Raw genomic sequence first — 57,671 nt, forward strand, 5'->3', positions numbered from 1 at the left:
CGCATAGAAGCCATATGAACAATCCGCCTGTCGCTCGGCTGGTTTTCTAAATAGCCAACCAGTAATAACTTGAAAAATACAATCGGGTCGATGCTCTTTTGCCCATCCTTACCATAATACTTAGCTGTAGCTGTGTATAAAAACTGAAGGTCTAATACCTCTTTTAACTTTCTGTAAATATTGTCCGATGGGACACGGTCAGACAACTGGAAATTGGTAAAGAGCTTTTCTTGATATTGTTTCTTGCCTTGCATGTTATTAAGATACTAAAAATCAATATCTTAACATAATATTGTCAAAAAATATTCGCTTCGTTGTGCAACAGCCACGGTACGCCTGGACGGGCGGGAAACGTCCTTGTTTCATCAATTCAGCCGTTTCGTTGATCGCTTCTCTGATCCGGGTAAAGTCTGCTTTGTCTTTTCTGATCAATGAAAATCCGAATTCCTCTTCGATATCGCTTAGCCGTGCGTCCACGTCTTCGTCAAATTTTTCAGCTTCGTTAGTAGCCATAAGGTTCTGTATTAGGTATTAAAACATGAGGTATTGGCTTACACGTCAATGGTCATGTAGCAGGTTTTAAGTAAAATTAATATAAAACCAATAAAGTGGAAAACTTAATTCGTCAAGCCGGATAAAATACTATTATCTTTAGTATTATGAATTTGAACACCATCGAAGAAGCGTATTTGACCGACCTTGCGATCCGGACAATAAACGGCCTGGCCAGAAAAGGGTACAATTGGTTAACAGGCGATCTGAAACCTTATCAGGCTGAATTGAATAAAGTCATTAATACCTCGATAGATCTGTATAAGCAACAGTATAGCGTAAGCGAAACGGATAAAATTTTGTTTGTGGACGCGCAAATTTTTATAGGGGAACTGGTCAACTATCAGGTTGGCTTGTCCCTCGATGAAGCGAAATTGAGAAACGCGATTGCCGGGGATTCCCGGATACAACTCCCGTCAGATATTGACATTACAAATTTTTTAAACATTTTCAATGACCAGCTTGCTGCTTCTGGAAAATTAAAGCGCTTGTATATTGAAGATAACTATAAAGAGATAACTTTTCAGGTAGCAAGCGGCATGGAATCGCTTCATCAAAAACTTGATGAATTGATCTCCCAAACACAGCAAAATGTTAGCGGCCTTGAAATAGAACATGCGCTTGCAGCAGAGTGGGCTCAGGAATTAGACGCCATTAAAAAGCTTTTGTATCAATTCAAACCATTTACAGCCGCTGAACTTATCAGCAGGCTCCAAAACCGGATAGCCGCACGCAATATCAAAAACGACCTGCTGGAAAGTCAGTTGACTTTCCTATTGGCCAGTGCCGCCAGCGACAAAGAAAACTTCGCGGTGACGCGCAATGCGGCGCCTTTGTTCATCAAGGCTTACCGGCTTTCGCCCAATAATATCGAATATAAACGACTTGCTGCTTTAGGCTACATGGCCATGCAGGAACCGGATCGGGCTTTAGCGCTGGCTGAAGAAATTTTAGCAGTTGATGAGTTTGACATTGCCGGCTGGTCAGTGAGATTGCATTATGCCGAAGACCCTTTCACATTTCTGGATAAGGTCCCGATTTCTTTGCTGGCTAAGAAGGAATTTAAGCTGAACGCGTTTTTCACGTTGGCCAAAGACGTCGAAAACATGCGCTGTGTATTTTTGCCAGGCTCGCCTGTCAGGATTGATATCATGGACGGTGAATTGCCTCAACTTACCTATTCTAACTTCAAATTCTGGCTGCGGTATAGTGATTACCTTTTCGCGCGCATCTATTTTGAATTTCCAATGGTAACGAATTATGCAGCGTCGGAGGAGTTGAAAGGGGCGCGGATCTACCACCATTACTTCAAGTTAATGGGTATGCTTACTGCGATTCTTGACAACAGCGAACTGGGCAATGAACAGGCATATGTACGCTTCAGATACCACTACGCCCGGCTGATCCTAACCGGCGATCAAAGCGAAATACACCAGCTCGCTAGGATATACGATCAAATCGATGAGAAAGACCACATACAGGTTATCCAGTTGGTTCAGGCCTATCAACTCATTGAGACGGACGAATACCGCGACAGGGCGCTGGAAATCATCGACAGCTTTGGCGCTGACAAACATGAAATGACCGCTTTGTTTAAGACGGTGATCTTATTTAATTCGGGCAGACGGGAAGAAGCAGTTGAGCATTATGAACATTATATACTGGGCCTTAGCGCGATTTCAACTATCCTGTTGAACAACCTGCTCCAGTTCTTTAGCATGGGGTACCGTAATAATGCCAAAGGCGCATTAAGCTTTTTGCAAACGATCCTGGAAACCGGTATTTTTCCGAATAATGAAATGAAGGCCTTACTGGAGCTCTATGTCTCTTCGATTTATGCGGCTGATCAGGGCGACCGCCCGGCGGCAGAGGTTAAACTCGATCTTATTGAAGCCGGTCTTGATCCGCGATACCCTGAGATCAAAGAGTTTTACCTGAGGACCCTGCGTTCATTGAAGGCCTATGGCCGCATTATTCAGTTTCTTCGGCCCGAACCCGGCAAAAGTGTCGATTCAAACGATTTATTTACCTATTGCGAAGCATTGTATTTTAGTGAAGGCAATAAGCTCGAATTGCTGCAGGTATTGAAAAAGGCGCGGTTGACCCTGCCGCCAAATCCAATGCTGCTGCGCCTGGAGATCGAATTGCGGCAAAAACAGCATGACTGGAAAAAAGTCCTTGAACTCGCAGAATATGCGATTAAGCAACTGAAACCCCACGAAGACTTTATTACCGCATTTTTTCATGCCTGCCTGAACGAACTGGCAGTGGAGAAGATTCTGGCGTATAAACACATCATAGATGGAATCAGGTTTAATGAACGGGGCAACCTGGTTATCTTCTCAGCATTTTCACAGGCCGGCCTGCACACCGAAGCAATTGAGATATTATTTACATCCGCCCAGGGAAAATCGAATATTGCCAGCCGGCAGGCTTTTATCGGGTCCACGCTTCGGTTGAGCGATAAGGTCTTCCGTGTTTATGAAGAGGTATTGCTCGGCAGTTTTGTTACTTTTAAGATTTCCGGGGAAATTTACAAAGTGTTTATTGATCCGGCAAAACTGGACGATCCGCTTATAAAACCTTTTCTCGGAAAAAAGACAGGCGAACATTTTCAGATTTACGGTGATTTTATGCAGGAAACGACGTTTATACATGTTGTCAGGATCACTGATAAATACCTTGACCTCTATGATGAAATTTTAAAGCAGGCATCAAACCCCGTTTCCGGATTAAAGCTCAAACAATTTCAGTTCGAGGGAACTACTGCTGAAGAAATGAAGGCTACGCTGCAAAAACAAATGGGTGCGGTGGGTACAATAGATAAACAGTTTAGGGATCAAAACCTGGAACGGTATAATGAGGGGCAAATCACTTTCACTGAAGTGATTAAAAGCAATTTTGAAACAAATTCGCCGGACGCTTACTATTTCTTAACCGGCGAACATCAAACTTTTTTCCAGACCGTTCCCCAAACCATCCCCCATGAGCCGATAACTCAAAGTACTGCGTTTGTTATCGATTTTACGGGAGTTACACTGTTCTATTAATTAACCAAAGAACATGGGCTTAAGTATCCCGCTAAGTTTGTCGTCTCCAATTATGTCCTGCACAAGTTGAGGCATTTATTAAATGAGGCACTCACTGAGCCCGAGGAAAGAATGTCGATGAGTATTACGCTGGAGGCGGTTGTCCCGCATTTTTTTCCGCCTGATTATAAAGAAAAGCGTTCAGCGCACCTCCGCGGGATGATCAGTTGGGTTGAGGAAAACTGTATTGCCGACAATGTCGACGAAAAACTCGACCTGGTCGTTAACAACAAGGAGTTAAAAAACGACGACGATGATTATTTGCATTATCTGGTTGACAACCGCTTGCTTTCTACGCGCCAGGATCATTTGCTGGTCACCAGCGATCTATTCTATTTGAAAGTTTTCGGCGGTCAAAAACGGGTAATAGGGCCGGAGCCGTATTTGTTAAAATTTTTCCCTGGTTTTGATGCCACCACCTACCTGATATCTAAAAACTACGTTGGACTAAAGATAACAAAAGAACATTTGATCACCGAATTTTCGGCTTTCATTGCCGGTCGCCCCAATAAATATATCTGTGCGGTTGAAAATCTCAAAGTAAACCGCAGCGGCGCCGACCTGCGTAATCTATCGGAAGGGATCATGTTCTTGAAGTGGCTTTATCTTCAGCCGTTAATCATTACTGACAGCAGGTACCGAAGTGCGCACTATCTCTTAAATAACTTGCTCCAGGGCCTGAGCGGCCGCGGTTTTGGCTTGGTTATCAACATCATTAGCAAGCAATTTGCTTTACTCCCCGCCGCAGAAGCGGAGATATTAACGATCATCAACGAAATTGCCAGCGCTGAGTAGGTGGAATCACGAACACCGCTGTGAGAATCTTCCTGATCGGGTTGACATCCCTGGTCGGGCCTTCGCTCCGTTTTGTTTTTACACCCGGTCTGTCAATGCACCGCCAGTATAAGGAAACAAAGGTTTCCCCGTTTTCAAAACCTTCATCTGTATGGCGCTGCTTGCCGGCATTACCATAACTCTCCTCCGGCTCGCTTACGTACATCGCCTTTTGCTGCTCCAACCCTAAAGCAATTTGTTGCCGGTAGGTCGGCGTCCACGCCAGCGAAAAAACCTCAAACCGCGTCCGTGGGAATACCTTCAGAATCGCGCTGATGATACTGCCCGCCGTTGTTCCCGTCGTTACCACATCATCGATCAGCAGCACCTTCCTTTCATTCAGGTCCACGATATTCCGGTCCACCCATAAACCTCCCGTAATTCCGCCTTCTGCTCTGCAATCCCAAAACTCTTAACAGGTTCCGTTTCCCTCGTTTTATAAATCATACTTGGAAAATGGTCACAGTCGAACACTGAGCTTAAACTCGTTCCTAAACGGTCCAGCCCCGGGGCAAACCGGTACTCCGCTGGATATTCCAGGACGTTTGACCAGGCGATTCCGTGCGCTTTAGAGCACCCAGTTGTGTAGGGATTAACGAAAGTCGCAATTAACAATCAATAAATTAACGTGGTCAAAGTGTTGCGGAATTACCTTAATTACAGTTCCGGAAGGAGGTGGTCAAAGACTTCGGAATTTCCACCCTTGGTTAAGCCGGTAGCATCCGTTAAGTCGGATAAACTGGTACCTGCATAGCCCTTTTTGTTAAATAGGGGAGCTACTTTTTGTAATATAAAATCCCTGGTATTTAAATTATCTGCGGCCACCTGGTTTTAAATTTCATACGAATATAATTAAAATACCGATCGGTATGTTGTTTTTATAAAAAAATCAAAACAAGATAAAGGCAGCCCTGCGGTAACGATAAATGCTATTGTATATCCTTAAAATCATCATTGAAGATTGGCGGTATTGTCCTCAGTATGAAACAGAAAAAGGTCAAATTGACGCCGAATTTGGCCCGGTTTGTCCCAACTTGTCCCGGCTGTTGATGTAGCTATTTGATTTATAATAGGGGTATGTTTCATGCGGCCCGTGCTGTTTTCTTTGTGTCATCTATCCGCGGGACAGCATGGGCCGAAGCCGGTGATAAATGCAATGGATGTTGCCGGTTACCTGGTGATTAGTATAGGCAGCAACGATAAAACTGCCGTTTCTCAAAAATTTGGAAAAAGCATTTTGGTTGACCATTCTAATTAATTTAAATACATCGCTTTAAAATATAAACTCCAGCCACATGTGTAGCTATTTTATTGCCTTTAACAATATTTTTTCGCCTAATAAACATATCTTTAGCTGCCGTGTTAGTATTAAAGAAAAGCTAAAAAAGGTCGGCAATTTTTTATTTTATATTGTCTGCAGGGAATTACAATGAGTAAAGTATTTACGATTGCAAAAGGTTTGGAGAACATGGGCGCATTACGCACCGGCGGGCAGGGCTCAGTTTATAAGGGACGCCGGATGGGGCCTATCATCAGCGCCGTTAAATTGCTTCCTACGCCGATACATACCGAAGATGATGATGATAAAAATTTCCGAAATTTTCAAAATGAAGTAAACAAGCTTAAAAAGGTTAACGAGAGGCCAAATCCAAACGTTGTAAAGATCCTTGCTTCCGGGTTAACCGAAAGCGGGTCCTTCCCTTATATAGAAATGGAGTTTATTGAGGGGCCTGACCTGGAGGAATTACTGAAACCACCTCACGATCCGGTTTTCACTATAAAAGAAGTATTAAAACTTGCAGATCATTTGGCCAATGCGCTTTCACATTGCCATATGGTGGGCGTAAAACATGGCGATATTAAAAGCAATAATATAAAATACAATATCCACTCGGGCAACTATGTGCTGCTGGATTTTGGTCTCGCCATCATGTCCGACGAACAACGCCGCACGAGTATACGCCATGCCGGGGCCATTGAATTTATGGCGCCTGAACAAAATACGGGTGCCATGTACATGGCTACAGATATTTACAGCTACGGCATTATTTTATATGAACTCCTGGCCGGCCAGGTACCCTTCCCGCTGCACGATAGCGGCGAAACGGCACGCAACGCAGTAATGATTGCCCATATGGAGTCTCCTGTGCCTGATGTACTGGCGCTACGCAAAAAAAACTTGCCGGCCGGCTGGACCGAACAAAAACGGGATATAGAAATGCGTGTTCCCAAATGGCTTTTAACACTGATAAGCACCTGCCTTGAAAAAGACCCTGAAAAACGTTATCTCAGCGGGATGTCGCTGCAGGAGGCGCTGTTTGACGGCAGCCTTTCAACTGGGCAGCCAGCCGTTTCTTTAGATCAACTGCCCGATAAGGCTGCATTTAGAAATACTAAGCCAGCGTTAGGTGCTACAGGAGTCACTTACCACCAAGGCGATAAAATGCATATATCGAAACCGCTGTTTTTTGCTTTGATGGGTATGTTTGCTATATCGCTGATTACCTGCGGTTACCTGTTGATCAACCAAAACCTTCCGCCGGTGCCAATAAAAACCACCGCTGCCGACACAACAAAAAAAGATACCGATACGCCAAAGCAGGCAACCGTCCATGATTATCATTCGAAAGAAAGAGCAAATGATTCGGCTGCGCAACAGGCTATCAAAGATGTGATAGACGGCGAACGGCAAAAAGCTGAAAGCCAAAAGAAAGCGGACAGCACTGGTACTCCGCAGGACACCAGTACGGTAAAACAACCGGACAATAATCCGTAAAATATATTAATTTTATCAAACATCTTGTTTTGATATACTGTTCAATTGTAAATTTTCAACCTGCTCAATATTAAATGGATCAAAAAACTTCGTTTTGGCAGCGCATCGGTATCCAAGGCTGGTTTTTAACCGATGAACAATCATCGGCCAAAAAAAAACAGCAAAGTCTCACGCCTGATGACGTTTATAATTATATGATATCCAAGTTCAACGATTCAATCCGCGAACTGTCCTTTGCTGACAGGGTAGTTTTTTACCACGAATATATCATCAGTTTTAACACTGCAGACTACACATCGTTTTTAAATAACCGGCAGGGCATCTTTGGGCTTATCATTAATGAAACCGTTAAAAAGTTTTATGAAATCCTGAAGCAACACCGGGTGGCTGGAAAAACTGTAAAACCATCAAGCTCCAAATGGGTTTTCCGCCTCGTTTCGCACCCGGATTATGAGCCCGGTGATATTGGTTTTATTGGGAAGCTAATGCCCGGTAATAACCAAAAAGAAGAAAACCTTAAAGTAACATTTATTCCCCGCCAAACCGGCATTGCGCAAACATTTGACATCAGCCAGGATATTTTAAAAGGCTTTAATTATTACAGCGAAGGCTACTACGAGGTGCCATATGAAGAAAGCCTGGAAACGGAAGAAGAAAAGAGCGCCAGCCCCAATCAAAAATATTATGCACGTTTTGAGACCATCTTGCCTGAAAAACAATTTGCCGGCAAAAAAGTGGAATTTTTGATGCTTGACAACGAGATCATAGTATCGGGCAATGATGAAACCCGCGAAGAACGGAACATCTTTCGGATACCGACAGATTGGGTGAATACACCCCACTTGCAAATAAGGCATAACCGGTCGGACGGGAAGTTTTACCTGGCTTCATTTGGCGAAAAAACCATTTTGAATGAAAATGACGTGTACAAAAGCGATGTAAACGCGCCGCAATGGGTTGAGCTGCCAGTTAACTCGAAGATATTGCTGAACGGTATCGTAGGTGTGAACATTTTTAAATCGTAAACGGATGTATCAGTTGTTATCATTTGGGTTATTAGGTTTGGCGGTATTGCTGCTGGTAACTCATTTTGTTGAAATAAAGACCCCACGTAAACCAGATGAGTGATAATATTTTTGGCATAACCGATACTGGCAGGCAACGGAAGAACAACGAGGATGCCTTTATAGCGGAGCAAAGTCCGGACGGGCGTTATATTATTGCCTGTGTTATTGATGGCGTAGGCGGATATACAGGCGGTGAAATTGCTGCTTCAATTGCGCGGGAAATGATTTTACAGCGACTGGTTAATCTTTCGGGCGAGGTAATCCCAGTGCTTACCGGTGCTTTCGCCGAAGCAAACGAAAAGATATGGGAGGAACGGCATGTCGTTAAAGAACATAGCAAAATGGCCTGTGTGGTTACGCTTGCTGTAGTCGACCTATCCTCGAACCAATGCTACTATGCCCATCTAGGCGATACCAGACTTTACCTTTTCAGAGACGGTTCGCTGGTTAAAATATCCCATGATCAATCTTTCGTAGGTTTTTTGGAAGATTCGGGCCGGTTGTCAGAAAGCGAGGCCATGAACCACCCCAAACGCAATGAAATAGACAAGGCGCTGGGTTTCCAGGTGAATATCATCAATGGTGATGAGATTGAAACCGGGCAGTCGCCGTTTTTACCGGGCGATATGCTGTTGTTATGCAGCGATGGGCTTACGGATGTGGTAAACAAAGCGACAATAACTGCCACCATGACCGGCGGCAGTTCGTTAAAAACTATAGGTAACAAGTTGATAGACGCGGCGAACAATGAGGGAGGTAAGGATAATATTACCGTGGTTCTGGTTAAAAACGATAAAGAAAAACAACAGCATGCTGCTACCAAACCGTTGGAAAATGCCCAGCCTGAAAAGCCCAAAATCATTACTGGACAACGCCGCCATACCCCAACCACAAGCGCCATTGCTGAAAGGGCGCCGCGCAAAAGTTATAAGGGATGGGCCATCCTGCTTTTAGTGCTGGTTATTGGCCTTGCAGCGGTGTGTTTATGGCAGTATGTTAATTACGGCAATAAACAGGAGAACGATGTTTCGCCCAAAAAAGATTCAGTTGCAAATGTGCCAAGGCAACGTAATCCGCAGGAGATCAAACTTCAAAAAGTTATCGATCAAAATAAGGGAAAAATATTGGTGCTGAGCGATACGGCATTTAAAAGCCCGGTGATTATCAGCCAGTCCATACTGATAGGCCGCGACAGCCTGTACATCAAAGCCAAAGGAAACATCACCTTTCAAAGTGATACTGGTTTTAAACACCCGGCATTTGTCCTTGCTTCGCATACGAAGATCGTACAATTTGATAGCGTGTCGTTTCAAAGTTTTAATGTCGCTATTTCGGGTCACGACCAAGCCCTGCAGTTGAAAAATGTCCGCTTCAGGGACTGTAAGATCCCTGTGTTAAACACTTATGCCTTTCCCGGAAAAAAATATATCAGCGGCGGCTTCAATACCCCTGCATTCCGGGCCGATTCTATTCCAAAGACCAAATAAGCTATGGGAAAAAAACAGCAAATATCCACGTCGCGAAAAAAGGAACGTCTGTTTCTTTTATTGATTGCCGCTGTGTTGCTGGTTCTTTTTGTGCGCCTGTTCCTGGTGCTGGAAGGTGGTTTTACGGATGTAGACAAACGGCTGAAAGACGGCACAATGGTTAACCTGAATGCGAAAGATCCCGCCGGGCGCCTGGCGCGGATGCTGCAAAAGGGCTATTATTTCGATGATCAGCGCGATATTAACCTTATAGAGAAAACGATAGTGTCCGGCATCAGCACCGAAACAAAATTTGACAATATCGGCGAACTGAATAAAAAACGTTTTAACGTTAATGCTGACGATGCTTTTGCCGAAGGCGGACAATCGTTTAAGCAACGTGTAGCCGTTTCAAGGGCGACGCTCGGCTACACCGGTAATGATTCAACGCGATTTGAGCAGGAACGGACATCGCCACCGCAATTTTCGGCTATAGCCGACATCGGTATGGAGGGGCCGACTATCAGCGGGACTGTTGTTGACAAACAGGAGCCGGTGAGCGGCGTATTGGTCCGGCTACAGCTAATACTGCCGCAGGATAGCCTGTTCAGCGATGAAGAGGTTGATCTGACCAAAAATAGCGTTCAGAAAAGTAGATCGTTCACCAAAATTTTTACGCCTGATTCCGCCAAAAAGATGCACCTTCAATCGCTGGTAGCGTTTGCGAGGACGGATGAACACGGGCAATATTCTTTTAAAAATCTGCCTGAAGGACATGCGTTTGAGCTGCTGCCCCTGCAGCCCGGATACCAGTTTGGGAAAACACAGGGCACCGAAAACCTGGATAACGATGCGACTTTTGATTTTCATCGTGCACCGCATACCATCCGGCTGTTATCAACCAAAGATTTTAACATTATCCGTAAGGAAAAATCCATTATTATCCGTACACCCCACGAATTTGAATATTGGTTTTGGGTAGTTATTGCCGGATTTTTTGTGGGCTTCTTCATCATCCATCTTGTGTTAAGTTTTCGTTTTTCAGAGGCCGATCAACTCATCCTGCCCATGGTAATGCTGCTTACCGGTATTTCTTTTTTGACCCTACTCAGCTTACAAGACCCGTTACGTGACCGCTTTTTTGCCAAAGACTCGCTCGTTTACCTGACGATAGGTTTTGTTGGTATGATCGCAGTCCTGTTTTTCAACCTGCGCCGCTTTAACGCCGATTCAGGCTTTTATAGGCTATTCGTCTTTAAAAATAATGATAAAGCGGCAAATGGCTGGCCCTGGATCGCCGCTGCATTGGTGCTACTGTTTTTAACCATCAGGTTTGGCACAGGACCTGAAGGGAGCGGCGTTAAAGTAAACCTTTTCATCTTTCAGCCCAGCGAAATTGTGAAGTACCTGGTGATCCTCTTCCTGGCAGGCTTTTTTGCTATGAATGAGCGGTTCATCAGCGAATATACAAGCTGGCGCAAACGCTGGTCATTTTTTTATTTCGCCATATTTGCCATTGGTGCAACGCTGTTGCTCTTTTTAATTTTGGGCGATTTGGGCCCAGCGATGATCATCTGTTTTACCTTTATCATCCTGTTTTCTTTTTCGCGCGGCGACTTTATGCCGATGTTCATGGCGGTGGTGTTTTATGTGCTGGTAACCTGGATATTTAAAAATGTATGGCTTTCGGCGGCTTTGTCGATAGCTTTTTTGTTCATCCTATGGGCTTCCTCCCGGAAGCGCCTGAGCGAATCGGCCATTATGGCGGTGATCGTTATTGCAGCGTTTATGACGCTGGATAAGGTACCCCATCTGGCAAAGCTATTCCCGGGGCCAGTAGAAAGATTGATCGAGCGAAAAGCTATCTGGCAGGACCCATGGAATAACGAAGTTTATGGCGGCGACCAGGTAGCGAACGGCTTGTGGGCGATGTCTGGCGGAGGCGTTGCCGGGCAAGGGGTGGGAGAGTCCTTTGCCAAAACCATACCTGAAGCACATACTGATATGATATTACCCTCCATCGGCGAAAATTTTGGATGGGCAGGCATTGTTTGTGTCTTTTTGATGTTCCTGTTGTATTTGCACCGGTCCATCATCATTGGCAGGCAAACGGGGGCACCTTTTTTATTTTATCTATGCGCGGGCATCGGGATATGTACGTTTGTGCAATTCCTGCTTATTGCCGGTGGGTCCACCGGGGCCTTACCCTTATCGGGTGTAGCGTTGCCTTTTGAGAGTTACGGGGGATCATCATTAGTTGCGAATTTTATTGCTGCCGGTTTCCTGATATCTGTATCAAGGGTTAAAGGAACGCATGTGCAGATGGCCTATATTACCAAACAGCAGGATAAAAACCTGGTACCTGCCTTGCTGGCCGCATCCATCGGTTTGATATTGCTGACTGTTAATGTATCCAGCTATCTTTTTGATAATGAAAAATGGGTGGTTAAGCCTGCCCTGGTAGCCGACAAAAGTGGCGCCCGCATGTTTAGCTACAACCCCCGCATCGCTATCCTGATGAACAAGCTTGAAGCCGGGACTATTTATGACAGGAAAGGACTGGCTTTAGCCACCAGTGATCCGCAACTGATCGATAAACAAAAAGATAAACTAAATGCGGCTGGCACGACGAATTACGACCTTGATTCAGCTGTACATAAACGTTTAACGCGGTATTATCCATTCCAGGACCAACTGTTCTTTTGGTTGGGCGATGTCAATACCATGGTGTTCGACGGTGGTACCAATGGGTATTTCGCCGAATATGAACACGCTGCGGAGCTTCGGGGTTTCAAAATGCCCATATCAAATTACACGGTAAAAGCATCGCACTTCCAGGAAGATCATTTTTTGCCGCGGGGCGTAAAGGAAATGACTGTGGGTAAAAAAGATTACAGCGCTATTGCGCCATTACTGCTGGCGGGGATAAACAGCAGCGCCGTAACCGCCTTTAAAAATAAAAACCGCGATGTGCAGCTAACGGTGGATGCAAGCCTCCAAACCAGTATTGAAAAGGCCATAGCTGCAGACACGGCGGTGAATTATAAACGGGTTTCGGTAGTGATTATGGATTCCTCAACAGGCGATGTCCTGGCATCCACCCAATACCCGCTGCCACCAGTACATAACTGGGACCTGCTGACGATGAGCGTGCCCGATCAAAATAAGCTGTCGCAATGGGTAACAACCAGCGATCTTGGATTTACTTACGCTACCCAGCCTGGTTCGACCGCCAAAGTACTCACAGCTATGGCGGCCTTCAATAAGTTAGGTGCAGATGCCAATAAAGTGACCTATCATGTGAGCACCGAAGAACGGATAAGGACCAAAGGTATTGAGCCGGATGAAACCGGGACGATCACATTGGAACGTGCCATTGTGCATTCAAACAACGTATATTTTATCAAGCTAGCTAACCAGCAGCACCTGCAGGAAGATATGGCTACCTTATACCTAAAGGTTGGTATGTTTTTACATGGGGTGGGTGGGTATTTTTATGAAAAGAAACCTAATAATACCGATGCCGCTCAGCAGGAAAAATGGCGCGAACTTTGGCGCAAAACAGAATTCAATACCAAACCGCCATACGATCCGAACAATATTCACCGTACGCGGGCAAAAGGTATTTCGGGCATGGCCTGGGGGCAGGGTGAGTTGATCGCTACGCCGGCTGCTGTGGCCCGGCTGGCATCGGGTGTAGCCAATAACGGCACATTAATGCAGAGCCGGTTTGCCCTGAAGATAAACGATACGGTTATCAGCACAAAAACATCTGAAAAACTAACTGATCCGGCGTATGCCGCCTTGCTTAAGCAGTTTATGATAGAGCAAAGCGCGCCAAAGGCTACTATTTTGAATCTGGCGGTGGCAGGAAAAACCGGTACACCGGAACGCATCTGGAAAGGACAAAGCATAAACGATGGCTGGTATGTATTTTTTGCACCCAACCTGCAAAATACAGGATACACGGTAACATGTATCCGCATTGAAAAAACCAAAGGTTCATCGGACGCTGTGCACATGGCCGGTAGAGATGTTATACCTTATTTACTGAAGATGGGTTATATTAAAAGTATAACACCTGTAACTAATGAGGGAACTGGCGGCACTGATCAAACCGACGACCAGAAGCCGACTGAGCAACCTGATACAACACAAAACTAGTTGATAAAAACATGTTCAACATATTTAAAAACGACAAAAAGAACCAACCTGCTGATGTAAAAGCTGCGCGTGCTGCCATTTTAAAGGGCATTAAACTGGAGCTACAAAAAGCAGAAGGCGGCGAAGGGAAAAATATAAAGGGCATAGACTTGTTTATAGCTACACCTGATAGCGAAAAGCATGTTTATGAAGCTGCCGTTTATGCCGATGAACCCGGGCGGCTGAAAAATGAGGTACAAAAAATTGCCGATGATTATGCCCTTGATCTGCCGGCCAACTGGACTCTGGATATCAGCCACCTGGCTGAATTGCCGACTGAAGCGATTAGTGTGACGGGTGCCGATGCGGGATTGTTTATCCGGACAAAGGACAATATGATCAAGAAGTCTGCAACGGCTTTTATCCGGATTTTAAGCGGCGAAGCGGAAAAGAAAATTTACCGGTTGGAGTCTACCGATGGGAAGACCAACATTGGGCGCGATAAAAGTGTGCAAACTACTGATGGCTTTTTCAGGTTTAACCAAATTGCTTTCCCGGGTGAGGTTGATAACGAGATCAATAAATATATCAGTCGCCAGCACGCACATATAGAGTGGAACAATGAGGCCGGCAGCTTCATGTTATATGCCGATATGGGTGGCGTACCTCCCGGTAATAAAGTGAAGGTTAGGGCAGGGGCCACGGAGGCGTTGAACAAGCTGATTTCAACCCAGATAGGTCATAGATTAGAAGAAGGCGACCAGGTGATTTTGGGCGATGGTGCCGTAATTGATTTTACTTACAAAGAACCAAAATATAAAATTGAGTAAAGTTTTTTCGATAACGAAAGATTTGGAGAATATGGGCGTGCTACGTACCGGTGGGCAGGGCCATCCTAACAATTGCTATTTTTAGTAGTAATAAATCTTCATTTTAGTGACGGAGTAACTTAATATCCTGGCGTATTCTTTATTCTTTCCCTGGCTTTTCCTGGTTTGCAGCTGCCAGTTACCCGAATTATCCATATTTTCATAAGTGAAAAGGTTTTCAATTTGCAGTTCCCCCCGCGGACTGTACCTGTCTTCTTTCACGCGAAGGCCTGCATTATTATAATCAAATGTCCACTTCACCCTAATAGTATCTTCTTTTGCATGCCAGTAATCCATTTCAATTTTATTGCCCTTACTGTCATATTTATAGGTGTTTTTGTATTTCAAACTGTCGCCATTTGAATATACATCCTCTTCAATATTATTATCTCTGTCATCATACTTGTACAATGTTTTATTTGAATTTGTTTTATCAGGACTGAACTCATGATCTGATTCTACCAGTTTTCCACTTGCATCATATCTAAAAAAAGTAGTTGCTTCCTGCATCCCTGTTTCAGCAAAATAGTCTTCCTCTATTTTTTCGCTTTTTTCATTATATTTCTTAATCCATTTAGATACCTTCTTGTCATCCTTGTCAGTATAGCTTTCCTCCACATCATTGCCATTTTCATCATATAGTTCAATGATCTTACTTGTGGGGGCCAGTGTGTCTATTGTACCTTTAGTAGCGTCTCCATTATATAACACTGATTCAATCCTTTTTACCTTGCCTTTTAAATGCTGTAAATAAAGACTGTTTTTTACTGTTTGGGCAAGGCACAATTGTGCGAATAATAGGCCCACTATAAAAAGATGAAAATTTTTCATGCTAATGAATTTATTAAAGGTAATCAATTATAAAATGTGAAGATGATAAACCGATATCTATTTGATAAGGCAGATAAGGTAATTGTACTTCCCTCATTTGCCAGCAAGGGGTCATTAAGCCCAAAGAAGCTACTTGAATCTGTGGACGTTGTGCTGCTTGTGGTTTTGTTAGATAAGGTGTATATAAGAGGATTGCCTTTATACTGAGCTACAGTTGCATACCTATTTGTTTTTGGCGGCAAAATAGTAGGACGGTTTTCATTGATATAAAGTTTGCGACTGCCTAAGCTAAAAGCTGAGTTTTCATCAGCCTAAACTCTGAAAGCTTTTGAACAATCAAGCGATACTTTCAATTTGGTGAGATAATAAAAATACAGTGTTTTTAATATGCGATATTTCACGTTTTTTTCAAAAAAAGCACAGGAATTTTAAAATAATGTTAACAAATAGGTCTAAATATGTAAAATATATGATTTTAGCAGTTGTAGTATTTTCTTGTAAAGAATGGAATATATTATTAAAGTAATAATAAAAATACAATTTATATAAAAATATACTAATTATTGGGGCTTATTGAAAACAAAAAATATTATAATACTAAAAATTCAACCAATATTGTAACACATGTGTTACATGCCTATATTGAGAACGAAACAACTATTAACTTTTCAATTAATCAAAGTATGAAGAAACACTTACTTAACAGTATTTTTTTCCTTTTGCTGGTGCTTATAGGTAATTACGCCTATTCACAAACAAGTACCGTTACCGGTACAGTTACCGCAAAAGAAGACGGAGAGCCAATTCCCGGAGCAACCGTAAAAATTAAAGGTACCACCACTGGCACCCAAACAAACATCAAAGGAAAGTATACGCTGACCGTTCCTGCCAATGCAATTTTGGTGGTCAGCTTTATTGGTTATGACAATCAACAGGTTACCGTAAACAAACCTGTAGTTGATGTTGTACTTGTCCTTTCTAGCAAGCAGCTTAATGAAGTGGTTGTTACGGGTTCTGGTGTTGCTACAAGTAAAGCAAAGCTGGGTATCTCAGTAGAATCAGTTTCAGGAAAGAGCTTAACCTCTTCCCCACAGGCCTCTATCGACCAGGGTTTGATAGGTCAAATTCCTGGAGCTGAAATTTCCTCAGTTGACGGCACACCTGGCGCAAAGGCTAACATTATTTTGCGTGGTATCAACACTGTACAGGGTGGTACTACACCAATGTACCTGGTGGATGGTATTCAATCAGCTATTACAGACATCAGCCAGCTTGACCCTGCATCTGTAGATCACATCGAAGTTGTACAGGGAGCTGCCGCCTCCACCATTTATGGTGCACAGGGTGCAAATGGTGTTATCCAGATCTTTACCAAAAAAGGCGCGGTTGGTAAAACACGCATTGATGTATCATCCAGTGTATCCGGTGCTGATATGATTAACAACGGGAATGTACACCAGGCAACATTGAGTAGCTTTGCTGTTAATGCCGCCGGCCAGTTCATTAATGCCAGCGGACAACCAATAACATTGAATGCATATGGCCAATATCCGGGCATCCAATGGGCTTACGGTTCCAATTCGGCAGCCGGCTTCCCTACTGCTATGTCAAATCCTTTAAATATTTACCACCAGCAATATGGTACAAATCTAAAGTACTATGACCACCTGGCGCAATTGTTTACAACAGCTTATACTAACAATACCAACTTAACCCTTTCAGGTGGATCTGAAAAGTCAGACTATTTATTTTCCCTTTCTAATAATTACCAGGAAAGTGATATCAGAAACAATGGTTTCAACAACAGAACCAATATGACCGTTAACTTAGGAACAGAGCTTTTTAAGGGCTTTACGTTCCGGTCAATCACTCAATTGATCTATACCAAAAATACCTTGAACCCAGCATTCGGTATCGGTAATAGCGGCGGTATTTTTGACGCGTTGAACGCGTCTCCTTTTTATGATTTTAATCAGAAAAACGCTGACGGATCTTATCCTTTATCTTTAAGTTCAGGTACAGTGAGTGTGAACGGTTCAAACCCAAATTACTTTCATCAATGGGGATCTCAAACCACCAACCGCGAAGACCTTCTTCAAAACTTTATTGCCGATTACAAAATCAACCGTTTTGTTGATTTGAATGCCAAATACGGTATCAACTATTCGCACAATGAAGAGAATGCAACTTATTTGAATCAGACAGGTACCATTCAAAATCAAGATACAGGCAATTATTTCGGCGGCGTTGCTGCTCCTGACGGCAGTGGCGAGCTTGATAATTATACCAATAATAATTTTTTCCAAAACTTTATTGGGTCTGCTATCATCAAAACAGATTTCAAAAAAGATTTCCATTTAAATGTACCTATTACAACCAATACCTTATTGCAGTATGATTACCGTAGCGGCAATAGTCATGACTTAGATTCCTATGGTTTAGGTTTGCCAACATACGCCATATATAAATACAACCAAACAAACAGCCAGGCGATTTGGAACGATTACACGGCTAAATTTGTTACTTTCGGTTATGTAGTTAACCAAAAAATAGACTTTGGTGATATTGCTGGTGTTGCCGGTGGTTTCAGAAGTGATTATTCATCTAATTTTGGAGCTGGTTCAAAACCATTTACTTTCCCTGACGTGAATGGTTATGTAAGACTATCATCACTGGATTTTTGGAAAAATTCAGCCCTTGGATCAGCAATTCCTGAATTCAAAATCCGCAGTGGTTACGGTGAAGCAGGTATTCAGCCAAATATTTATCAAAGATACGCAACCATAAATCCACAAAATATTGGTTCTGAATTAACATTTAACCTGCCAAGTAGCGGCTTAGCGAACCCCAATTTAAACGTAGAAGTTTCTAAGGAATTTGAAATTGGTACAGACTTTGAAATCAGAGGCTTTCAAGGTAGCTGGGGAAGCGATTTTACCGTGAGTGGTACTTACTGGAACAGAAAAACAACAGATGCCATCTATAGTGTATCAACAGCTTTATCAACCGGTGGTTCTTCTATTTCAACAAATGCAATTGGTTTAGCTTCACATGGTATTCAGGCATCATTGAATATCGCGGTTTACAAATCCAAGGATTTTAACTGGAACATGACCACGAACTTCAGCAATCAAACATCTACCATCACCAGCATTGTAGGCCCGCCAATCATTCTGACTTCTGCTGCAGGTAGCACCAGTTTAGCGTTGGTTGCCGGTCAAAAAATCGGTGAGATCTATGGTGATAAGGCCCTTACAAGTTTGAGCGAAAAAAATCAGGAGGGCGTACCCTATATTTTACCTGCAGATTATAGCCAATATACTATTGTTAATGGCCGTGTAGTAAATATAGCATCAAAAAGTATCATGTTTACAAATGAAGCAAGTTCCTTTGGTGATCCGAATCCAAAATTCAACATGTCATTCATCGAAAACTTTAGCTATAAATCTCTAACCTTCGGTTTTCAACTTGATTGGGTTTACGGTAGCCACTTATATAACCAAACCAAAGAGTGGATGTATAGGGACGGTATCAGCAGCGATTATGACAACGCAGTTGACATAGCTGGTACTACAGCGGCATACACAGCTTATTACCGTAGCGCTTATGCCAATGCATTTGGCCAGGTTAACGGTGACCGTGACGGAACGAAAGATTATTTCTATGAAAGCTCTTCTTTTGCCAGATTAAGAAATGCTTACATCGGTTATGACTTTGGAAAGCTATTGGGCTCGAAGGTATTCAGAAAAGCGGTGTTGACTGTTAGCGGACGTAACTTGTTTACCATCACTAAATACACTGGCTTTGATCCGGAAGTTAGTTCCGGTACATCAAACTCGGCTTATGACAGAGGTGTAGATAATAGTTCTAATCCGAACACGAAATCAATTACTGTGGGCTTAAACCTTGGATTTTAATTGACAATTCAATCTTAAAAAAACATGAAAAAATATAAATTTCAAATAATTATAGTGATGTTGGCAGGGATTGTTTTGTCTTCATCATGCAAAAAGGAGCTGAACATACAGAATCCGAACTCCCCTACGCTTGCACAGGCGTCAACAGAAACGGGTTTAGTTTCACTTGCTGCCGGCAGTATCTACGTTAACGGTTTTATGAATGGTAACTACTGGCTGGGGAATTCATTCTTTTCTCTGGAATACGGTTTTGACGAATTGTTGGCAGACGACGTGGCTTCCCCGGATGCCAACCAAAACGTTAACGTTGTAAACTTACCGGCATCAGTTATCTTTACCGATGGAACACCTACCGTAAACGTAAACCCTACAAGCCAGTCGGCTAACCTGCGTGTAAACAATACCCGGGCCACCCAATCACAAAATATGTTCTATTATGAATGGAACAGCATGTATCAATTAAATAACGCCGCTAACCAGATCCTGGCTCTTGCCGGCACTGTTCCCTTGTCGGGAGACGCCGCCAATAAACAGGCTACATTAAGAGCCTGGGCTTACTGGTGGAAGGGTTATGCTTATGCACGTATAGGCTCTATATACTATTCAGGTATTATAAACAATGAAATAAGTGCAACTAATTCTAATTATGTTTTAAGCTCTGCTATAATTGCCGAATCAAACAAAAACCTGGCTGCCGCAAGCGCTCAGTTGAGTTCAATAAGCAATACGACTACTTATACAACGTTGATGGCGCAGTTGTTGCCTTCATTTGTTCAAACCGGTCATGGTGGCGTGCCAACCCCGGCAGCGTTTATAGACAATATTAATACTCTTGAGGCTCGTAACCTGCTGGCCAATACGCGTACAAGCGCTATGACAGCTGCTGACTGGCAGACCATAATAACGCTGACCACAGCAGGTATCCAGTCATCAGATAATGTATTTACCTTACGTACAACTAGCCTCAACGGTTTGGCTAGTGCAACCAGCGGTTGTGTTGCGCTTAATACATCAGGGCCGCCTCAAAATTCTATATTCCAGATTCAGGAACGTTTGATACAGGATTTTAAATCGGGCGATCAAAGATTTGCTAAAAACTTTACGGCCGATACAACGATCAACCAAGTAGGTGGTTACACCTTCAGCAGCCGTTGGGAATTGTTGAATGCAGCGCTTACTCCCCGTCCGGCAATCAACTCCATCCAGTATGCAGACAATACTCCGGGTAACCAGGAAATTTATATCGCTGGCAGCTATGAGGAAAATGCGCTAATGTTAGCGGAAGCATATATAAACACAGGTCAGGTTGAACAGGGATTAGCATTAGTTGACGCGGTTAGAGTTTATCAGCAAGCTGGATTAGCCTCAGTAGCTGGTACCGGCTTAACAACTGCCCAGGCTTTGGAGGAACTGCGAAAAGAAAGAAGAATTGCTTTATTGTTCAGAGGAACTGCCTTCTATGATGCAAGAAGATGGGGCGTTATTTATGATGTTTCTAAAGGTGGTGGCCGCACCGGTTGTGTAGTGCTTACTCCGGACGGCGTGTTACATACAAACGTTACTATCAATTATAACTTTATGGATTACTGGGATGTTCCCGCTGATGAGTTCGTTCTCAACCCACCAGCATCGGGCAGTGCTCCTATAAAGAACCCTAATTACTAAAAATAGATCAGTCTAATAGTTAATTTTCAGTTTTATCAGTTAATTAAAAACCGTCTCAGTAAAATGAGGCGGTTTTATTTTTTAATTTAAAAATAGTTTCTTGTGGCTGCTTAAACGGCGTCAGACAAAGAAGTAAAGGTAAATTCCTTTATCCGCATTGGCGGAATAAGCGCGCTGGAGAATGATTCGCCACTGACTGTTCTTTCCGGTTTACCCAAGGCATCCAGGTTATTCAGCATAATCACCGGGCTTTCGTTAAAACGCATATTCTTTATTGGAAACTTGATCTGTCCGTTTTCTATATAAAAAGTACCATCGCGGGTTAAACCGGTATATAATAACGTTTGCGGATCTACCGGGCGGATATACCATAAACGGGTTACAAGTATCCCTTTTTCTGTACCTTTTATTAAGTCCTCTAAAGTGGCGTCGGTTCCGTCCATAATAATGCTATCTGGAGATGGAATGCCTTTCACACCCTGTTTTTGCGCCCAATAGCGGGAGTAAGTAAGGTTTTTAAGTACGCCTTTTTCAATCCAGCTTATTTTCTCCTGCGGCCTGCCATCACCGGCCCAACTGCCAGTTGGCAATTCAGGATTTGATGGATCTGAATAAATATTAATCCGTTCATCAACCAGTTTATCACCCAGCTTAGTTTTGCCTCCGGTTTTGCTTAAAAAACTGCGTCCTTCGTCGGCTGTCCTTGCATCCAGCCCTCCGTACAATTGCTCAAGCAATACAATGCCTGCGGCTGGTTCTAATATAACCGTGTACTTACCGGGTTCTATTGCTTTTGCACCGGCAGACCGGGTTGCTTTCTGTGCGGCTGTTTTAGTGAAATTAAGCGTATCAAGTTTGCTTACTGCGTTATAGTCTTTCGTTGAATAGCCTGAGCCTTGACCATCTTCCGTGCGCAGCGTAATAGAAAAACTGGCATCAGTACCGGTAAAATAGGCAAATAAGCCATGCGAATTCATCATTGAAGAAAATGATGCGCTATTTTGCAAGTAGCCTGCAGCAATAAGCTTATTGTCTTTTGCAATCTGAAGGCTTTCGCTAACCTTGTCAGTCCGCATTGCGGGAGTTATGGCGGCGGTGTCGGCATCAAAAGTTTTTGAAGGCGGGCTATAAGTTTGCGGGCCCAAGAAAGACACAAACTCCGGATTTTCCGGGGCAAATTGCGCAAGGGTTTCCGAAAGACGCACCGCTTTTTCTATAGACGCATCATCATACTCGTTAGTGGTTACAATGCCCAGCTTTTTACCATAGGCAGATGAAATAACCATGTTTGTTTGGCTGATAAAGCCACTGGTAGAAACCGAATTGCGGGCATAGCGGATATTTCCTGAATCAGAACCGCTAAAAGATATTTCACATTCGTTAGCCTTTGAATAGCTGAGCGCTTTTTTCATTATTGTACGGCAATCGTCTTCGCTTATTATAGCCATTGTACGTTATATTTTTCTTTTTGTATTAATTACGTTAACACCCTTAAAATGCGCGGTGGATGAGCCGTGGGAAACTGCGCTAACCTGTTCTGGCTGGCCTTTTCCGTCAAAGAAAGATCCGCCCAAACGATAATCATTTTTATCACATACAGCGGTGCAGGAGTTCCAGAATTCCTGCGTGTTTGATTGATAGGCTACATCATTAAGCATCCCAACAATTTTACCGTTCTTAATTTCGTAATAAAGCTGGCCGCTGAACTGGAAATTATATCGCTGCTGATCAATTGAGAAAGAACTGTCGCCAATAATGTAAATTCCCTTTTCCACATTTTTAATCATCTCATCAGGCGCTAACGGTGTGGGGCCCGGTTGTAATGATATATTTGGCATCCGCTGGAATTGTACATCACTCCAGTTATCTGCGTAACAGCATCCTTGTGATTCTTTTAAACCCAGTATATGGGCCTGGTCGCGTATGGCCTGGTAATTAACCAATATACCATCTTTAATTATATCCCATTTTTTAGTTTCCACACCTTCATCGTCATACCCAACAGCCCCTAATGAACCTGGTTGAAGTTTATCTGCAACAATATTTACCTGCGGACTGCCAAAATTAAATTTGCCTGATTTCCATTTATCGAGTGTTAAAAAGCTGGTACCAGCGAAGTTGGCTTCGTAGCCGAGAACGCGGTCCAGTTCGGAAGGATGCCCTACAGACTCGTGTATGGTTAGCCACAAATGGCTGGGATCAAGTACCAGATCATATTTTCCCGCCTCAACTGATTTTGCTTTTATTTTTTCAGCTACCTGCGGCGCAGCGGCCCGGGCATCTTCAAGCATGTCATAGCTATCACGGTATAAAGTTGTTAAACCTTTTATTTTGTCGCTTTCTTTTGGGATCAGGTATTCATAACCCATTCCCCTCGGGGCGCTCAACGATTGTCTTGTTTCAAATTGTCCGGTTTTTTCGTCAATTTTTGTAACTGAAAAAACGGGCCATATACGGTGAATATCCTGATCTATATACGATCCGTCTGTTGAGGCAAAATACTTTTGCTCATTTACCAGGAAAATGATGGAGTTTACGTAGTTAGCGCCACCTTTTAGTGCCGCATCATTTACGGCAAGCAAAAGATCTGTTTTGTCTTTAACCGGCACATCAAAACCGTTTTTAACTATCGGTGTTTTCCAGCTAACCTCTCCATATCCCTTTTGGGGTATTAATTGTACGGGCTCGGTTTGTATCCTGGCATTCTCTTTTGCTATTGCGACAGCCATCTGCGCGGCCTTGGCAATACTATCGGTATCTAATTTATCAGTCGCCGCGAAACCCCAGCAGCCGTTGGCTATTACCCTGATGCCCATTCCGTATGATTCGGTGTCAACAATGTTTTCAACCTTGTTTTCACGGGTAACCACATATTGGTTTAAATAACGGCCTATGCGTACATCGGTATAGGTGGCCCCTTTAGAGCGTGCCGCATTCAGCGCTACATCTGCCATTTGTTTTTTCATGGCGATGTCAACATTGCGCATGGCAGTTCCTTGAATTAAAGGGGAACCAAAAACAGGTATACGATTAAGCATCGTGGCTCCAAAGCCCATACCTGTAAGATAAAGAAAGTTTTTTCTATTCAATTGATCGGTATTAGTTTTCTAAAGATAATTACTCTATTCAAATAAATATAATTTGTTCTTATTAATTAAAGACATAATCCAATAAAAATAAATTTCTCTTCGTAAGATTATAAAGGCGCAATAAACGTTACAATATTTTAAATATATTTTTTTGCTAACAGCAATCATTCGCCCAAGGTGGTCCAAGTCACCATTGAATTAAAGCAATCATTAATAAAAGGGGATTGTATCACGAGTTCAGTGCATACAAAATAATATTTACGCCAAATTTGGTATTATCCTCAGCTAAAAACCGTTTATTTCTGAAGTCATAGTCCCATTCGCAGCCGTAGTCCTTATTGCTGTATAGTACTGCTATCCGGTTATCTATTTCAATTGCTTTAAGGTAATCATGCACCAGATCATCCCCCCACCCGTTAAGTTCAAAAGTGGTGGTTGGTGGTCCTTTTTCAAAACTAAAAAAGGAACTATAAATTTTATGGTTGTTCGGGATTTTTTTTAGCGCCCCGGCACCAAATATTGCTGTCATTTCGGCCTCGAATGATTTCGCGAAAAGCCCGTCGATATCATGATTACAGTCATCGGCAAAAACAAATCCGCCATTTTCTACGTACTTTTTAAAGTTTGCCCTTTCCTGAGCGTCGAACTGAACCAGCTTGTGGCCGCTTATATAAAAAAAAGGGAAAGAAAATATATCGGCGCTATCAAGCGGTATCACTTTTTCGTGTACATCGATTGGGATGGTGGTATATTCCAGCAAAGAGTTAAGTAAATTAGAGGGCATTCTTTGATCAGTATCCCAATCGCCGGAATGATAGCTAAATCTCGCAAATGTGAATTTTGAGCCGGTATTCATAGTTTTACTAAACTATATAAAATAAATAGGTAATAACGTGTTTTTCTTATCTGAATTGTAATTTTTACGCTACTATATTTATTATTTGGTAAAAAAAACCAATAATAAGATAAAACTATGATATATTGTGTGCTTATAAGACAATTGGCGGTACTGGTTAAAGTTCCTCCGGGGCAGCGTGATTTATAACAATAATAAATATCAAAACCATTTGGAAACAACTGAAAAAGACGTAAAAGCTTTGCTGGCAAAATTGCCACAACTTAAACAGGAGATTCAAAAAGTAATTGTTGGTCAGGATGTCATATTAGACGAGTTACTGGTGGCCTTTTTAGCGGGGGGGCATTGCCTTTTAGAGGGCGTACCCGGCTTAGCAAAAACCCTTATTGTAAAAACCATCTCTCAGGCTTTACATCTTTCGTTCAGAAGAATCCAGTTTACCCCGGATTTAATGCCTACTGATATTGTGGGCACGGAAATACTGGAAGAGGATCATATAACCGGAAAGCGTTTTTTTAAATTTAATAAAGGGCCGCTCTTTGCTAATATTATACTGGCAGACGAAATAAACCGCACGCCTCCGAAGACCCAATCGGCGTTACTGGAGGCTATGCAGGAGTTTGAAGTAACTTATGGCGGGCAAACTTACCCGCTTGATAAGCCATTTTTTATTCTTGCCACGCAAAATCCTATTGAGCAGGCGGGCACCTATCCATTGCCCGAAGCTCAACTGGACCGGTTTTTATTATTAATAAAAATAGGGTATCCCACCGAACAGGAAGAAGTTGAAGTTTTAAGCCGCACTACCGGAACAAAAATGGCTAAGGTAACACCTGTGGTTACGGCGGAAGAAATTTTACAGGTACAGGCGCTGGTAAGGCAGGTAAACATAAGTGATGACCTGATAAAGTATGTAAGTAAGTTCATCCGGGCTACAAGACCTGATACTACAACTGTAAGTTACGTTAAAGATTGGGTACGCTGGGGCGCAGGGCCAAGGGCTGGCCAGGCATTGATTTTGACGGCTAAAGCACGGGCAATTTTAAAAGGCCGCTATACCGTTTTAATGGAAGATTTACAAGCCATGGCCCCGGCGGTATTAAGGCACCGCATATTATTGAATTTTAAAGCTGAGGCCGAAAACATAACCTCGGATATGGTTACCTCTGTTTTGATAAAGGAAATTACAAGGGAAAATACGCTTTAAATTTATTTAGGTTTTTTAATATGCAATTAGACCCGAAAGTATTAATGACCATTAAAAATTTGCCCTTACTGGCAAAAACGGTTGTTGATGGCTTTATGACGGGGCTTAACAAAAGCAATATAAAAGGTCCAGGCTTAGAGTTTAGCCAATACCGGAGTTATCAACCCGGAGATGATCTCAGGTGGCTGGACTGGAGGATGTATGCCCGTTCTGACCGGTATTATATACGTGAGTCTGAAACAGAAACAAGCATATCTGTCCGGTTTTTAATTGATGCGAGTTCGTCAATGAATCATGATGACAATGGAATAAAAAAAATTGAATATGCCCGTTTCCTTGCCGCATCATTGGCGTACCTGGCCAATTTGCATGGCGATGCGGTAGGGCTTTATGTTTTCCAAAATGATCATTTGTTTTCACTGGCCTCAAAACCCGATCCGCAACATCTACAGCGCTTGTTTTATCAGCTTTCGGTTATTAAACCTGGTGGGAAGTTTACACAGCCTATTCATTATAAAGAGTTATTTGCTGGACAAGGAAAGAAAGAACTTTTGATATTGATAACGGATATGTACCAGCAGGAGAGTGAAATTTATAAGTTATTGGATTCTTTAACAGCCGTTAAACATGAAGTGCTTGTGTTTCAGTTAATGGGACAAAATGAGCTTGAACTGGACTTTAAAGGTTATGCTGCCCTGGAAGACCTGGAAAGCGGCGACACTGTACAAATTGATCCGGATACAATTAAAAGTGCCTATCTTGAAAAGCTTGGTAATTACCTGGCTGATATCCGGCTGGAACTTTTAAGTAAACATATTTTTCACAAGATGATAAGCACCGCGGAACCGCTTGACGAAGCGCTAAGAGCGTTTTTGACGCAAAGAAATAAACGGTATTGATAATGGGCTTTTTATCATCAATATGGTTATTCGCTGTTGCCGCTATTAGTATTCCGGTAATAATACACTTATGGAATGTAAGGCCGGGCAAAACCCTTAAAGTTGGCAGTATCGCATTAATTGAAGTATCGTCCCGTAAAAGTAGCCGCAGTTTTAAATTGATTGATATTTTATTGCTTTTGCTGCGCTGCCTGTTCCTGATTTTGATTGCGATAGTTTTGGCAATGCCTTATATTCAAAAAGAGCAAGACAAAAGTGGTATAAAAGGATGGCTTCTTATCCCCAAAGAAAACTTTAAAGAAGTATATAAAACCTTTAAGCCAAAAGCCGATTCTTTATTAAATGCCGGATACGAACTTCATTACTTTAACTCCAATTTTAAAAAAGTAGTGGTTAAAGAAGCACTGGCAGATGCAACAGCATCGCAACAAAAAAAAATGGTGCCTTACTGGAGCTTATTGCAGCAACTGGACAGGCAGGCACCAGCTAAACTGCCAATCTATTTACTTACCCCCAATTTGCTGAATAATTTTACTGGCAACAGGCCGAAAATTGCTTTAAGTTTAAAATGGGACACCTATACACCAAGTGATTCTACAGTTACCTGGATAGAAAAAGCATGGTTTACCGCAGATAAAAATGTGCATGTCATTATTGGCACAGGCAAGCCATCAGGTACCTATTTTAATGCCGTAAATATCAGTTCGGATGGAGGGGAGGGCCATCCTTACCATATCAGCGTAAACAATGGCAAGGCTATAATCAGTGCAAGCGATAATAAGCAAAGTCCTGTTGCAATTGATACCGCCACGCTAACCGTTGATGTTTTTGCCGATAATAATGCCCCTGATGCCAAATATGTTAAAGCTGCTTTACAAACAGTTAGCCAGTTTACAAAACACCCTGTAAATATTAAATCATTCAGCGATAAAGATAATTTATCGGGCCGAAAAAACTGGCTTTTTTGGTTATCTGATAAAACTATCAACCCAAAAACAATAAGTCATTACCAGCGTGTATTAGTTTATGAAAGTGGTAAAACTGCTGCTGTTAATTCTTGGATAACCCCGGGTGCCTGTAATTCGGCAACACCTGTACAACAGCCAATTTCTTTATATAAATCGGTTATTGGAACTACTTATCCTGCTGAAGTTGTTTGGCACGATGGCTTTGGAAAACTGGTGCTGGGCCGCGATTACAAGGGCAACACAGCCATATATCATTTTTACAACCGCTTTAACCCATCGTGGAACGATTTGGTTTGGAACGCCGATTTTCCGAAGATAATGTTACAACTTATTATGGAGGATGATTTTCTTTTTGATAAAGCTAAGTACGACCGCAGAATTATTGACAAGCAGCAACTAAAGCCTGTTGTTATTAATGCGGTTAAGTCTTCTCATAACAATTATAAATTAAACACGTACGTTACCCGTTATTTCTGGTTGCTTTTGGTGTTGATGTTTTTAGCTGAAAGATGGCTGGCAAATAAAAAACAGTTAACATAAGGATTAGATGGAGTATAATGCATTGAATAAAATAAGACAGGTAAGGCAAAAGTATATTTTATATTATTTGCTTGCCGATGGCCTGCTCGCGGCGGCTATCGCCGTGGCCGGCTGTGTTATTTTATCCTTGTTTTTTACCAGGCCTCTTCTGTTTTTTATTATATTATTTGTTTTAATTTTCGGCCTTTTGATGGCAAGACATCGTCAATGGCTTATTGGAGACAAGATTGTGACAGCTTTTCTTGATTCTGTATATCCGGAACTTGAAGAAAGCAGCAGCATTGTTTTGATGCAAAAAGCCGATCTTAACCTATTGCAACGGCTTCAATTAGAAAAGGTTGCGACAGCGCTGGTACATATTCCGTCAAATCATGAGCATTTTATAAAGCCTGTGCGCCAAAGTGCCATAGTATTAATTTGCGCTCTTATCTTATCATTTCTTGCCAGTGAGGTTAAACATCATTGGGATACTGGTAATGCCACTAACAGCGTTAACAATATTCATAAAAAAAGCAATGTAAAAGAAGTAATACTGCCCCAGGTAGAATCGGTTGATGTGCTTATCAGGCCGCCTGCTTATACCCATTTGCAGGAATACAGCCAGTCAAAGTTTACACTGGAAACAGAAGAAGGTGCAGTTATTGATTGGAAATTGACAACAAATGTTGCTGTTAAAAAAGTATCTCTGCTGTTTAATGAAAGGGACAACCTGCCTTTAAAAAGTCAAAATGATGATGGTACAGAATGGGAAGCAAAAAAAATACTTACAAAGCCAGGTTTTTACCAGGTTATGATAGATGGTAAAAGTTCAGATTTGTACCAGGTGCAGGTTATTAATGACTTACCACCGGTTATACAAATTAAAACGCCAAAACAATATACCTATATTGATGCCGGTGAAAAGCCACAAGTGATTTTAAACGCAACTGTAACAGATGACTACGGGGTAAGCGGAGCAGAAATTTATGCCACAATTGCCAAAGGCAGCGGAGAGGCTGTAAAGTTTAAGGAGCAAAAAATTGAGTTCCCTACATCATTTAGTCAAAATGAACGGAAATATAATTCCCAAAAAATAATTGACCTCCAGGCTTTGAATGTGGAACCTGGCGATGAGCTTTATTTTTATGTGCAGGCCCGTGATAACAACGCCCAGTTGAGCCGCACCGATGTTTATATAGTTTCTGTACAGGATACAGCGCAGTTGTTAAGTATGGATGGTATACTCTCAGGTACGGATATAAAACCTGAGTATTTTAGAAGTGAGCGCCAGATTATTTTAGATGCGGAAACATTATTAAAAGAAAAAGACACGCTGCGCCAGGATAAGTTTAAAGAAAGGAGCAATGAACTGGGGACCGACCAAAAACTATTGCGCTTACGTTACGGCAAGTTTTTAGGAGAAGAAGCTGAAGGGAATATTGAAGACCCAAGAGTGGCGGGGAATGATAAAGCCGTTGACCCGAAAGATTTTGGCAACGGCGCGAAAATATTGGATGAATACACCGATAAACATGATAACGCCGAAGATGCCCAGTTTTTTGACCCGAAAGTAAAAGAACAACTCAAAGCAACCCTTACAGAAATGTGGAAAGCTGAATTGCAGCTTCGTTTATATCAACCTGCAGAAGCGTTGCCTTTTGCTTACAAAGCTTTACGCCTTTTGAAAGATCTGCAGCAAAAATCACGATCTTTTGTAGCAAAAACGGCCTATAATCCATCTCCATTAAAAATGGAAAAAAGATTGAGCGGTGACTTAGATAAAATTATACAACCAATAGAACATCGTGAACTGAAATCAGTTGAAGACCGTTTTTCTTCATTAAAAAAGGCTGTCGGTATATTGGAACAATTATCTTACATAAATAATATAAGCGACGCTGACCGACGGATATTGCAGGAAGCCAATCAGCAACTCGGTGAAAAGGCAGCATTGCAATCTGGCGCTTATTTAGGCGCCGCAAGCGCGATGCGACGCATAATAGCAGGCAATAAAAAAGGACTGTCTGCAAACATTGCAATAGTTGAAACAGCGATCCGAAAAATATTACCTGCCAGCGAGGTGTTGCCTCAAAGCAACTCTACGACTGCTGACATGGGCCTTTCCCAAAGTTATTTTTTAAACTTTAATCACTGATTTGCAAATGAATTGGACTTACCTGGTAATAGTCATTTGCGGAATTCTTGCTGTTTTTACAGTAATAATGGAATATCGCCGTGTTAACAGGCAACGGTTGGGGCTTCGGATAACCGCATTGTTGATCGCGATAGCTTCCATTGGCGCTTTAACGTTGCCCGTTAGTTATTGGGGCGAAACAAAATTGGGCACCAATGAAGCAGTTTTAATAACGACGGGTTATAACAGAGATAGCTTGAATGAGTTTAAAACAGACACCTTGTTCACTACGGATTCTGTTATTAATGCACAAAATCCCAAAACGAGACTTATAACTATAGATCAATTGCAAAACGTTGTGCCAGCTATTTCTCGGTTGCATATTTTAGGTTTTGGCTTAACGCAGGATGAATTGAAACAACTGGACAGTATTCCCATAGTTTTCCACCAAGCCGCTTATCCTTTCGGGATTACATCGATAAGCTGGACTGAAAAAATAAAGCAGGGGCAGCATTGCGTAATTCAGGGTACCTTCAATAATTCAACACATAATCAGGTAAAACTGGTTTTATCCGGATTAAATACAAACATTGATTCTCTGCTTGTTGGCCCCACAGTAAGCACCAGTTTTGAGTTGACCGATTTGCCCAAAATTGAAGGAAAAACAGTTGATCGTTTGCTGGTTATATCCGGTAAGGACACGCTTGAAAATGAGAAAATCCCAATAGTGGTATCACCAGTGCGGCCCTTAAAAGTGCTGGTTTTATCCGGATCCCCCAATTTTGAAAATAAATTTTTAAAAAATTGGCTTGCTGATAACGGGTTTGCAGTCGCTGTTCGGTCGGCTATTAGCAAAAATAAGTTCAGTACGGAGTATATAAATATTGAACAGTTACCAATTAATCAACTAACACCCCAGGTACTGGACAACTTTGACGTTTTAATCAGTGATCTTTCTGTATTAAAGGCGCTAAACAACGATGCAAATACTTTGATTAAAAACCAGGTAGTTAAAAATTCAATGGGCCTAATAGTCAGTGTTGATACTGTATTCAAAACAACATCGTGGTTTCAGAATGGGATTGCAATTTATAAGCGTACTTCCGCAGATCAACAAGGCAGTCCGTTGAATTTTCTGGGTGAAAAGAATGCTTCCAAAATATTGAGTAATGAACAACTATTTATCGGCAATAGCGATAATATGCAGACCCTGGTTACTGACGGAAAGCACCGTGAACTTGCATGTACTGGTATTATGGGGGCCGGTAAAATAGTATTGACCACAATAGGCGATAGCTATAGTTGGATGTTGGCTGGCAATAAAAATGATTATTCGGCTTTTTGGTCTTTGCTTGTCAGAAAAGCTGCTAAGCCTAATCCACAGTTGGAAAATTGGAAAACGGTTAATAATTTACCAGTTCTTAATGCGCCTGCCACTTTATCAATTGAAACAGCTTCACCACCTGCAGCAATACTTATTGATGACGTTAGCACGGCCCCCTTGCAAAATATGGAGTTGCCATTTCAATGGCAAAATACTTGGTGGCCCGTAAAAACCGGATGGCAGCCAGTTAAACGCACGCATGGAGCCATTGACTGGATATATGTTTATGAAACAACTGATTGGGCCACAATTAAGGCTATCAAACAAACAACCGATACAAAAAAATACGAAAGTGCCATAACATTGCATGGTGTAACAAAACAGATACATCAAAAAGCTAAAATTGCGGCGCCAAAAATTTATTTTTATACACTATTGCTTTTTTGCTGTACTTTTTTGTGGTTTGAAGCGAAATTTCAGGCAAAGCAGACTACTAAAGGTTAATATTTTAAAAGTTTTAACATAAAAACAACACCAGGGAGGAAAAACACTTGAAACGAAGAGATTTCATTTACTTATCAGGCCTTGGGGCAGGGGCATTAATGTTTCCCGGCTTAACAGCTTCAGGCAATCCTATTGATCCATCGCAGGCATTAGCGCCTATGGACGCGAAAATTAATAAACAATTGGCAGATGTTGCGTTAAATGCTGCAAAATCAAAGGGCGCCAGTTATGCCGATGTACGTATTGGCCGGTACTTTAACCAATTCATTATTACCCGCGAAAACAAGGTTTTAAACGTAGCCAATACCGAATCTTTTGGTGTTGGAATCAGGGTAATTGCTAATGGATGCTGGGGGTTTGCAGCAACGAACGATGTTACTCAGGCCGGCATGGTTAAAACCGCTGAAAAGGCGGTTGCAGTTGCAAAGGCAAATGCTAAAATTGGTGGCGCACCTGTAGAATTGGCGCCGCAACAAGGCTATGGCGAAGTAAGCTGGAAGACGCCGCTGGAAAAAAACGGGTTTGAGGTGCCGGTAAAGGAAAAAGTAGACCTTTTACTCTCTACAAATGGTATTGCCATGCAAGGTGGGGCCAACTTTGTAAATTCTAATTTGTTTTTGGTTAATGAGCAAAAGTACTTCGCATCTACAGATGGGTCATATATTGATCAGGACGTACACCGCATTTATCCCAGTTTTGTAGTTACTAAAATTGATCCAGGTGCTGGTGCATTTGAAACCCGCCGTTCGTTAAGCTCGCCGGTAGGCATGGGGTACGAGTATTTAACCCCTCTTGATAGTGAAAAGGTTACTGGGGTAACAACACGCTATAAGAAAAGGTACGATATACTGGAAGATATTAAGGCCGCAACACAACAGGCTGGGCAAAAATTGGCAGCTAAATCTGTTGAACCTGGCAAATATGATATGGTGCTTGACCCAAGCCACCTGTGGCTTACCATTCACGAATCAGTTGGGCACCCAACTGAGCTGGACCGCGTATTGGGATATGAAGCCAACTTTGCCGGAACAAGCTTTTTAACACTTGATAAATGGAAGTCAGGCAATTTTAATTTTGGCAGTCCGCAGGTAAATATTGTAGCAGATAAAACACAAATAGGATCGCTTGGAGCCGTTGGTTATGACGACGAAGGGGTGAAATGTAAAAAATGGGACCTTATAAAGGATGGCATATTGGTTAATTACCAGGCCATACGTGACCAGGCCCATATTATTGGTTTAAAAGAATCGCAGGGTTGCTGTTATTCACAAAGCTGGCAGGATGTTCAATTCCAACGGATGCCGAACGTTTCGCTTCAGCCTGGAAAAACCCCTCTAAGTGTTGATGATATGATAAAGAATGTTGAAAAGGGCATATATATTATTGGTGACGGATCATTCTCCATTGACCAGCAACGCTATAATTTTCAGTTTGGTGGGCAGCTTTTTTATGAAATTAAAGATGGCAAAATAGTTGGAATGCTGAACGATGTAGCTTACCAGGCCAATACACGTGAGTTTTGGAACTCATGCGCACAGGTTTGTGACGAACGCGATTATCGTTTAGGTGGCGCGTTTAATGATGGTAAAGGGCAGCCTAGCCAGTCGAGCGCGGTATCGCATGGCGCGTCAACAGCGTTGTTTAAAGGAGTGAATGTTATTAATACAAAAAGAAAGATCGGATAATATGGCCATATTAAATAAAGAAGAAGCACAATCGTTATTGAAAAAAGTGCTTAGTTATTCGAAAGCAGAAGAATGTGAAGCGAGCATAAATGGAAGCGAAGGAGGAAATATTCGTTACGCGTTAAACGCGGTGTCAACCGCTGGCGATATCAGTACTATGGGCTTAAGGGTAACTTCCGTTTTTGGTCAAAAAGCGGGAACAGCGACCATTAATGAGTTTGATGACGCTGCGCTTGAAAGGGTTGTACGAAGGGCTGAAGAGCTTGCACAGCTGGCGCCCCCAAACCCAGAATACATGCCCATGCTTGGTCCGCGCACGTTTGCCGAATCTATTACGTTTAATGCAGCCACTGCGGCAATGACCCCTGATAGCCGTGCGGAAATGGTAGCCAAAAGTTTGGAGGTTACTAAACAAGCCAACCTTACCGCTGCAGGTTTTCTTGAAAACGCAACAACATTTAATGCCATCATGAATTCGAAAGGGTTATTTGCCTATGAGAAGGGCACTGATGTCACTTTTTCGGTAACTACACGTAACGAGGCCGGTACTGCGTCGGGTTATGCGGCAAGGGGCTTTACCGATATAACTAAGTTGGATACCCATTCGGCAACCAAAATAGCGGCTAATAAGGTGCTAACCTCTGTTGGCGCAAAAGCTATGGAACCGGGTAAATACACCGTAATATTAGAGCCGGTTGCAGCCACTTACATGCTTGAAAGCATGTTTCGTTTTGACGCACGTCAGGCTGATGAAGGGCGTAGTTTCTTAAGTAAAAAAGGCGGCGGCACAAGGCTGGGCGAACAATTGCTTGACCCTAAAGTAACCATATACTCCGACCCCTTTAACCAGGATTTACCTGGATCTACATGGAGTGGTGATGGTTTACCATTAGAAAAAACAATGTGGATTGACAAGGGCGTTGTAAAAAACCTTTCATATTCCCGTTATTGGGCACAGAAGAAGGGCGTTAATCCTATGCCTGGCCCATCAAACATAATTATGGAAGGCGGTGATGCTACCATAGAAGATATGATAAAAAGCACCGAACGAGGCATACTGGTTTCACGCCTTTGGTACATCAGGATGGTTGATCCTCAATCGTTATTGCTGACCGGTTTAACCCGTGATGGCTTGTTTTACATTGAAAACGGAAAAATTAAGTTCCCAATCAAAAATTTCCGTTTCAACGAAAGCCCGGTGATTATGCTGAACAACGTAGATGCCCTAGGTAAGCCTGAGCGGAGTATCAGCGTAGAAAGTTACCGGAGTTATCTGGTGCCCCCTATGAAACTGAGAGATTTTACGTTTAGTTCATTATCTGATGCGGTGTAATTTTCAAAGCTTTACCTATAAAATTGAGTAAACTATCACTAAACTGGTTTAAAATAGTACCGATGGTCACTCCCCTTAAGCCTTTCATGGAAATGAGAGGCTTTTTTTGTTAAGATAGGTAAAGAGCAAGGTTAAACTTGTGTTTATCAGATGAAGTCGGGCTTTGGCTCTTACTGGTTTATTATATCGGCAATGATATAATGCTGGCTTAATATTACATAACATTTACATTATAGGATGTATTTTTGCGCCTCATTATTAAGCATTGATAAAAGAAAAAAATGAGCGGATTGCAACATGGCTTGCTTTCTCCTTAATACCGCTATCCGGTTTTGCAACGGATATTTATATTCCTTCGTTACCAAGTATGGGCACTGAACTGCGGGCGAGCAGTATACAGGTACAAATGACGTTGAGTGTATTTTTGATCAGCTACGGTATTTCGCAGTTATTTATCGGGGGAATATTGGACAGTTTTGGCCGGTATCGCTTGAGTTTAATGGCCATTGTTGTTTTTACACTTTCCTGCCTGGTTATTGCAATAACCCACAATATTTATGTGATATACCTGATGCGGGTAGTTCACGGCATTACCGTGGCTGTTATTGTAGTAAGTAAACGGGCTTATTTTGTGGATATGTTTGAAGGTGATCGGCTAAAACGTTATTTAAGCATGTTTACCATTATTTGGTCTTCGGGGCCAATTGTAGCGCCGTTTATAGGCGGTTATTTACAAAGCATTTTCGGTTGGCAGGCTAATTTTTACTTTTTAGCCATATTGGCCGCAGTATTAGGCGTTCTTGAATTAATATACAGTGGCGAAACGATTAGGCACCGAGCGGAGTTTCACCTAAAAAAAATAGCCGGAGTATATGTGTCGATGATCTCTACACTGAGCTTTACACTTGGTTTGCTGATGTTAGGGTTTGCCTATTGTATGGTGATGGTTTATAATATGACGGGTCCGTTTATTGTGGAGCATCAACTGCATTTAACACCAGTGATAGCTGGCTATTGCTCTCTTATTTTAGGTATTGCCTGGATGATTGGTGGCTTTATTGGTAAGGCTACCATTAATCGTCCTTTTCATGCTAAAATGGTCATCAATGTTACTTTGCAAATCCTGTTTGTAATGGCAATGATTATAAGCATAAACTTCTTATCTAATTTATACACTTTACTGTTTTTTGCATTTATTATTCATGCTTGCGCAGGCTTTACCTATAATAATTATTTTACCTATAGCTTAAGCCAGTTCCCTAAAAATGCGGGCATAGCAGGTGGACTTACCGGTGGGATAGTTTATGTTATTGTATCTTTTTTGAGCTATGGTATAGTATGCTTTATTCCGGCGAAAGATGAACGTAACCTGAGTTTTAGTTATTTTATATTGATTCTGCTTTCAGGTATTATAATGTTCCTGATTTTTGATCGGTATAAAAAAAGCAGGCGTGTATCCGTATAAAAATTGGAGACCGGTATTTAGTCGTCGTTTTAGGTCTTCATTTTAAATTAAAGGCAACTCCACGCAATGCCAATAAATTAAAAGGCAAAAGCAAAGCTGAGCTTCATTAAATTTAAAAGCAAAAGCAGAAGTGATTTTCCACGCGCCCTTAGTTTATTGCTTTCATTTTGTTAATTCTATTATAAGTTAAGAATAAATTGTTTTACACATTTTAGTAAAATAGAAATTTATTGGATCAGCCAAAAGGAACTCAAATGGCGATGACTTAACTGCTTGGTATACATATGTATTTTGTTGTTTTGGGCAGAAAGATTGACGTGTTTTTTATTCTCATAATGGCCCTTTTTTTAAGATGATAAGAAATAAGTTTTCCACACAGTTATAGGATATTCCCCTGGTATTTCTCTTTATTTTGTTGCTAAGTGTTTGATAATTAATTATTTGAATAAATTGATGATAATCTAAAGCAACAATTCACCTCCCCGGTGAAATCTGAAACTAAATTTATCGGTGTCCGTAAAAGGGATGTATTTTATTTACAGTTAAAAAAATGATTTAAAAAATCAGCTCTGCGACGGTAAATAAACGCACTACCTATATTAATTTAAACAGGATATTGATGAACCAAACATCTACAAAACGTTTATTTTTCTTATCCATATTCACCTTGTTCCTTCTTAAGGGTGTATTTGCTCAAACTATAACCGTTGGAACCGTTGATGCGGGTCCTTATAGTCAGGGTTCAACTATTGCCGTTCCGATAAACATTAATGATGCAGGAGGCTGCATTAATCAGAACAATACATTTAATGTTTATTTGTCTGATGCATCAGGTAATTTTTCTCCAGGAACTTTGATAGGAACCTATACCGGCTTTTATGCCGGCTTTATTAATGCAACAATTCCTAATGGTACACCTGCAGGTGCGGGATACAAGGTAGAGGTACAATCTACCAGCCCGGCTGTAACCAGTAGTGTTTCATCGGCTTTTTCCATTAATACTAATAGCGGCGTTACCTCTACCGTAACATCAACGCCAATAGGTTCAGATCCAAATATTTTCGGCCGATGTATTGGTATAAGTGGTGCTACATTTAGTATTAAAAATACGTCATCCACAGGTACAACTACAGCCACATTCTTTAATGAACAAACCCAGGGTTATGAAGCTCCAGGAGTTAGTATTCCTACAGGGGGTAGCTATACCTTTACAGCTAACACCTCAAATTATACTATAGTTGTTAAAAATCAGGATGCCAGCGGCGATGTTTCCACCAAAGGTTATCAGTTAATCAATAACGTGATCCAAAACAATTTTGGATCTGCCGGTAATGGTTTTGTTTGTTTAGCCAGTGGACAGGGTGTATTGTCTTATACTATTGCAACTACCGGCCCTTCAGGTATATCGGCAAATTATCCGGGAAATACCTATGTGGTAAGCTGGGGCGATGGTACAAGTACTACTTATACCGAATGTCAGATAGCAGCACTTGGTGGCGTGGTGTCGCATACCTTTACACTACCATCATGCGGTCAGGCCGGAAATGGTGTGGCCAACTCATTTTATGTACAAAACCAGGCATATAGCCCTTTTTGCGGTGAGGTTTCAGCGCCCCCGGGAATTTCGGCAAAAGTATTGATAACCCCGATTACTAGTTTTACAGCTCCGGCTATTGCTTGTACCAACAGTTCATTAACTATCCCCAATACATCGCAACCCGGACCCGATCCAAATGCCACTACAGCAAGCTGTACGGCTAACCCTGGTGCATTATATGATTGGACTTTAGATGGTGTTGCGGTAACAGGTTATCAGGGAGTACCATTGAGTACTTCATTTATTTTCCCAGCGGGTATGACCTCGGGTACACATACCCTAACACTTCATTCGGAACTACCAGCAACTGGCATTGGCTGTCAATCTGCTGATTATACTCAAACTATTTGTTTTGAACAACCGCCAGTACCGGCATTTACTATAGCACCAGAGGCTTGTGCCGGAACGGCTGTAACCCCTGTAAATACATCAGTCTCTTTCAATATTTGCAGTACTGCTACTTATAGCTGGTCAGCAACTGGCCCGGGAACGGTTTCTTATACAGGTGGTACTTCATCAACAAGCAAAACACCACAAATGGTGTTTTCTGCAGCAGGAACTTATACTGTACAACTAGGAATGTTATCTGGTTGCGGAACCATTACTACTACGCAAACCATTAACATTGATGGCCCTCCAACAGCATCACTTTCGGCAGCCTTAACGCTTTGCGGCAATCCGCAAACATTAACTTTCGATCCTACTCAAACTACTACCAAAACTACTTTTGGTGGCACAACGGTTGCGCAGCCCACAAGTTATAGTTGGACAGTTACCGGGGGTACCTATAGTTTTGTTGGCGGTACAACGGCAAATAGTGAATATCCGCAAATACAATTTAATGATATAGCCGCGTACACAGTAACGGTTACTAACCAAAATACTTGTGGGAGTACTTTTGCAGTGCAGCATATTACCTTAGGCGTAGCTCCTATAGTAAATGCAGGCCCGGATCAAACGGTATGTGCGAGTGCTCCGGCAACTACGCTGGCCGGCTCAGTTACAGGTACATATTCTTCTTACCAGTGGGTAGGAGGGGCTGGAACATTTAATCCAAGCAGAACAGTTTTAAATGCTGTTTATACGCCTACAACTGGTGAAATAGCTGCAGGTTCAGTTACATTAACTTTGCAGGGTAATGCATCTATACCTGCACCATGTAATATTGCAACAGACAATATTACCATAAATATTACCCCAACACCTGCTGTAACCAGCGCAACAACGGCAGCGACTTGTTCTAAACAGGCCTTAAGTTATACTATAACAGCCAACCAGCCAGGTACTACCTTTACATGGACAGCGTCGGCTACTACAGGAACCCCAACAGGTTTTACAGCTTCGGGCAGTGGCAGCAGCATAACAGATGTAATTACCAATACAGGTAACGTTGATGCCGTGGTTACTTACTTAATAACCCCAACGCTTAACGGATGCCCTGGTAATGTTTTTACCTTAAAGGTTACCATTCATCCTTTGCCGGTTATAACTGCCGCGCCGGTTACTACACCAATATGTAGTAATTTGCCCGCAAATATTACCTTAACATCAAACGTTGCTAATACAACTTATACCTGGACCAGTACCGCATCAGCGGGTATTACTGGTAATACCAACCAATCGACAGCTAAAAGTACCACCAGTATTCAGGATGTTTTGGTTAACAGCAATACGATTCCCGGAACGGTTACCTATAGCGTTACCCCTTATAATGGTACATGCGCAGGTCCGCCAGTAAGTACCTCAATTACTGTTGAACCTTCGCCTGTAATTGCAAACGCAGGCCCGAATACAGAAATTTGTAACGCTACTTCTTATACATTACAAGGAAACAGTGCTTTACCTGGATCAGGTAAGTGGACAGTAGTTAGTTCAAGTATCCCGGGAATAATAACTTTTTCTGATGTTACTAGCCCTACTGCCGTTGTAAGCGGATTGGTACCGGGAGGTGTTTATCAGTTTCAATGGACCACATCTTATTATGCAACCTGCCCGTCAAGTAGCAGTATTGTTAAAATTACGGATGATACTCCTCCAGTAGGAGGTACAACCTCAAGCCCTGCTGAAGTTTGTTCAGGTAGTAACAGCGGTACCATTACACTAACCGGGCAGTCTGGTACAGTTTTGCAATGGGAATCATCTGTTGATGGCGGAGCTACCTGGCAGCCTATTGCCAATACCACTACGGTTCAGTCATATTTAAATTTAACAGTAACTACTCAATTCAGAGCTGTTATTCATAATGGTGTATGTACAGATGTGCCGTCTACCGCTACACAAATAAAAGTTGATGCACCTCCTGTAGCCGCTAATGCTGGCCCTAATGATGAAGTTTGTAATGCTACTACTTACACTCTTCAAGGTAATAGCCCATCACCAGGCACCGGCGCATGGACAGTGGTAAGTGGCCCCTCAGGAGCAACTTTTTCTGATCCAACCAATCCAAATGCGGTTGTAAGTAATTTAATGCCCGGAAGCACCTACCAGTTTCAATGGACCATTACCGCTACCGGAAGCTGTCCTATAAATAGTAAAACAGTAACTATAATTATTGATAAACCTCCCGTAGGTGGTACCACAGCTGGAACTGCTGAAGTCTGCATGGGAAGTAATAATGGACAGATTACTCTTTCTGGTCAGTTTGGTACAGTATTACGCTGGGAATCATCAATAGATAACGGCACTACCTGGCAGGCTATCACCAATACAGGTGTTACCCAATCTTATTCAAATTTAACCCAAACTACCGAGTTTAGAGCTATTTTACAAAATGGTACAATATGTGCCAATGTGCCGTCAACGGCAACTACGGTAACTGTTGATTCGCCACCTGTAACCGCAAACGCCGGGCCTGCTGACGAAGTTTGTAACGTTACTGCCTATACGCTTCAGGGAAATAATCCATCACCGGGAACAGGTATGTGGACAGTGGTGAGCGGCCCTGCCGGAGCAACATTCTCTGATCCTACTAATCCTTTTGCGGTTGTAAGTAATTTAATTCCCGGAAGTGTTTATCAGTTTCAATGGACTATTAAAAATTCAGGAGTATGTGCCCCAAGCACAAATTCTGTAAATATTGTTATTGATAAATCACCGGTAGGTGGAACCACCTCCAGCAACGCCATTGTTTGTACCGGAAGTAATGGTGCCCAGATCACACTTGCCGGCCAGTTTGGTGCCGTAGTTCGTTGGGAATCATCAGTTGACGGAGAAACCACCTGGCAGCCGATTGCCAATACCGGCACCACTCAATCTTATTTAAACTTAACTCAAACTACCGAATACAGAGCTATTTTACATAATGGCGTATGCGCTGATGTACCATCAGCTCCAACTACCATTACTGTTTCGCCATTACCTGTAGCATCAGCACCAGGTGCTAATGATGAGGTTTGCAGTACCACTACTTATACGCTTCAGGGTAATAACCCATCACCGGGAACAGGCCTATGGACCGTTCTTAGTGGTCCGGCTGGAGCAACGTTCTCCGATCCAACCAATCCTGCTGCGGTAGTAAGCAACCTGATTCCGGGAAGTGTTTATCAATTTAAATGGACCATTACAAGCCCGGGAACTTGTCCGCCAAGCAGCAATTCAGTTACTATCACTATTGATAAATCACCGGTTGGCGGAACCACATCAGGTACTAAAACCGTGTGTATTGGTACAAATGGTGGTCAGGTTACACTTGCAGGTCAGTCGGGTACAATTGTTCGTTGGGAGTCATCTGTTGACGGAGGTACTACATGGCAGGCAATTGCCAATACCAGCGCCACACAATCGTATTTAAATTTAACTCAAACCACTGAGTACAGGGCTGTATTGCATAATGGTGCATGTCCGGATGTAAATTCAACACCAACTACTATTACTGTAATGCCGTTACCGGTTACATCTGTACCGGGTGCTAATGATGAAGTTTGTGGGGCTACTACTTATACGCTGCAAGGTAATAATCCTTCACCGGGAACAGGCCTATGGACCGTTCTTAGTGGTCCGACAGGGGCTGTATTTTCTGATCCAACCAATCCTCATGCCGTAGTTAGCGGTCTTACTCCTGGCATTTATCAATTTCAATGGACCATCACCGGTTCATCAAGCTGTCCTTCGAGCAGTAATTCGGTAACTATCACTATTGATGCGCCACCGGTAGGAGGAACTACATCAAGCAACACTACTGTTTGTATTGGAAGTAATGGCGGACAAATTACCCTTGCAGGTCAATTCGGAACCATTGTACGTTGGGAAATGTCTGTTGATAACGGAACTACCTGGCAAACCATTGCTAATACGGGAACAACACAATCTTATTCAAATTTAACGCAAACAACCGAGTACCGTGCTATATTACATAATAGCAGTACTTGCGCTGATGTTGCTTCATCAATAACAACTATTACTGTTGCACCATTGCCTATTGCTTCATCGGCAGGCCCTGATGATGAAGTTTGCGGTGTTACTTCTTATGCTCTTCATGGTAATAATCCTTCTCCGGGTACCGGTTTATGGACTGTTGTTAGCGGACCGGCAGGCGTAACTTTTTCAGATGCTACTAATCCAAATGCTATTGCAAACGGATTAATTCCAGGAAACGTGTACCAATTTGAATGGACAATTACCACATCGGCTACTTGTCCTTCAAACAGCAGTACCGCCACTATAACCATTGATAAACCACCGGTAGGCGGAACGGCAACTGCAAATCCTGCCGAAGTCTGTTATGGCAGTAACGGCGGGCAAGTTACCCTTACAGGTCAGTTTGGTACCATATTTGGCTGGCAAATGTCAACAGATAATGGTGCTACCTGGCAGCCCATTGGTAACTCAACTAACACTCAAAGCTTTACCAATTTAACTCAAAATACAGAATACAGGGCCATATTGCATAATAGCAACACCTGTGCCGATGTATTTTCAACTCCGGCTATTATAACTGTTGATCCAATGCCGGTTGTATCTAATCCAGGGGCTAATGCTGAGGTTTGTAATGTAACAAGTTACACATTACAGGGAAATAACCCGTCGCCTGGAACAGGTAAATGGACGGTCAGCGGTGGTCCGGCAGGGGTTACCTTCTCTGATGCTACCAATCCAAATGCTATAGCGAGCGGATTAATACCTGGAAATCTTTATCAATTTAAATGGACCATTACCAGTTCACCTACATCTAGCTGTCCGCCAAGCAGCAATACCGTAAATATCACTATTGATGCTGCACCAGTAGGAGGAACCACATCAGGTACTGCCGAAGTTTGCTCGGGCAGTAACGGTGGAACGATTACACTAAGTGGACAACTCGGTTCAGTATTACAATGGGAATCATCAGTTGATAATGGTGTTACCTGGCAGCCGGTAGCTAATGCTACAGCTTCGCTTTCTTATTTAAATTTAACTCAAACAACTGAGTATAGGGCTGACGTACATAATGGCAATGCTTGTGCCGATGTTAAATCAACCCCAACAACAATAACGGTGGATGCACCGCCAACTACTGCCAATGCAGGTGCTGACGCAGAAGTTTGTAGTGTAACTACTTATACGCTTAGCGCGAACAGTCCGGGAACCGGAACAGGAAAATGGACGGTTAATAATGGTCCTGCCGGAGCAGTTTTCTCTGATGTTACGAATCCAAATGCTACAGTAACCGGATTAATACCGGGGAATATTTATCAATTTAAATGGACCATAACAGGTGCTTCCACCTCGTGTCCGCCTAGTGTTGCTACGGTAAATATTACCATAGACAAGGCTCCAATAGGCGGAACAACTTCGAGCAATGCCACTGTGTGTTCGGGTAGCAATGTTGGACAGATCACCCTCACAGGCCAATTCGGAACCGTTCTTCGTTGGGAATCATCAACTGATGGTGGAACAACCTGGCAGTCTATCGTTAATACAGGTACAACCCAGGCATATAATAATCTGACTCAAACAACCGAATATCGTGCCGTTTTACATAACAGTAATACTTGTGCCGATGTGACTTCAACAGTAACTACTATAACTGTCGACTTGCCTCCGGTTGTAGCTAACGCTGGTGCTGATGCAGAAGTTTGTAGTGTAACAACTTATACGCTTAGTGGTAATAGTCCAGGCACCGGAACAGGAAAATGGACTGTTAATAGTGGTCCTGCCGGTGCAACATTTGTAGATGCCACCAATCCAAATACAGTAGTAAATGGATTAATACCAGGGAGCACCTATCAGTTTAAGTGGACCATCACCGCTACGGCCTCTTGTCCTCCAAGTTCTTCAATAGTAAATATTACAATAGATAAAGCACCAATAGGCGGTACCACTTCCAGCCCTGCTGAAGTTTGTTCGGGAAGCAATACCGGTCAAATAGCTCTTACCGGTCAATTTGGTACTGTTGTTCGTTGGGAATCATCAACCGATGGCGGAACAACCTGGCAACCAATTACTAATACCGGCCTTACACTGGTTTATACTAATTTAACCCAAACAACAACATACAGAGCTGTTTTACATAATAGTTCTACTTGTGCCGATGTAACTTCAAGCACTACTACCATAACAGTTGATTTGCCACCGGTGGTGGCCAACGCCGGTGCTGATGCAGAGGTTTGTAGTGTAACAACTTATACGCTTAGTGGTAATAGTCCAGGCACCGGAACAGGAAAATGGACTGTAAATAGTGGCCCTGCCGGTGCCGTATTTGCGGATGCCACCAATCCGAATACAGTAGTAAACGGATTAATACCAGGAAGTACCTATCAGTTCAAATGGACAATCACTGCTACGGCCTCTTGTCCTCCAAGTTCTTCAATAGTAAATATTACAATAGATAAAGCACCTATAGGCGGTACTACTTCCAGCCCTGCTGAAGTTTGTTCTGGAAGCAATAACGGCCAAATAGCCCTTGCCGGCCAATTTGGTACAGTTGTTCGTTGGGAATCGTCAACCGATGGCGGAACAACCTGGCAACCAATTGCTAATACCGGCCTTACACAGGTTTATACTAATTTAACCCAAACAACAACATACAGGGCTGTTTTACACAATAGCGCTACTTGTGCCGATGTTACTTCAACCACAACTACCATAACTGTTGATCTGCCTCCTGTGGTAGCAAATGCTGGTGCTGATGCAGAGGTTTGTAGTGTAACAACTTATACGCTTAGTGGTAATAGTCCAGGCACCGGAACCGGAAAATGGACTGTTAATATTGGCCCTGCCGGTGCAACATTTGTAGATGCCACCAATCCAAATACAGTAGTAAATGGATTAATACCAGGGAGCACCTATCAGTTTAAGTGGACTATCACGGCTACAGCTTCATGTCCGCCAAGTTCTTCAATAGTAAACATTACTATAGATAAAGCACCTATAGGTGGTACTACTTCCAGCCCTGCTGAAGTTTGTTCTGGAAGCAATAACGGCCAAATAGCCCTTGCCGGTCAATTTGGCACTATATTACGTTGGGAATCATCAACAGATGGCGGAACAACCTGGCAACCAATTGCTAATACGGGCCCTACACAGTCTTATACCAATTTAACCCAAACCACTATATATAGGGCAGTTATACATAATAGTTCTACTTGTGCCGATGTTACTTCAAGCACTACTACCATAACAGTTGATGCACCTCCACCTGTTGCTAATGCAGGTTCTGATGCAGAAGTTTGTAGTGTAACTTCTTATACGCTACATGGTGATAGCCCTGCTCCCGGAACTGGTTTATGGACTGTGAATAGCGGACCTTCAGGTGCTATTTTCTCTGATGCTACCAATCCAAATGCTACCGTAAGCGGATTGATACCAGGAAGCGTTTATCAATTTAAATGGACTATTACCGGCTCGGCTTCATGTCCACCTAGTTCTGCTATAGTAAATATAACTATTGATAAGGCACCAGTAGGAGGATCTACAGCAACTGACGCTACAGTGTGTTCAGGCAGTAATACCGGACAAATTACGCTTAGTGGTCAGTTTGGTACGGTTGTTCGCTGGGAATTTTCAACTGATGGTGGAACAACCTGGCAGCCTATTGCTAATACAAGTGCTGCACAATCCTATACAAACTTAACACAAACAACCCAATACCGTGCGGTTATACATAATAGCAGTACTTGTGCTGATGTTGCTTCAACGGCAACTACTATAACTGTTGTTGCACCTCCGGTTGTTGCCAATGCGGGAACAGATGATGAAGTTTGTAACGTTACCACATATACACTGCACGGAAATGCTCCGGCACCGGGAAGCGGACTTTGGACTATTAACAGTGGTCCGGCAGGTGCAATTTTCTCTAATGCTGCTGATCCTAATGCAACAGTAAGCGGATTGATACCAGGAAGTGTGTACCAGTTTCAATGGACCATTACCGGGTCTGTGTCATGTCCGCCAAGTTCTGCTGTAGTTAATATTACCATTGATTTGCCACCTATAGGTGGAACAACTTCTGCACCTGCCGAAGTTTGCTCGGGCAGTAACGGTGGTACGATTACACTTGCCGGACAATTTGGTACTATTGCTCGTTGGGAATCATCAACTGATAATGGTGTTACCTGGTTGCCAATAGCCAATACCGGTGCATCACAATCTTATTTAAACTTAACACAAACTACTGAATACCGCGCCGTTTTACATAATAGTGCTACTTGTGCCGATGTAACTTCAACCGCAACAACTATAACTGTTGATACCCCTCCGCCTGTAGCTAATGCAGGTGCCGGTGCCGAAGTTTGTAATGTAACCACTTATACCCTTCAGGGTAACAATCCGGCACCAGCCACCGGTAAATGGACTATATTCAGTGGCCCTGCAGGCGCTACTTTCTCGGATGATACTGCACCAAATGCTGTAGTAAACGGACTTATTCCGGGCAATGCCTATCAATTTAAATGGACCATAACCGGTTCAGCTTCCTGTCCTCCAAGCAGTAGCATTGTTACTGTTATTATTGACCAGCCGCCGGTAGGTGGAACAACATCTGCCCCTGCCACTGTATGTTCGGGCAGTAATGGTAGTAGTATTGCACTTGCAGGTCAGTTTGGTGCTATAGTTCGTTGGGAGTCATCAACAGATAATGGTACTACCTGGCAACCAATTGCAAATACAAATACCGCACAGTCATACTTTAACTTAACTCAAACAACCGAATATAGAGCAGTTTTACATAATAGCGCTACTTGTGCTGATGTAACTTCAACTGCTACCACTATTACTGTTGACCAACCGCCGGTTGTAGCCAATGCAGGCCCGGCAGATGAGGTTTGTAGTGTAACAACTTATACACTGCGCGGTAATAATCCGGGAACGGGAACAGGAGCATGGTCTATCGTAAGTGGACCTGCCGGTGCAACTTTCTCTAATGTTGCAAGTCCGAATGCTGTAGTAAGCGGACTGATTCCAGGTAATGTTTACCAGTTCCAATGGACCATAACAGGCACTGCTTCTTGTCCTCCAAGTACCGATGTTGTAAATATTACGATTGATAAGGCACCTATTGGAGGAACGACATCAAGCCCGGCTGAAGTTTGTTCTGGCAGCAATACAGGCCAAATTAATTTATTAGGGCAGTTTGGTACCATCGTACGCTGGGAATCATCAACAGATGGAGGAGCCACCTGGCAACCGATTGCTAATGCCACTAACGCACAAGCATATTTCAATCTGACACAAACAACTCAATTCAGAGCAGTATTGCATAATAGTGCTACTTGTGCCGATGTTACTTCAACCGCAACTACCATAACGGTTGACTTACCACCGGTTACGTCAGATGCAGGAACAGATGATGAGGTTTGTAGTACAGCAACTTATACCCTTAATGGTAATAGTCCGGGTACAGGAACCGGAATGTGGACTGTATTTAATGGCCCGGCGGGAGCTACTTTCTCTGATCCGACTAACCCAAATGCTATAGTAAGCGGATTAATACCAGGCAATGTTTACCAGTTTGAATGGACGATAACAGGAACAGCTTCCTGCCCGCCATCAACAGATATTGTTAATATTACTATAGATCAGGCACCAATAGGCGGAACAACCTCCGGAACTGCTGAAGTATGTTCGGGAAGTAACTCGGGTGTTATTAGCCTGGCAGGCCAGTTCGGTACCATTGTGCGTTGGGAATTTTCAACTGATAATGGAGCAACCTGGCAGCCTATAGCCAATACAAATAATACACAGCACTACTCCAACTTAACACAAACAACTCAATACCGGGCGGTTTTACATAATAGTAATACCTGTGCTGATGTTACCTCAACCGTAACAGTTATAACTGTTGATATGCCACCTGTTGCAGCAAATGCAGGAGCAGATGCGGAGGTTTGTAGTGTAACCTCATACAATCTTAATGGTAACAACCCAGCACCGGGAACAGGATTGTGGACAGTTGAAAGTGGTCCGGCTGGTACAACTTTTTCTGATGCTACCAATCCAAATGCCATAGTTAGCGGATTGATTCCAGGAAATACTTACCAGTTTAAATGGACCATAACCGGTACTGCATCTTGCCCGCCAACCTCTGATCTGGTAAATATTATCATAGATAAAGCCCCAATAGGCGGAACAACTTCCGGCATTGCCGAAGTATGTTCAGGTAGTAACTCCGGACAGATTACACTTACCGGCCAATTTGGTACCGTAGTTCGTTGGGAATCATCTACAAATAATGGCTCAACCTGGCAGCCAATTGCCAACATAAGTGTTACCCAGTTATATGTTAACCTTACTCAAACAACTCAGTATCGTGCCATTTTGCACAACAGCAGTACCTGCGCTGATGTACCTTCAACTGCCACTACAATAACGGTTGATCAACCACCTGTGCAAGCTGATGCCGGTTCAGACGAAACAGTTTGTAATGCAACTGCTTACAATCTGAATGGTAATAATGCCGGAACAGGAACAGGGAAATGGACCGTATTTAATGGGCCAGCCGGAGCAACGTTCTCTGATCCTACTTCTCCAACAGCGGTGGTAAGCGGGTTAATACCAGGAAATACTTATCAGTTTGAATGGACAATAACCGGCACAGCTTCCTGCCCGCCAACAACAGATATTGTAACCATAAATATAGATAAAGCTCCAATTGGAGGAACAACTACCGCTCCAACTACTGAAGTTTGTTATGGTAACAATGCAGGACAAATTGATCTTACAGGGCAGTTTGGAAGTATAATACGTTGGGAATTCTCCACTGATAACGGGGCTACCTGGCAACCAATTTCTAATACAAACAATACTGAGCGCTACTCAGATTTAACGCAAACTACCCAATTTAGAGGTGTTGTACATAATGGTACTACTTGCGGTGATGTAGTATCAACATCAACCACTATTATAGTTGATCCGCTACCGGTAGTATCTGTACCGGGTCCTAACGATGTGGTTTGTAGTGTAACTACTTACACGCTTCATGGTAATAATCCGGCACCGGGAACCGGTTTGTGGACAGTAGTGCAAGGTCCTGCCGGTGTTACTTTCTCAGATCCTACCAACCCTAATGCGGTAGTAAACGGTCTTATCCCTGGGAATATTTATGTATTTAACTGGGCCATTACTGGTTCAAAATATTGCCCGCCAAGTAACGCAGTAGTAACAATAACTATTGATAAGGCACCAATTGGGGGAACAACATCCAGCCCGGCTACCGTTTGTTGGGGAAGTAATGAGGGACAAGTTACCCTTACCGGTCAATTTGGTACTATTGTTCGCTGGGAGTCATCTATTGATAATGGAGCTTCATGGCAGCCTATTGCTAATTCCACTACAACCCAAACTTATTTAAACTTAACACGCACAACACAGTATCACGCTATTTTACATAATGGCACCTCATGTGCTGATGTGGCATCGACGCCAACAACTATTACTGTAAACGACCCAACCACGGTTTCACAGGCAGGTCAGGACTTTAATGTTTGTAATCAAACGACCATCACTTTAAACGGAAATTATCCCGGAGCTGGTGGTGGTGTATGGACACAAACGGCGGGCCCGGCAGTAAATATTGTAACTCCGTCAAATTATTCAACACAAGTTACAGGGTTATCCGGCGACAATACTTATACCTTTAAATGGACGATTTTTGGTTTGCCACCATGTGCTAATACAGAATCAGTTGTTAATGTTGGGGTACATACGGATATAGTTCCAAGCTTTACCATGGATAAGAGCAATGGTTGTGGCCCAACAATTGTAGCCTTTACCAATACTTCAACACCATCTCCTGTCGGAACATTTGTATGGAACTTTGGTGATGGTTCACCTTCTGTTACTGCCATAAATCCGCCGCCACATACTTTCCCACCTTCGAGTGATGGTACGGAAAAAACGTATGATATCAGTTTAACGCCTTTGAGTAATTGCGGGTCGCAAACACCTTTTGTTGCCCAGGTGACGGTTAGTTCGCTGGTGCCAATTGCTCAGCTTTTACCTAGTCAGGTAAGTTCATGCGGTACGTTTACTTTAACGGCTAAAAATCTATCGCCTGGTGATAATGTGAAATATGATTTTTACCTGGTTGATCAGAATGGCGCTATAGTACAACACTTAAGTTATCCTGATAAAGAAGATGTTGTTTTTCAGCCAGTTTCTCCAACTGAGCCTACCACTTATGAGCTTTATATGATTGTAACAGATAAGTGCGGTGACCAGGCTAAATCAACCCCGATAAATATATTTGGTGCGCCTTCAACATTAACCTCACAAATACAAATTAAGGGTGATATAAGTTCGGTTTGTTTAGGCAGCCCGATAACATTCCAGAATATCTCAACAGGTGGTGATAAGTTTACCATTACTATTTATGATTCAAATAAGAATCCTATAGTTACTATTCCGGCTAGTACGAGCGATTTAAGTTACACACCTACGGCTATTGGAACTTATTATGTTTCCATTACTGCTGGTTATGTAGCTTGCGGTGATGCGCCGGTATCAGCATTCAAAGAGTTTACCGTGTATCCTGATCCTGTACCTAGTTTCACTTATACAATTGATGGGAATTACGACGTGACATTCCTTAATACAACGCCTAGTCCAGGAGGTATACCAGCTTCTGCTCTGATATATAATTGGGATTTTGGAGATGGCTCTTTAAACGGAACCACTTATGAACCGAATGTGCATCATTATGATATTGCTAATTCACCATTCAGAGTTACGCTTACGGCAACAACGCCGGGGAGCAGCTGTATGGGAGTTACATCACAAATCCTTAATATCCAATTCCATGGTAATGCTTTCATACCGAATGCCTTTATGCCAGCCAGTTCTAAACCCGAGCTTAAAACGTTCTATGTTAAGGGAACAGGTTTGAAGACATGGCACATGCAGGTGTTCAATAATTTCGGTCAGTTGCTTTGGGAATCAACTGCGCTTGACAGTAATGGATCACCAACCGAAGGATGGGATGGAACGTATAAAGGAAAGGTTGTAGAACAAGGGGTTTATATATGGCAATGTTCAGGAACGCTTCTTAACGGCGAAGAATGGAAAGGTATGTCATATGGTAACGGACCGCCAAGCAGAACTGGGCCAATACATTTAATAAGATAAACATAAGTAATGAATAAATTAATTATGAGGTGGTTAATACTATCGGTGCTGTTGATGAAAGGGGTAACCTGCTTTGCTCAGGATCACCTGTATTCGCAATTTTTCAATGCACCTTTGTATCTTAATCCGGCGCTTACCGGGCAGTTTCCGGCTGATTTACGGGTGAACCTGATTTATCGTAACCAGTGGACAGCAGTACCGGGTACGCTTTCGTACGCGACGGCTTCAATTGATTATAATATACCCCAGTTTGGCGGTGGGATAGGTTTTATGGTTACCCGCAGCAGTGAGGGTACAGCTTATCAGGATAAAACAAACATAGCCGGACTTTACTCTTATAGTGTTGGTTCGGATGATTTTGTTCTTTCTTTCGGTTTGCAGGTAGGGGTTACTAACCGTTCAATTAACTATAATAAACTGGTTTTTGATGATCAGCTTGACCCAACACTTGGAATTATAAGTAATACTTCCATTGCTTCACAATTACCCTTCAATAATAAATTTTATTTTGACTCAGGTGCAGGTACAAACTTAGTTATCAGTGATTTTAATATTGGGGTAGCTATGCAGCATATTAACCAACCCAATGAGTCATTTACTGGTTTACCTGCAAAATTGCCGATACGTATAAACGCGAATGTGAGCTACCGCCTGGACCTTGATGAATTTGAAAACCTTGATGATCAAGATAAATCATACATAATACCTTCTGTTGTTTATTATAAACAAGCTGACTTTGACTCGTACAGCGTTGGCGTTCAATATAAACATCATGGTGTTAATGTTGGGGTATCATACCGCAGCGGTGAGCAAACAGGGCCAAGTGCTTTGGTACTATCCTTAATATTCGATTTGTATATTAACCCGGAGGGCGGCGAGAAACTTCGTTTTGGGGTAAGTCATGATGCAGCTGCACAGGGACTTACTTATGGTAATACGGCCGGCAGTACAGAAGGCAGCATTGGATACGAAACTACGCTACCTAACTCAGGCGGGGATTCGGCTCCGAGGTTTGAAGGCGCCAAACGTTGTTATCAGTTTTATTAAAGAAGACAGACAACACAGATCTATTAAACACAATCATTTTACTACCTATATCTTTCCATTTTTAATTTAATGATAGCCTGTAATATTCAGGCTTCATCCTGCAAAGCAGCCATTGAAGGCTGTTTTGCTTAAAATGGATGAATGATTTAGAGATACGGTTTTAAAAGGAATGTTTTGGAGTATATTATCTTTTATCAAGAAGCTTATTGGTGACTACCTTGCTGATAACAAGCTCTCTGTAATTGCGGCTGATGGGAACACGGCTGTTTTGAATGAATATTTCATTACCTTCAATCCCATCTATTTTATTAATGGCTACGATGTAGGATTTATGCACCCGTATAAATAGCTTCTGGTTTAAGTTTTCTTCCAGGCTTTTCAATGAAAGCATGGTAACATATTTACCTTTTAGAGTGTAGATGTTTACATAGTTTTGCATTCCTTCTACATAAAGAATATCGGGGAAAAGGATTTTTTCATATTTACTCCCGCATCTGATAAAGCAATAATCATCATCGGGTTCCAAATTTGTAGTTTCACCAGCTATTGGTTTAGTAAGCAAGCGCTGGTAATCTCTGGCCTTGGCAGCGGCTTTAAAAAATCGTTCGAAAGTAATGGGCTTAAGTAAGTAATCAAGCACATTTAACTGAAAGCCTTCCAATGCATAAGATGGATATGCTGTGGTAATGATGATCATAGGAGGTTTTTGCAGGATCTTCAGAAAATCAATGCCATTCATTTTGGGCATTTGGATATCCAGAAAAACCAGGTCAACAGCTTGCCTGTCAAGCATGGGCAGTAATTCCAAAGGGTTTTCGCCAGTGCCACTGAGGTTTAAAAAATCAACCTCCCGTACATAACTGGCAAGCCCCTCACGGGCCAATGGTTCATCATCAATAATTACACAGTTGATCATTTATTTTCTGTATTATGAAAAAATCAGGCCATCAATTGCATAGAGTGGTTTACTTCCAATTCAGACAATTTTAATAAAAAGTTAATCAAAAAGCTTTCCGTGTTGTTTTGTATGGCCAATTCATATTGCTCCGGATAAATCAGGTCAAGCCTCCTTTTTACATTTTTTAAACCGATTCCGCCATAGTTAACCACTTCAGATCGTTCATCCTGGGTGGTGCTGTTACTGATATTAACATCCAGTTGCTTATCCTTAATTAAGATGCGGATATTGATCCAGTTAAGTTTCCCCTTGTGTTTGGAAACATGTTTAAATGCATTTTCAACAAAAGTCATTAATATAAACGGAGCTATACCCAGGTTATCCGGATAATCACCTTCGGTAGTAAAACTTACTTCCAGGTCGGGGTTTTGACGGAGTTTCTCCAGTTCAATAAAGTTCTCCAAATAAGCTATTTCTTTGGTTAAGGGTATCTGCTGATCATTGCATTCATACAATTGATGCCGCAATAATTCGGAAAATTTAGCCAGCGAGGCAGATGCCATATCCGGGTTTTTATGGATAAGGAAAAAAATAGAGTTAATGCTGTTAAACAAAAAATGCGGATTAAACTGGTATTTGAGAAATTTAAGCTCTGTTTCAAGCTTTTCTTTTTCCAATGCCTGTTGCCTTCTTTGGGATTGGACCCAGGTTTTGGTAAGTTTAATACTCATAGCCAAAGTGGTACTGGCAATGGTTGATTGAATAGGATTTTCTTTAAATAATTGAAGGTAGGGGTATGGCCCCGAAACTCCATAAACACTTTTTACGGTACCGCCATAAAAGAAAGCACTAATGTAATAACCCGGAACAATTAACAAGGCGGTTATTAATATGGTTAAAGCAAGGTAACTTATATAGGCGGTATATCTGCCTTTTTGAAGTATGCGGGGTATAAGGAAATAGAGATTGAAATAAACAGCTCCTGTTTCCATAAATACATAAAAGAAAAATTTAACCGAAAATGCGGTAAGAAACATTTCGTGAAGGGCATGCAACGGTTCTCCGAGCGATATGGCCCACCATATATAATTGTACACTGTCCAAAATGGAAGGTGGTATAATTTGTAACGGATGAACCAGTTTTGTTGGGAGGGAATAAACACCATAGCTAAAGATAAGGCTATTGTATGAGATTTATAAATCAACTATTTGAACGGCACGAAATAATTGACCAAATACATTGAATAGATGATAACCAGTTATAACAGCTATTTTTAGCGTTGATAAATGAAATTTAAGCTCTTTTAGGTATTTGAGCATTTAGCTTCAACCATTGGTCAATCGGTTTTTTATTGAGCAGCAATCCTGTATTCTTTTGCTGAATCAAAATCAAACCGCATGAAATATTTCCTGATCACCTTATTATTTACAGCTTTTCTGATTCCTGCATTCGGCCAGGTATCGGGGATATTAATTGATACAGCCAATCGTCCTGTTGCATTTGCTACAGTTAGTTTAATGAAAAGTAATATCCAGGTCAGTACCTTGTTAAGCGATGAAAAAGGAGCATTTCAATTGGATGGTGTTATATCCGGGAATTATCAATTAAAGGTATCTATGGTTGGCTATCAAACATGGCTCTCATCCATTATTGAAGTGAGCGCAATGCAGCGGAAAATTGACTTGGGACGTATCGTTTTAAAAGAAAATAAACAGCAATTGGGAGAAGTGGTGATCCGTGCAAACAAACCTGCAGTTGAACAACAGGCTGGCGGCCTTACGGTAAATGTTCAAAATAGCATTTTAACTAAAGGCAGCTCTGCTTTGCAAGTGTTGCAGCAATCGCCGGGAGTAGTGTTAAATCCTTCTAATAACACGATAGCTTTAAATGGAAAGCCGGGCGTAAATGTGATGATTGATGGCAAATTACTTCGTTTATCTCCTGATCAGTTAGTGAGCATGCTCAGTGGGATGAGTGCAGATAATATTGAAAAAATTGAACTGCTGAATACGCCACCCGCTAATTATGATGCTGAAGGCAATGCAGGTTTGATTAACATAGTTACCAAAAAAAATAAAAGAAAGGGAACAAACGGCTCTTTAACAGCTACGGCGGGATATGGTGTGGGCGAAAAAGCTTCGGCTGCTGTAAGTGTTAATCATAATAGCGGAAATATTAACTGGTATAGTAATTATTCGTATCAGCACGACCGGAGTTATGATAAGATATTTGCCGATGGTACTGAAAATGTAGGCGTTGTAGGAGGCCCTGTAACTTTTAATTATACGGGTTTAGGTAAACCACTCACCAATGATGAAAGTGCAAGCGGAGGTGTAGATATACATCTTAACCCGAAAACTACTGTTGGTGGTAACTTTTATTATTCATTTGGGCAATATGATCAAATAGATAATAATTACGGTTTTTATGCATTGAAGCCCGATTCGGTATTAGTGTTTAATTCTCATATTACAGGCATCAATCACGCAAATAACCTGATGAGTAGTTTGTACTGGGAAAGAACTATCAGTAAAACAGAAAAGATCAGGGCTGATGCAGATTACCTCGCATATCATACCAACATAACAAATAATGTACAAAGCAGCTTTCTCAATAATCAGGGAAAAACAGCAGGAGCGGGCGATAGTTTATATTCACCCTTACAAAGAAGCCTTGCAAATACTTTAATACAAGTTGGTGTTGCTAAAGTAGATTACTCCGGGCAGCTTAATGCCAAATGGAAAATAGAAAGCGGTATAAAAGGAACGTATACGCATACTTCAAGCAGTTCGGGCATTGAAAACCTGGTGGATGGGCAATGGATAGCCAACAGCGTTGGACTTGACGGGGATTTGGCTTATAACGAAACGATAGGTGCGGTTTATGCCATGTTAACAGCCCAGTTAGATACGGCAACCAACCTGGTAATTGGTGGCCGGTACGAGTATTCGCGAAATGTTACGGAGCCAGGTACAAGTGCCCTTTATGCTATTGACCGAAAGTTGGGCATGCTTTTTCCTGATATTGTTTTTTCAAAAAAGCTGAGTGCTGATGCCGGGTGGCAGCTATCCTATACCAGCCGCATCAGCAGGCCTTCTTATAATGATCTGGCTGCTTTTGTAACTTATAATGACCCGGTATCTGTTTTTACAGGTAACCCCATGTTATTACCAACGGTAAGTCATAATTTGAAGTTCGGTTTTAATAAATCGGGGTACTTATTCTCATTATTGGTAAGCAGGGATGATCATCCCATTCTGGAAACACAGATTACTACCGGCAGTACTCCGGGTTTGGTTTACCTGCGGCCTGAGAATGCCGACTGGCAAAACAGTATAACCTTACAAGCCACCATTCCGGTAAAAATAAGCGATTGGTGGAACATGAGTTATACCATTAC

At 42.2% G+C, this 57,671-nt stretch carries 29 protein-coding genes and 1 pseudogene (1 of these 30 running past the window's edge); 20 read left to right on the top strand and 10 right to left on the bottom strand.

All coding sequences use genetic code 11. The features are described 5' to 3' along the window. Nucleotides 1–254, bottom strand: a 254-nt coding sequence (locus tag JN11_RS21865; RefSeq protein WP_144916159.1) for a transposase, incomplete at its 3' end; no start/stop codon positions are given. 19 nt (nucleotides 255–273) lie between these two features. Continuing rightward, nucleotides 274–513, bottom strand: a complete 240-nt coding sequence (locus JN11_RS21870) for a hypothetical protein (RefSeq protein WP_144916161.1) — start codon at nucleotides 511–513, stop codon at nucleotides 274–276. 152 nt (nucleotides 514–665) lie between these two features. On the opposite strand from JN11_RS21870, the gene JN11_RS21875 reads away from it, so the two are divergent. Next, nucleotides 666–3,602: a tetratricopeptide repeat protein gene (locus JN11_RS21875; protein ID WP_144916162.1), complete on the top strand. Its 2,937-nt coding sequence runs from the start codon at nucleotides 666–668 to the stop codon at nucleotides 3,600–3,602. 42 nt (nucleotides 3,603–3,644) lie between these two features. Further along, nucleotides 3,645–4,436: pseudogene (locus JN11_RS21880) on the top strand (hypothetical protein); the annotation flags it as partial. Here JN11_RS21880 and JN11_RS21885 read toward each other — a convergent pair. Beyond that, nucleotides 4,411–4,839 carry a phosphoribosyltransferase gene (locus tag JN11_RS21885; protein ID WP_144916165.1) on the bottom strand — a complete coding sequence of 143 codons (429 nt, stop codon included), beginning with the start codon at nucleotides 4,837–4,839 and terminating at the stop codon, nucleotides 4,411–4,413. The pseudogene JN11_RS21880 and the gene JN11_RS21885 sit on opposite strands and share 26 nt — an antisense overlap. 293 nt (nucleotides 4,840–5,132) lie before the next feature. Continuing rightward, nucleotides 5,133–5,300: a TetR/AcrR family transcriptional regulator gene (locus JN11_RS21890; protein ID WP_144916166.1), complete on the bottom strand. Its 168-nt coding sequence runs from the start codon at nucleotides 5,298–5,300 to the stop codon at nucleotides 5,133–5,135. 604 nt (nucleotides 5,301–5,904) lie between these two features. Between JN11_RS21890 and JN11_RS21895 the strand changes: the two genes are divergently transcribed. The 5 genes from JN11_RS21895 (at nucleotide 5,905) to JN11_RS21915 (ending at nucleotide 14,757) form a co-directional block, all read left to right on the top strand. After that, nucleotides 5,905–7,251 carry a serine/threonine protein kinase gene (locus JN11_RS21895; RefSeq protein ID WP_144916168.1) on the top strand — a complete coding sequence of 449 codons (1,347 nt, stop codon included), beginning with the start codon at nucleotides 5,905–5,907 and terminating at the stop codon, nucleotides 7,249–7,251. 74 nt (nucleotides 7,252–7,325) lie between these two features. Then, nucleotides 7,326–8,276, top strand: a complete 951-nt coding sequence (locus tag JN11_RS21900) for a hypothetical protein (RefSeq protein ID WP_144916170.1) — start codon at nucleotides 7,326–7,328, stop codon at nucleotides 8,274–8,276. A gap of 95 nt (nucleotides 8,277–8,371) precedes the next feature. Next, on the top strand, nucleotides 8,372–9,805 hold the full coding sequence (locus JN11_RS21905; RefSeq protein WP_144916171.1) for a PP2C family protein-serine/threonine phosphatase: 1,434 nt from the start codon (nucleotides 8,372–8,374) through the stop codon (nucleotides 9,803–9,805). Between the two features lie 3 nt (nucleotides 9,806–9,808). Further along, entirely contained in the window at nucleotides 9,809–13,948 is a 4,140-nt protein-coding gene (locus JN11_RS21910; RefSeq protein WP_144916173.1) for an FtsW/RodA/SpoVE family cell cycle protein, read from the top strand. Between the two features lie 11 nt (nucleotides 13,949–13,959). Then, nucleotides 13,960–14,757 (top strand): FHA domain-containing protein, encoded by a 798-nt coding sequence (locus JN11_RS21915; RefSeq protein WP_144916174.1) that lies wholly within the window; start codon nucleotides 13,960–13,962, stop codon nucleotides 14,755–14,757. Between the two features lie 81 nt (nucleotides 14,758–14,838). Here the strand turns inward: JN11_RS21915 and JN11_RS21920 are convergent, their stop codons facing one another. Beyond that, nucleotides 14,839–15,627, bottom strand: coding sequence for a hypothetical protein (locus JN11_RS21920; RefSeq protein ID WP_144916176.1), 789 nt, complete (start codon nucleotides 15,625–15,627; stop codon nucleotides 14,839–14,841). 683 nt (nucleotides 15,628–16,310) lie between these two features. On the opposite strand from JN11_RS21920, the gene JN11_RS21925 reads away from it, so the two are divergent. Beyond that, a complete protein-coding gene (locus JN11_RS21925) occupies nucleotides 16,311–19,544 on the top strand; it encodes a SusC/RagA family TonB-linked outer membrane protein (protein ID WP_144916178.1) in 3,234 nt (1,077 codons plus the stop codon). Between the two features lie 24 nt (nucleotides 19,545–19,568). Continuing rightward, on the top strand, nucleotides 19,569–21,209 hold the full coding sequence (locus JN11_RS21930; RefSeq protein WP_144916179.1) for a RagB/SusD family nutrient uptake outer membrane protein: 1,641 nt from the start codon (nucleotides 19,569–19,571) through the stop codon (nucleotides 21,207–21,209). Between the two features lie 110 nt (nucleotides 21,210–21,319). Here JN11_RS21930 and JN11_RS21935 read toward each other — a convergent pair whose 3' ends face one another. The 3 genes from JN11_RS21935 to JN11_RS21945 form a co-directional block, all read right to left on the bottom strand. Beyond that, entirely contained in the window at nucleotides 21,320–22,657 is a 1,338-nt protein-coding gene (locus tag JN11_RS21935; RefSeq protein WP_144916181.1) for a TldD/PmbA family protein, read from the bottom strand. A gap of 6 nt (nucleotides 22,658–22,663) precedes the next feature. After that, nucleotides 22,664–24,298: a TldD/PmbA family protein gene (locus JN11_RS21940; RefSeq protein ID WP_211360879.1), complete on the bottom strand. Its 1,635-nt coding sequence runs from the start codon at nucleotides 24,296–24,298 to the stop codon at nucleotides 22,664–22,666. A gap of 229 nt (nucleotides 24,299–24,527) precedes the next feature. Continuing rightward, the gene (locus JN11_RS21945; protein ID WP_144916182.1) at nucleotides 24,528–25,154 is read right to left on the bottom strand and encodes a DUF4159 domain-containing protein; all 627 of its coding nucleotides are present in this window, start codon (nucleotides 25,152–25,154) and stop codon (nucleotides 24,528–24,530) included. A 211-nt stretch (nucleotides 25,155–25,365) separates the two neighbouring features. Here JN11_RS21945 and JN11_RS21950 point away from each other — a divergent pair, with 211 nt between their 5' ends. The 10 genes from JN11_RS21950 (at nucleotide 25,366) to JN11_RS21995 (ending at nucleotide 53,372) form a co-directional block, all read left to right on the top strand. Continuing rightward, nucleotides 25,366–26,361 carry an AAA family ATPase gene (locus JN11_RS21950; protein ID WP_144916184.1) on the top strand — a complete coding sequence of 332 codons (996 nt, stop codon included), beginning with the start codon at nucleotides 25,366–25,368 and terminating at the stop codon, nucleotides 26,359–26,361. A gap of 20 nt (nucleotides 26,362–26,381) precedes the next feature. Further along, nucleotides 26,382–27,260, top strand: coding sequence for a DUF58 domain-containing protein (locus tag JN11_RS21955; RefSeq protein ID WP_246139073.1), 879 nt, complete (start codon nucleotides 26,382–26,384; stop codon nucleotides 27,258–27,260). A 2-nt stretch (nucleotides 27,261–27,262) separates the two neighbouring features. Then, nucleotides 27,263–28,768: a BatA domain-containing protein gene (locus tag JN11_RS21960; RefSeq protein WP_144916186.1), complete on the top strand. Its 1,506-nt coding sequence runs from the start codon at nucleotides 27,263–27,265 to the stop codon at nucleotides 28,766–28,768. A gap of 190 nt (nucleotides 28,769–28,958) precedes the next feature. Then, the gene (locus JN11_RS21965) at nucleotides 28,959–30,902 is read left to right on the top strand and encodes a DUF4175 family protein (protein WP_170227825.1); all 1,944 of its coding nucleotides are present in this window, start codon (nucleotides 28,959–28,961) and stop codon (nucleotides 30,900–30,902) included. A gap of 7 nt (nucleotides 30,903–30,909) precedes the next feature. Further along, nucleotides 30,910–32,709: a hypothetical protein gene (locus JN11_RS21970; RefSeq protein ID WP_144916189.1), complete on the top strand. Its 1,800-nt coding sequence runs from the start codon at nucleotides 30,910–30,912 to the stop codon at nucleotides 32,707–32,709. 47 nt (nucleotides 32,710–32,756) lie between these two features. Further along, complete coding sequence (locus tag JN11_RS21975) at nucleotides 32,757–34,394, top strand: TldD/PmbA family protein (RefSeq protein ID WP_144916190.1); 1,638 nt, start codon at nucleotides 32,757–32,759, stop codon at nucleotides 34,392–34,394. Further along, a complete protein-coding gene (locus JN11_RS21980; RefSeq protein ID WP_246139074.1) occupies nucleotides 34,363–35,727 on the top strand; it encodes a TldD/PmbA family protein in 1,365 nt (454 codons plus the stop codon). Before JN11_RS21975 ends, JN11_RS21980 begins: the two co-directional genes overlap by 32 nt. A 265-nt stretch (nucleotides 35,728–35,992) precedes the next feature. Next, entirely contained in the window at nucleotides 35,993–37,192 is a 1,200-nt protein-coding gene (locus JN11_RS21985) for an MFS transporter (protein ID WP_144916192.1), read from the top strand. Between the two features lie 619 nt (nucleotides 37,193–37,811). After that, complete coding sequence (locus JN11_RS21990) at nucleotides 37,812–52,325, top strand: PKD-like domain-containing protein (RefSeq protein ID WP_144916194.1); 14,514 nt, start codon at nucleotides 37,812–37,814, stop codon at nucleotides 52,323–52,325. 9 nt (nucleotides 52,326–52,334) lie between these two features. Next, nucleotides 52,335–53,372 carry a PorP/SprF family type IX secretion system membrane protein gene (locus tag JN11_RS21995; protein WP_246139075.1) on the top strand — a complete coding sequence of 346 codons (1,038 nt, stop codon included), beginning with the start codon at nucleotides 52,335–52,337 and terminating at the stop codon, nucleotides 53,370–53,372. Between the two features lie 184 nt (nucleotides 53,373–53,556). Here the strand turns inward: JN11_RS21995 and JN11_RS22000 are convergent, their stop codons facing one another. Next, nucleotides 53,557–54,288, bottom strand: coding sequence for a LytR/AlgR family response regulator transcription factor (locus JN11_RS22000; RefSeq protein WP_144916195.1), 732 nt, complete (start codon nucleotides 54,286–54,288; stop codon nucleotides 53,557–53,559). A 23-nt stretch (nucleotides 54,289–54,311) separates the two neighbouring features. Next, complete coding sequence (locus JN11_RS22005; protein WP_211360880.1) at nucleotides 54,312–55,367, bottom strand: sensor histidine kinase; 1,056 nt, start codon at nucleotides 55,365–55,367, stop codon at nucleotides 54,312–54,314. 301 nt (nucleotides 55,368–55,668) lie between these two features. Between JN11_RS22005 and JN11_RS22010 the strand changes: the two genes are divergently transcribed. After that, a protein-coding gene (locus JN11_RS22010; RefSeq protein ID WP_144916197.1) for a TonB-dependent receptor domain-containing protein crosses the window boundary here: on the top strand, nucleotides 55,669–57,671 show its 5' portion. It continues 457 nt past the right edge of the window; 2,003 of the gene's 2,460 nt are visible here — the first part of the coding sequence; it begins with the start codon at nucleotides 55,669–55,671; its stop codon lies off the right edge, out of view.

Source organism: Mucilaginibacter frigoritolerans (assembly GCF_007830615.1).
Lineage (GTDB): Bacteria > Bacteroidota > Bacteroidia > Sphingobacteriales > Sphingobacteriaceae > Mucilaginibacter > Mucilaginibacter frigoritolerans.

What these genes read in the sequence shown, in the direction of transcription:
- JN11_RS21870 (WP_144916161.1), bottom strand. Translation starts at nt 513, where the DNA reads ATGGCTACTAACGAAGCTGAAAAATTTGACGAAGACGTGGACGCACGG.
- JN11_RS21895 (WP_144916168.1), top strand. Translation starts at nt 5,905, where the DNA reads ATGAGTAAAGTATTTACGATTGCAAAAGGTTTGGAGAACATGGGCGCA.
- JN11_RS21900 (WP_144916170.1), top strand. Translation starts at nt 7,326, where the DNA reads ATGGATCAAAAAACTTCGTTTTGGCAGCGCATCGGTATCCAAGGCTGG.
- JN11_RS21905 (WP_144916171.1), top strand. Translation starts at nt 8,372, where the DNA reads ATGAGTGATAATATTTTTGGCATAACCGATACTGGCAGGCAACGGAAG.
- JN11_RS21910 (WP_144916173.1), top strand. Translation starts at nt 9,809, where the DNA reads ATGGGAAAAAAACAGCAAATATCCACGTCGCGAAAAAAGGAACGTCTG.
- JN11_RS21915 (WP_144916174.1), top strand. Translation starts at nt 13,960, where the DNA reads ATGTTCAACATATTTAAAAACGACAAAAAGAACCAACCTGCTGATGTA.
- JN11_RS21920 (WP_144916176.1), bottom strand. Translation starts at nt 15,627, where the DNA reads ATGAAAAATTTTCATCTTTTTATAGTGGGCCTATTATTCGCACAATTG.
- JN11_RS21925 (WP_144916178.1), top strand. Translation starts at nt 16,311, where the DNA reads ATGAAGAAACACTTACTTAACAGTATTTTTTTCCTTTTGCTGGTGCTT.
- JN11_RS21930 (WP_144916179.1), top strand. Translation starts at nt 19,569, where the DNA reads ATGAAAAAATATAAATTTCAAATAATTATAGTGATGTTGGCAGGGATT.
- JN11_RS21935 (WP_144916181.1), bottom strand. Translation starts at nt 22,657, where the DNA reads ATGGCTATAATAAGCGAAGACGATTGCCGTACAATAATGAAAAAAGCG.
- JN11_RS21945 (WP_144916182.1), bottom strand. Translation starts at nt 25,154, where the DNA reads ATGAATACCGGCTCAAAATTCACATTTGCGAGATTTAGCTATCATTCC.
- JN11_RS21955 (WP_246139073.1), top strand. Translation starts at nt 26,382, where the DNA reads ATGCAATTAGACCCGAAAGTATTAATGACCATTAAAAATTTGCCCTTA.
- JN11_RS21960 (WP_144916186.1), top strand. Translation starts at nt 27,263, where the DNA reads ATGGGCTTTTTATCATCAATATGGTTATTCGCTGTTGCCGCTATTAGT.
- JN11_RS21965 (WP_170227825.1), top strand. Translation starts at nt 28,959, where the DNA reads ATGGCAAGACATCGTCAATGGCTTATTGGAGACAAGATTGTGACAGCT.
- JN11_RS21970 (WP_144916189.1), top strand. Translation starts at nt 30,910, where the DNA reads ATGAATTGGACTTACCTGGTAATAGTCATTTGCGGAATTCTTGCTGTT.
- JN11_RS21980 (WP_246139074.1), top strand. Translation starts at nt 34,363, where the DNA reads ATGTTATTAATACAAAAAGAAAGATCGGATAATATGGCCATATTAAAT.
- JN11_RS21990 (WP_144916194.1), top strand. Translation starts at nt 37,812, where the DNA reads ATGAACCAAACATCTACAAAACGTTTATTTTTCTTATCCATATTCACC.
- JN11_RS21995 (WP_246139075.1), top strand. Translation starts at nt 52,335, where the DNA reads ATGAATAAATTAATTATGAGGTGGTTAATACTATCGGTGCTGTTGATG.
- JN11_RS22000 (WP_144916195.1), bottom strand. Translation starts at nt 54,288, where the DNA reads ATGATCAACTGTGTAATTATTGATGATGAACCATTGGCCCGTGAGGGG.